Origin of the sequence: Caballeronia sp. LZ065, assembly GCF_031450975.1 — a bacterium.
GTDB lineage: Bacteria > Pseudomonadota > Gammaproteobacteria > Burkholderiales > Burkholderiaceae > Caballeronia.
The window spans coordinates 669575-726222 of record NZ_JARUXV010000004.1; the positions used below are offsets into that span (position 1 = coordinate 669575).

At 64.7% G+C, this 56648-nt stretch carries 53 protein-coding genes and 1 pseudogene (1 of these 54 cut by a window edge); 21 read left to right on the forward strand and 33 right to left on the reverse strand.

Annotation, left to right across the window (positions count from 1 at the left end; all coding sequences use genetic code 11):
- Positions 1-551 precede the first annotated feature (551 nt).
- Positions 552-1898, forward strand: coding sequence for a hypothetical protein (locus QCE63_RS29565; RefSeq protein WP_309838078.1), 1347 nt, complete (start codon positions 552-554; stop codon positions 1896-1898).
- A gap of 299 nt (positions 1899-2197) precedes the next feature.
- Here the strand turns inward: QCE63_RS29565 and QCE63_RS29570 are convergent, their stop codons facing one another.
- Both QCE63_RS29570 and QCE63_RS29575 read right to left on the reverse strand, forming a co-directional pair.
- Positions 2198-2941 (reverse strand): anti-sigma factor, encoded by a 744-nt coding sequence (locus QCE63_RS29570; protein WP_309838079.1) that lies wholly within the window; start codon positions 2939-2941, stop codon positions 2198-2200.
- The gene (locus QCE63_RS29575) at positions 2931-3611 is read right to left on the reverse strand and encodes an RNA polymerase sigma factor (RefSeq protein WP_309838080.1); all 681 of its coding nucleotides are present in this window, start codon (positions 3609-3611) and stop codon (positions 2931-2933) included. Before QCE63_RS29575 ends, QCE63_RS29570 begins: the two co-directional genes overlap by 11 nt.
- Before the next feature lie 318 nt (positions 3612-3929).
- Here QCE63_RS29575 and QCE63_RS29580 point away from each other — a divergent pair, with 318 nt between their 5' ends.
- Entirely contained in the window at positions 3930-4916 is a 987-nt protein-coding gene (locus QCE63_RS29580; RefSeq protein ID WP_309838081.1) for a metallophosphoesterase, read from the forward strand.
- Positions 4913-5359: a cupredoxin family copper-binding protein gene (locus QCE63_RS29585; RefSeq protein ID WP_309838082.1), complete on the forward strand. Its 447-nt coding sequence runs from the start codon at positions 4913-4915 to the stop codon at positions 5357-5359. Before QCE63_RS29580 ends, QCE63_RS29585 begins: the two co-directional genes overlap by 4 nt.
- A 24-nt stretch (positions 5360-5383) precedes the next feature.
- Here the strand turns inward: QCE63_RS29585 and QCE63_RS29590 are convergent, their stop codons facing one another.
- The 3 genes from QCE63_RS29590 to QCE63_RS29600 form a co-directional block, all read right to left on the reverse strand.
- On the reverse strand, positions 5384-6484 hold the full coding sequence (locus QCE63_RS29590; RefSeq protein ID WP_404990204.1) for a 4-hydroxyphenylpyruvate dioxygenase family protein: 1101 nt from the start codon (positions 6482-6484) through the stop codon (positions 5384-5386).
- Between the two features lie 198 nt (positions 6485-6682).
- Positions 6683-6931, reverse strand: a complete 249-nt coding sequence (locus QCE63_RS29595) for a hypothetical protein (RefSeq protein WP_309838084.1) — start codon at positions 6929-6931, stop codon at positions 6683-6685.
- A gap of 49 nt (positions 6932-6980) precedes the next feature.
- Complete coding sequence (locus tag QCE63_RS29600; protein ID WP_309838085.1) at positions 6981-7484, reverse strand: lecithin retinol acyltransferase family protein; 504 nt, start codon at positions 7482-7484, stop codon at positions 6981-6983.
- A 461-nt stretch (positions 7485-7945) separates the two neighbouring features.
- Here QCE63_RS29600 and QCE63_RS29605 point away from each other — a divergent pair, with 461 nt between their 5' ends.
- A complete protein-coding gene (locus QCE63_RS29605; protein ID WP_309838086.1) occupies positions 7946-8281 on the forward strand; it encodes a hypothetical protein in 336 nt (111 codons plus the stop codon).
- A 105-nt stretch (positions 8282-8386) separates the two neighbouring features.
- Complete coding sequence (locus QCE63_RS29610; RefSeq protein WP_309838087.1) at positions 8387-9157, forward strand: protein phosphatase 2C domain-containing protein; 771 nt, start codon at positions 8387-8389, stop codon at positions 9155-9157.
- A 78-nt stretch (positions 9158-9235) separates the two neighbouring features.
- Here QCE63_RS29610 and QCE63_RS29615 read toward each other — a convergent pair whose 3' ends face one another.
- From QCE63_RS29615 to QCE63_RS29660, 10 genes are all read right to left on the reverse strand, one after another.
- Entirely contained in the window at positions 9236-9406 is a 171-nt protein-coding gene (locus tag QCE63_RS29615) for a hypothetical protein (protein ID WP_309838088.1), read from the reverse strand.
- 94 nt (positions 9407-9500) lie between these two features.
- On the reverse strand, positions 9501-10811 hold the full coding sequence (locus QCE63_RS29620) for a sigma-54 dependent transcriptional regulator (protein ID WP_309838089.1): 1311 nt from the start codon (positions 10809-10811) through the stop codon (positions 9501-9503).
- Positions 10808-13867 (reverse strand): peptidase domain-containing ABC transporter, encoded by a 3060-nt coding sequence (locus QCE63_RS29625; protein WP_309838090.1) that lies wholly within the window; start codon positions 13865-13867, stop codon positions 10808-10810. Before QCE63_RS29625 ends, QCE63_RS29620 begins: the two co-directional genes overlap by 4 nt.
- 44 nt (positions 13868-13911) lie before the next feature.
- The gene (locus tag QCE63_RS29630; RefSeq protein ID WP_309838091.1) at positions 13912-14664 is read right to left on the reverse strand and encodes a peptidylprolyl isomerase; all 753 of its coding nucleotides are present in this window, start codon (positions 14662-14664) and stop codon (positions 13912-13914) included.
- 52 nt (positions 14665-14716) lie between these two features.
- The gene (locus QCE63_RS29635; protein ID WP_309838092.1) at positions 14717-16090 is read right to left on the reverse strand and encodes an HlyD family efflux transporter periplasmic adaptor subunit; all 1374 of its coding nucleotides are present in this window, start codon (positions 16088-16090) and stop codon (positions 14717-14719) included.
- Positions 16068-18629, reverse strand: coding sequence for an FHA domain-containing protein (locus QCE63_RS29640; protein WP_309839320.1), 2562 nt, complete (start codon positions 18627-18629; stop codon positions 16068-16070). The genes QCE63_RS29635 and QCE63_RS29640 overlap by 23 nt, the downstream gene beginning before the upstream one ends.
- 245 nt (positions 18630-18874) lie before the next feature.
- The gene (locus QCE63_RS29645) at positions 18875-20323 is read right to left on the reverse strand and encodes an efflux transporter outer membrane subunit (protein ID WP_309838093.1); all 1449 of its coding nucleotides are present in this window, start codon (positions 20321-20323) and stop codon (positions 18875-18877) included.
- 280 nt (positions 20324-20603) lie between these two features.
- A complete protein-coding gene (locus QCE63_RS29650) occupies positions 20604-20903 on the reverse strand; it encodes a hypothetical protein (RefSeq protein ID WP_309838094.1) in 300 nt (99 codons plus the stop codon).
- 314 nt (positions 20904-21217) lie between these two features.
- Entirely contained in the window at positions 21218-21673 is a 456-nt protein-coding gene (locus QCE63_RS29655) for a DUF4399 domain-containing protein (RefSeq protein WP_309838095.1), read from the reverse strand.
- A 21-nt stretch (positions 21674-21694) separates the two neighbouring features.
- Positions 21695-22135: a DUF4399 domain-containing protein gene (locus tag QCE63_RS29660; protein WP_309820281.1), complete on the reverse strand. Its 441-nt coding sequence runs from the start codon at positions 22133-22135 to the stop codon at positions 21695-21697.
- 372 nt (positions 22136-22507) lie between these two features.
- Here QCE63_RS29660 and QCE63_RS29665 point away from each other — a divergent pair, with 372 nt between their 5' ends.
- From QCE63_RS29665 to QCE63_RS29705, 9 genes are all read left to right on the forward strand, one after another.
- Positions 22508-24463 (forward strand): SUMF1/EgtB/PvdO family nonheme iron enzyme, encoded by a 1956-nt coding sequence (locus QCE63_RS29665; protein ID WP_309838096.1) that lies wholly within the window; start codon positions 22508-22510, stop codon positions 24461-24463.
- 706 nt (positions 24464-25169) lie between these two features.
- On the forward strand, positions 25170-26324 hold the full coding sequence (locus tag QCE63_RS29670; protein WP_309838097.1) for an HPP family protein: 1155 nt from the start codon (positions 25170-25172) through the stop codon (positions 26322-26324).
- Positions 26325-26352: 28 nt separating this feature from the next.
- Entirely contained in the window at positions 26353-26763 is a 411-nt protein-coding gene (locus tag QCE63_RS29675) for a MarR family transcriptional regulator (RefSeq protein WP_309838098.1), read from the forward strand.
- Between the two features lie 27 nt (positions 26764-26790).
- Positions 26791-28572: a chloride channel protein gene (locus tag QCE63_RS29680; RefSeq protein ID WP_309838099.1), complete on the forward strand. Its 1782-nt coding sequence runs from the start codon at positions 26791-26793 to the stop codon at positions 28570-28572.
- Positions 28573-28760: 188 nt separating this feature from the next.
- Positions 28761-29678 carry an aldo/keto reductase gene (locus QCE63_RS29685; RefSeq protein ID WP_309839323.1) on the forward strand — a complete coding sequence of 306 codons (918 nt, stop codon included), beginning with the start codon at positions 28761-28763 and terminating at the stop codon, positions 29676-29678.
- Positions 29679-29688: 10 nt separating this feature from the next.
- Positions 29689-30108: a DUF1810 domain-containing protein gene (locus QCE63_RS29690; protein ID WP_309838100.1), complete on the forward strand. Its 420-nt coding sequence runs from the start codon at positions 29689-29691 to the stop codon at positions 30106-30108.
- A gap of 66 nt (positions 30109-30174) precedes the next feature.
- Positions 30175-30390, forward strand: a complete 216-nt coding sequence (locus tag QCE63_RS29695) for a DUF2945 domain-containing protein (protein ID WP_309838101.1) — start codon at positions 30175-30177, stop codon at positions 30388-30390.
- 187 nt (positions 30391-30577) lie between these two features.
- Positions 30578-31015, forward strand: coding sequence for a PRC-barrel domain-containing protein (locus tag QCE63_RS29700; protein ID WP_309838102.1), 438 nt, complete (start codon positions 30578-30580; stop codon positions 31013-31015).
- Positions 31016-31083: 68 nt separating this feature from the next.
- Positions 31084-32076: an MDR family oxidoreductase gene (locus tag QCE63_RS29705; protein ID WP_309838103.1), complete on the forward strand. Its 993-nt coding sequence runs from the start codon at positions 31084-31086 to the stop codon at positions 32074-32076.
- Between the two features lie 18 nt (positions 32077-32094).
- On the opposite strand, the gene QCE63_RS29710 is transcribed toward QCE63_RS29705, so the two are convergent.
- Positions 32095-33792: a methyl-accepting chemotaxis protein gene (locus tag QCE63_RS29710; protein WP_309838104.1), complete on the reverse strand. Its 1698-nt coding sequence runs from the start codon at positions 33790-33792 to the stop codon at positions 32095-32097.
- A 253-nt stretch (positions 33793-34045) separates the two neighbouring features.
- Between QCE63_RS29710 and QCE63_RS29715 the strand changes: the two genes are divergently transcribed.
- Positions 34046-35299 (forward strand): aminotransferase class V-fold PLP-dependent enzyme, encoded by a 1254-nt coding sequence (locus QCE63_RS29715; RefSeq protein ID WP_309838105.1) that lies wholly within the window; start codon positions 34046-34048, stop codon positions 35297-35299.
- A 17-nt stretch (positions 35300-35316) separates the two neighbouring features.
- Here QCE63_RS29715 and QCE63_RS29720 read toward each other — a convergent pair whose 3' ends face one another.
- Positions 35317-36186 carry an NAD-dependent protein deacetylase gene (locus tag QCE63_RS29720; protein WP_404990231.1) on the reverse strand — a complete coding sequence of 290 codons (870 nt, stop codon included), beginning with the start codon at positions 36184-36186 and terminating at the stop codon, positions 35317-35319.
- Between the two features lie 144 nt (positions 36187-36330).
- Here QCE63_RS29720 and QCE63_RS29725 point away from each other — a divergent pair, with 144 nt between their 5' ends.
- Complete coding sequence (locus QCE63_RS29725) at positions 36331-37341, forward strand: zinc-binding alcohol dehydrogenase family protein (protein WP_309838107.1); 1011 nt, start codon at positions 36331-36333, stop codon at positions 37339-37341.
- Between the two features lie 182 nt (positions 37342-37523).
- On the opposite strand, the gene QCE63_RS29730 is transcribed toward QCE63_RS29725, so the two are convergent.
- The 3 genes from QCE63_RS29730 to QCE63_RS29740 form a co-directional block, all read right to left on the reverse strand.
- The gene (locus tag QCE63_RS29730; protein ID WP_309838108.1) at positions 37524-38465 is read right to left on the reverse strand and encodes a hypothetical protein; all 942 of its coding nucleotides are present in this window, start codon (positions 38463-38465) and stop codon (positions 37524-37526) included.
- Between the two features lie 43 nt (positions 38466-38508).
- On the reverse strand, positions 38509-38901 hold the full coding sequence (locus QCE63_RS29735) for a hypothetical protein (RefSeq protein WP_309838109.1): 393 nt from the start codon (positions 38899-38901) through the stop codon (positions 38509-38511).
- Positions 38902-39034: 133 nt separating this feature from the next.
- On the reverse strand, positions 39035-39199 hold the full coding sequence (locus tag QCE63_RS29740; protein ID WP_309839392.1) for a hypothetical protein: 165 nt from the start codon (positions 39197-39199) through the stop codon (positions 39035-39037).
- A 337-nt stretch (positions 39200-39536) separates the two neighbouring features.
- Between QCE63_RS29740 and QCE63_RS29745 the strand changes: the two genes are divergently transcribed.
- Positions 39537-41318, forward strand: coding sequence for a PQQ-binding-like beta-propeller repeat protein (locus QCE63_RS29745; protein ID WP_309839325.1), 1782 nt, complete (start codon positions 39537-39539; stop codon positions 41316-41318).
- A 116-nt stretch (positions 41319-41434) separates the two neighbouring features.
- Here the strand turns inward: QCE63_RS29745 and QCE63_RS29750 are convergent, their stop codons facing one another.
- Together QCE63_RS29750 and QCE63_RS29755 are read right to left on the reverse strand one after the other, a co-directional pair.
- Positions 41435-41986, reverse strand: a complete 552-nt coding sequence (locus tag QCE63_RS29750; protein WP_309838110.1) for a hypothetical protein — start codon at positions 41984-41986, stop codon at positions 41435-41437.
- A gap of 222 nt (positions 41987-42208) precedes the next feature.
- Positions 42209-42814 carry an OmpW/AlkL family protein gene (locus QCE63_RS29755; protein ID WP_404990232.1) on the reverse strand — a complete coding sequence of 202 codons (606 nt, stop codon included), beginning with the start codon at positions 42812-42814 and terminating at the stop codon, positions 42209-42211.
- A gap of 251 nt (positions 42815-43065) precedes the next feature.
- On the opposite strand from QCE63_RS29755, the gene QCE63_RS29760 reads away from it, so the two are divergent.
- A complete protein-coding gene (locus QCE63_RS29760; protein ID WP_309838111.1) occupies positions 43066-43347 on the forward strand; it encodes a hypothetical protein in 282 nt (93 codons plus the stop codon).
- A 21-nt stretch (positions 43348-43368) separates the two neighbouring features.
- Here the strand turns inward: QCE63_RS29760 and QCE63_RS29765 are convergent, their stop codons facing one another.
- Together QCE63_RS29765 and QCE63_RS29770 are read right to left on the reverse strand one after the other, a co-directional pair.
- Positions 43369-43845: a hypothetical protein gene (locus tag QCE63_RS29765; protein ID WP_309838112.1), complete on the reverse strand. Its 477-nt coding sequence runs from the start codon at positions 43843-43845 to the stop codon at positions 43369-43371.
- Positions 43846-43974: 129 nt separating this feature from the next.
- Positions 43975-44943 carry a DJ-1/PfpI family protein gene (locus QCE63_RS29770; protein WP_309838113.1) on the reverse strand — a complete coding sequence of 323 codons (969 nt, stop codon included), beginning with the start codon at positions 44941-44943 and terminating at the stop codon, positions 43975-43977.
- 239 nt (positions 44944-45182) lie between these two features.
- Between QCE63_RS29770 and QCE63_RS29775 the strand changes: the two genes are divergently transcribed.
- Positions 45183-45872, forward strand: coding sequence for an HD domain-containing protein (locus QCE63_RS29775; RefSeq protein ID WP_309838114.1), 690 nt, complete (start codon positions 45183-45185; stop codon positions 45870-45872).
- Between the two features lie 9 nt (positions 45873-45881).
- Here the strand turns inward: QCE63_RS29775 and QCE63_RS29780 are convergent, their stop codons facing one another.
- The 9 genes and pseudogenes from QCE63_RS29780 to norR form a co-directional block, all read right to left on the reverse strand.
- On the reverse strand, positions 45882-46592 hold the full coding sequence (locus tag QCE63_RS29780; RefSeq protein ID WP_309838115.1) for an extensin family protein: 711 nt from the start codon (positions 46590-46592) through the stop codon (positions 45882-45884).
- A 7-nt stretch (positions 46593-46599) separates the two neighbouring features.
- A complete protein-coding gene (locus QCE63_RS29785) occupies positions 46600-47655 on the reverse strand; it encodes an NAD(P)/FAD-dependent oxidoreductase (protein ID WP_309838116.1) in 1056 nt (351 codons plus the stop codon).
- Positions 47656-47772: 117 nt separating this feature from the next.
- Positions 47773-48582 carry a c-type cytochrome gene (locus tag QCE63_RS29790; RefSeq protein ID WP_309838117.1) on the reverse strand — a complete coding sequence of 270 codons (810 nt, stop codon included), beginning with the start codon at positions 48580-48582 and terminating at the stop codon, positions 47773-47775.
- Positions 48579-50202: pseudogene (locus QCE63_RS29795) on the reverse strand (b(o/a)3-type cytochrome-c oxidase subunit 1). The gene QCE63_RS29790 and the pseudogene QCE63_RS29795 overlap by 4 nt, the downstream one beginning before the upstream one ends.
- Positions 50192-50758 carry a cytochrome C oxidase subunit II gene (locus QCE63_RS29800; RefSeq protein WP_309838118.1) on the reverse strand — a complete coding sequence of 189 codons (567 nt, stop codon included), beginning with the start codon at positions 50756-50758 and terminating at the stop codon, positions 50192-50194. The pseudogene QCE63_RS29795 and the gene QCE63_RS29800 overlap by 11 nt, the downstream one beginning before the upstream one ends.
- A gap of 18 nt (positions 50759-50776) precedes the next feature.
- Complete coding sequence (locus tag QCE63_RS29805; RefSeq protein ID WP_309838119.1) at positions 50777-50941, reverse strand: hypothetical protein; 165 nt, start codon at positions 50939-50941, stop codon at positions 50777-50779.
- Positions 50942-50954: 13 nt separating this feature from the next.
- On the reverse strand, positions 50955-52217 hold the full coding sequence (locus QCE63_RS29810) for a c-type cytochrome (RefSeq protein WP_404990233.1): 1263 nt from the start codon (positions 52215-52217) through the stop codon (positions 50955-50957).
- Between the two features lie 22 nt (positions 52218-52239).
- The gene (locus QCE63_RS29815) at positions 52240-52851 is read right to left on the reverse strand and encodes a c-type cytochrome (RefSeq protein ID WP_309839332.1); all 612 of its coding nucleotides are present in this window, start codon (positions 52849-52851) and stop codon (positions 52240-52242) included.
- Positions 52852-53261: 410 nt separating this feature from the next.
- Entirely contained in the window at positions 53262-54854 is a 1593-nt protein-coding gene (gene norR, locus QCE63_RS29820) for a nitric oxide reductase transcriptional regulator NorR (RefSeq protein WP_309838120.1), read from the reverse strand.
- A 112-nt stretch (positions 54855-54966) separates the two neighbouring features.
- On the opposite strand from norR, the gene hmpA reads away from it, so the two are divergent.
- The gene (hmpA, locus tag QCE63_RS29825) at positions 54967-56148 is read left to right on the forward strand and encodes an NO-inducible flavohemoprotein (RefSeq protein WP_309838121.1); all 1182 of its coding nucleotides are present in this window, start codon (positions 54967-54969) and stop codon (positions 56146-56148) included.
- Positions 56149-56318: 170 nt separating this feature from the next.
- Positions 56319-56648, forward strand: partial view of a carboxymuconolactone decarboxylase family protein gene (locus QCE63_RS29830; protein WP_309838122.1) — the 5' portion only. The gene runs 108 nt beyond the window's last position; 330 of the gene's 438 nt are visible here — the first part of the coding sequence; it begins with the start codon at positions 56319-56321; its stop codon lies beyond the right edge, outside the window.

The following is a 56648-nucleotide window of genomic DNA, read 5'->3' on the forward strand; positions in this document are numbered from 1 at the left end:
CCGCGGTGGGGAGATAATGATCTAAAGAGATTGGCAAATCTTAAACCCTGACATTTCTAATGAGCCAGACATCGGACATTTGTATTTAGCCATGACATTAGATGCGCATAGTGAAGTGGCAGTGCGACGGCCTCGGCAATCAGTTCGGCCGCGAGATCAGGCGAGACGCTGACGACTAGAACGCTGATGGACGGCGACACGTTGAGACGCTCCAGAGGCGCTGATATGGCCGATTTATGGCATGGCCTTGCAGACCTGAGGATGCTTCCCGGCGATCCATTCAGGGGCCGCTTCGTTGCCTGCGTCCAGGAATCATGGAAGGTTGCGCAGGTGATGAACCGTATTTGCACCCTGCGATCGACGGCCGAAGGATGCGCTTCGATGAATCAGAACGGGTACCGGAGATCGGAGGGTCAAACAGGCTGAGAGAAGCAGGCGTAAAGAAAAGGGGACGATAGTCGTTAACGGTAGGTATTGTTTATTCTTCATCGGCACATTGATATGTCGATTCGGTTGTGCCTACCCTTTCAAGCTGACGCCATTCGTTCCCTATGCAACATATTGCTGCGTATCTCCTCGAAGCTCGCGGTCTTTCCTTTAATACTGCCGGGAAACTAGAAGATGATGTCGCAGAGGTTATCCTGCGATGGTTGTCCGACAAGGGAGTGAGCGACCCTGCTCGCAATGAAGGATCCTTCAATTCCTTAACCGCAAATGGTCAAGGAAAATTCAACAGGTCACATACGGTCGCGGACAGGGGTGATCTGGAAGAAATCAGGCTGGACGAATTCTCCAAGGCGGGGCAGGTCTTTACCACGACGCTCTCGGTCACCCGCTCGCCAGCCGATGTCTCCGTGCATGTGACGCTCTCCGTCACCAATACGGTCAGCATGATTGCACCGGTGCCCATTGATCCCCGATGTCCGGCAGTGGTCAGGCAATTGCTCGCACTTGACGTCGCTTGGACGATGAATGGAAACAGAATACCTGTTGGGAAAAGTACTTCACTTATTGGCGAAGATGGAGCAACGACGCTGCTCGATCATCTGCGCTCCAGCGAGCGGCGCATGCCAATCGTCGTGGTTTCCAAGAACGATGGCGAAATCTTGTGGCCCTGGTTCGACCAAGAGCTTGCCTACGATCTCGCTGGATTGGCGCATGTAGTCACTATCGATGACGAAGCCTCCTGGATGCTCACGGAAGAAATGGGCAAGGAGAATTCGTGCTATCTCGGCGCTGTGCGGCTCTACTGGCCGATAGTGACTGGCGGTTCGGCCGCGGCTCAGTTCTCCGGAAGCGTCTGGACCGCATCCGCGCTTTTGTCCAGTGACCACGATGGCAAGGGAGCCTTGCGCTTCCGTACGACCTTGCGTCGCAAAGTCATGTCGGTTGCGGCATTGACCGTTGTAGCGCCGATTGAAATCCGGCAGATCAAGAGTGATGCTGCCCGGTCGAGATTGACCGAGCTCGAAGAACGCGCCACCGCAAATTCCGAGGAACTGGAAATTGCGAAGATGTATCTCGTCGATAACGAGCAACTCAAAGCCGATCTCGCCCAGGCAAAGATCGATATCGCCGTTCTGAGCAGTCGTGCTGAAGCAGCGGAAAGCGCTCTGGAGCAGATCAAGGGCGCGGGTCCTGATGCCCATCCGGCCGTGGCGGATGGGCCCACGGAGCCGAAGAGCGGCGACATACGCTATTACAAAAAGGCTCACAGCAAACCGGCCTACGATGTGCTCATCGAGGTGAGTGGCTGTGGTCACACGAGTTGGCAAAGTGCCTCGAAGGCAGAAAAAGCGAAGAAGGGAGTTGAAAAACTGGTGGGGAGAGGCGACTGGAAAAACATTCAGCATTGCGGGGCATGTACGGGCGGAGGAATGTGGAAGGTTCGCTGGTGATTTGCGATTCTCTTCGCCTGAGAGTGAAGACCGCTGCCGGATAACCTGATCTCGTGAATCGGACTCAATGCCGACCCGAGGAATGGCTTCAAGTCCTCGCCACTCGCATTGCGTCCGTCCGTTGATCGCAGGAAAACGGACCTCCGCACCGAGACCGCAGAAGTCCGGCTTCCATCCGGTCTCTGCGCATCGGCCTGTACCCCACGGTTTTTGTCCGAGCCCATTAAAAAAAAACGCGCGGCATCCCGAAGAACACCGCGCGCAACCTTGCACCCTTGTGACACCATCGCCGCCTTGAATCAACGCGGCGCGCCCGTCTCGATCGCGTGGACAAACTGCCTCAACACCCCGCCCGACGCATCCGTCACCGCCCAGAACGTCATCCCGTCGTGATTCCAGCGTGCCAGCGCATAGCCATCGTCGGACTGCGTGACGACCGGCGTGAAGTCCTTGTCGGCCGTCTTGCTCTTGCCATCGCCCTTGTGCTCCGGGAACACGTACACGTCGATCGGATGCTTCAGATACCGGTACACCACCACCGCCACCGGACGATGATCGATGTAATCCAGCCTGCCGCCGACCAGCGCGAATCCCGGTCCGGCCGGATCGATCACCGGCGGCGCATAGTCGATGCGGCCGTTGAACCACGGCTTCACGGTGTGCTTGTCGCTGGACAGCACATCGATGGGACGGTCCGACATCAATGCGCGCACATGGCTCGATACGATCTCCTGCGCCATCGGCGATCCGGTCGCGACGCCCGTCACCAGCGGCAGCGCCTGGAACCACAGCATCGCGCCGAGCACGAGCGCCGAGAGCGTCGCGCCGGCGAACGCGCCACCAAAAAACGGCCAGGGTTCGGCGAACGCGTTGCCGAACCAGCCCCGACTCGCCCAGCGCACAGGCGCGCGCTCTCGCTCTTGTTCCCACGCCTCTTCCCGCACCCGCGCCAGCACCTGCGTTCGCAAGTGGACCGGCGCGCGCTGATAGAGCGAACCGTCGGCGAGCCTCGTATCCAGCGAGGCGGTGTCGTTATTTTCCATTGCCCGACTCCTCCGATTGACCCGGTCCGGTCCGGCGCACGAGCCGCACGCTCGGCCGGTCTTGCCCACCTTGCGCCGCGCGTACCGCCCCCGCCAGCATCTTGCGGCCGCGCGCAAGGCGCGACATCACCGTGCCGATCGGCACGCCCGTCACGGATGCGACTTCCTTGTAACTCATGTCTTCCAGTTCCCGTAACACCAGCACTTCGCGAAAGGCCACCGGCAGCACCTCCAGCGCGCGGTGCACCAGATGAATCTCGTCGCGGCGCACGGCCAGGGTCTCGGGATCGGCGCCCCCTTCCTCCGACCATCCCGGCAACGCTTCGTCGCCGCCCAGTTCTTCGTCGTAAGGCGTTGCGTCAGCCGTCTGCACCCGGCGACGCCACTCCGTGAACCAGGTATTGCGCACGATCGCCAGCAGCCACGCACGCGCGTTCGCCTCGGCGCCGCCATCGAATCCGCCGAAAAAACGGAAGGCGCGGAGATACGCTTCCTGCACCACGTCGTCGGCGTCGCTCGCATTGCCGGATAACCAGCGCGCGAGGTTGTAGGCCGCATCCAGATGCGGCATCACCGTCGCCTCGAAACGCGCGCGCATCGCCACCGCAGCCTGCGGGTCCGCGTGCTCGCCGCGTCCGGCCTTGTCCTGTCTCGACCTGCCTTGCCACATCGCGCGGTCTCCTTTCGCCTGCCACGTTCGGGAAACTGCCCCAGGCAGCGCGGTACGACTGCTCCCGCGCCCTCCCTCACCGTTACGCATGCCGCCCGGGTTTTATTCCCGTCACCTTCCCGGTTCCCAAAAAAATAAAGCGGGAATAACGGGCCATCCACGCCGGTTCGATGGACGGAAGCCGCAGCAACGTCCGCACACCGGGCGCCACGCTCAGGCCTCGTCCCCTGCACCGGGCCGCCAGGGGCACGCGATTCCGTCAAGGGAAGCGCACTGACCCCAGGAACCACGACCCACATCGACACCAAGGAACCCGCCATGAAAACGGATACCCTCACTCAGGAACAGCAACAACACGAAGAACTCGACGACCACGGCAAGCGCCGCCGCACCGCCCTGTCGTGCATGGCATGGGCGGGTGCCGGGGTGATCTGGACCGTGAGCGGCGGCGTGCCGGTCTCGCGCCTGATCTCTTCAGCGCAAGCAGCCGAGACGACCAGCGGCTTCAGTTTCGTGCAGATCAGCGACAGCCACATCGGCTTCAACAAGGATCCGAACACCGAGCCGACCAGCACGCTCGAGGAAGCCGTGAAGCGTGTAAGCGCAATGAAGAAGCGCCCTGCCTTCATGATCCATACCGGCGACATCACGCATCTGTCGAAGCCTGCGCAGTTCGATACGGCGACGCAGATCATCGGCGCCGCCGGCATGGACGTGCACTACGTGCCCGGCGAACATGACGTGCTGGTCGAAGACGGCAACCCGTTCTTCGACCGCTTCTCGGCGCAATACGGCCGTGGCAGCAACCGGCACTGGTACAGCTTCGACCAGGGCGGCGTGCATTTCATCGGACTGACCAATGTGATCGACCTGAAGGGCGGCGGCCTCGGCTTTCTCGGCGATGCGCAACTCGCCTGGCTCAAGGCCGATTTGCAAGGCAAGTCGAGCAGCACGCCCATCGTCGTGTTCGCGCACATTCCGCTGTGGGCGCTCTATCCGGAATGGGGCTGGGGCACCGACGACAGCGCACAGGCGCTCGCGCTGCTCAAGCGCTTCGGCTCGGTGACCGTGCTGAACGGGCACGTGCATCAGGTCGCGCAGAAGGTGGAGGGAGAGATGCGTTTCTATTCGGCGATGTCCACCGCCTTTCCGCAACCCGCGCCCGGCGCGCCGTCCGGCCCCGGACCGATGAAGGTGCCATCGGATCAATTGCGCAGCATGCTCGGCCTGCGTGAAGTCACCCACGTCGCCGGACGAACCCAGCTCGCGGTTACGGATACGTCGCTCGCGGGGGGGCAGTCATGATCGCCACGACGCTCGCGAACTATGTTTCGCCCTATGTTTCGCCGGCCACGCTCCGGCCGCTCGCCGGCAAGTTCCTGCGTAAGGCGGCCTTCGCGCTGGTCGTGAAGGGCGTGATCGGCATGGTGCCGACAGCCTGTGCCGCAGAACCCGCGCAGAAGCCGATGCAAGCGCCCGCGCAACAAGTCGCGATAGCGGCTGCGCCGAGCATTTCCATCGACAACTTCGCGTTCAACCAACCGAGCATCACGGTGCCGGTCGGGACCACGGTCACCTGGGTGAATCACGACGACATGCTGCATACCGTCGCGGACGAGGGCAAGACCTTCAAGTCTGACCCGCTCGACAGCGGCGAGCACTTCTCGCACGTGTTCGACAAGCCCGGCATCTACAAGTACTTCTGCTCGCTGCATCCGCACATGACGGGGACAGTCGTTGTGCAATGAGCGCTGGTGCGAAGGGATGCCGGTTCAGCCGCGCGCCTTCGCGATCGCGCTCAGGTTGCCCTCGCCGAAGCCGTGATGGCCGCGCCGCTCGACGATCTCGAAGAACATGTCGCCGGGCCGGCGTTCGGCGAAGGTCTGCAGGAAGAGCTGCGGCGTGCCATCGGCGAGGATCTCGCCATCAACGAGAATGCCGCGTGAACGCAGCGCATCGATGTCGAGACCATGGCCGGGCAGACGTTCGTCGATCTCGTCGTAATAGCGCGGCGGCGGCTGCAGGAAACGCACGCCGCGCGCCATCAGGTTATCGACTGACGCGAAGATGTCCGCCGACGCCAGCGCGATATGCTGCACGCCCTCGCCTTCATGATCCGGCAGGTACTGCTGCATCAGGTCCGTGCGATACGTGCCTTCCTCATACACCGGAATCCGGATCGAGCCGCACGGCGACACGATCACGGCCGAGTCCCGCGAGACGTGCCAGTCCGGATGCACTTGATGGATCTCCGAGAAGTGCAGCACTTCGCGGTAGAAGTCGAGCCATTCCTGGATGCGCCCGGCGCCCACCGTCTGCGTGAAATGATCCACGTCGAGCAGGCCCGTGCTGTTCGCGGGGGGGCTTTCTTCCGGAATCGGCCGGAAGTCGATGTCGTAGATGGACGTCTCGCCGCTGTTCTTGCCCGGCCAGTGGTCCACGAAGTAAATATGCGAGTCGCCGATGCCCTGGATGGCGGGAATGGCCAGTTCGTTCGGGCCGATCTTCTCGCCCTCGAAGTCCCACGCGCCGTATTCAAGCGCGCGTTCGTGCGCGACTTGCGCATCCAGCACGCGAATACCGATGGCGGCGATGCCCACGCCGTGCGACTCCGCGAAGCGCGAGGCGAACGAATCCGGCTCGGCGTTCAGCAGGAAGTGCATGCTGCCCTGGCGAAACAGCGTCACGGCCTTGCTGACATGCCGCGCCACAGGCACGAAGCCGAGCCGGCCGAACAGCGCGGCGAGCCCCTGTGCATCAGGGCTCGAAAACTCGACGAACTCCAATCCCGCAATGCCGAGCGGATTGTTGTCCGGACGGGAATCGGACGTCGCGCGGGCGGGAGAAACGGAGTCGGGCTGTGTCATCGGCATTACCTCAAAATTGTACGATCTGGTTCACGGACGCAAAGCTACCACGACCGGCCGCCTCCGCGCGACCCGGCGATGTCGTCGCAGGGCCGGAATGCTTGCGCCTAGAGTAGCGGCAGCAGGTTCGCCGTGTCAAAGCCGGAGCCGCCCGACGCGCTCCGGCCCTGCCCGGCAGTCCGTTCTTGTTGCTGTTCGTTGTCTTCAGGCGGCGAGGCGCTGTGCGCTCATCGACGGACGCCGGATTTGCGGCGGGAACACGTTCCAGGTGCCGTCGTCGTGACGGAAGAAGATGATCGCCAGCGGACCGCCCGGATGCTGCGCCTCGATGCAGACATAACGCGCGCCGGTCGCCTGCGAACGGCACAGGCGCACGACCCGTGCCGGATGCGCGGAAGTCGGCGCGAGCCACTTGTCGACGGCCCAGTGCAGCGAGTTGGCGGCGGTTTGCATGACGGTCTCCTCGGGTTCAAGGTTCAGCGTTCGGCGCGCCGAGCGCCAATCAGGCGGCGAGCGCCGCGTTCATGCGGCGGATACGTCGGGCGGCGATATAGGCACGGCACAGTCCGCTCACGGCGCGGACCGCAGCACGCGGATGCGCCAGGCAGGCCTGCACCTGACGGCTGCGCGCGCGGCCGTCGAGGCACCAGGTGACGAAGTGTTCGCAGTTGTTGGTCAGCAGTTGGTAACGGTCTTCGCCGATACGGCTGCGCGCGCGGCGCACCGCTTCCATGCCGACGAACCTGGCGGCCGGGTTCTGGCGAATCGTGACTTCATGGCCGGCTGCAAACTGTTCGACGCTCACTTCCTCGACCGGCCCGCGATGCAGCGACTTTGCGAAACCCGCGTAGTGGATGACCATGCCGTTGCCGGCATAGATGCCGTGGTGGTCGTAGCCGGAGCGGCGCGTGACGAGTTCGGTGCCGAGAGCGGGTTCGTCTTCCAGCACGAAGCCGCGTGCGAGGGCTTGCGCTTCGTTCACTTCGATTTGTTCTTGGGTTGACATGGCTGGCTCCGAGGCTGTTCAGCTTGGCGTCATGTGTTTGTTTGGCGCCGGGTTGCCAGCTCTTTTGCATCTTCCTTGCCAGTGTTTCTATGTCTCTGTTTTTTATGTATTTTTATTTGATTCGCATCACACCGGGCAGTGCATCTGTAGGACTAAGGCCAACAGTTTTCCGGCGTGTCTGTCGGGTCTGACGCGTCACTTGCTCGCACGCTCTGCGAAGCGCTTTGAGCGCATTGGAGCGCGCTCCAAACAAGGTGTTGGTGAGTTGCAGTCGAGTACGCACACGGTGTCGGCGCCGCGCCGACTGTTCGCCTGCCGTCGTGAAGCAGAGTCTGTCCCGATGACAGGCGCTCACGCCCGCCCTTTATGGCGACCCATTTCTCGCGCGGCGGTAGCGCGCATTCCGGCACGTCCCTTGCATTGATATCGCGCGTCCCTTCAGGCCATTCCGGAGAACCGCCATGGGCATCCTCACCATCACCGATCTCGCCTACGACCACGAACTCGATCAGGCGGCGATGTCGGCCATCAGCGGCGGCGGTGCCCCCTGGGTCTACGGCTGGATCACGCCGTATGTCGATCGGGGATCGGGCGGCGGCGGCGGAGTGGGCGGCGCGACCGTGAATGTCTTCGACGTCACGAACAACATTTACGAGGTGACCAACAACGTCACCAGCAACACGACGAACGTCGGCCAGATGATCAATCAGTTCCAGAGCACCAGCGTCACTAACACGGGCAACGGCGCGACGCTGACGGTCAATCCCGCCTCGGTCGCCGGGAATCGCGCGGGCTGAATGGTGCACATCCGCCGTTCGCTGCGGCGCATGTTGGGAGACAATGATCGCGATCGTTCGCGGTCCCCGCCCGCCGCCGCGTCACCCCGAGTCCCGGAGGTTTCCATGACCTTCCCAAGCGAGTTTCGATGGACTTCCGCCGCCCGCAGCGACACCGGCTGCGTGCGGCAGATCAACGAGGATGCCCTGCTCGATGCCCCCGCGCGCGGCGTGTGGGCCGTCGCCGACGGTATGGGCGGCCATGCGGTCGGCGATCTCGCGAGCCGCATGGTCATCGAGAGTCTCACGAAGGTAAAAGGCGCGAGCGGCCTGACGAACGTCCTGGCCGATGCCCGCGCCCGGCTCCTGCGCGTGAACGAGCAACTGCGGGCGGAAGCGGCACGGCGACAGGTCTCGCGCATCGGCAGCACGGTGGTTTTGCTGATCGCGCGCGATCGCGCGTGCGGCTACCTGTGGGCCGGCGACAGCCGGATCTATTTGTTGCGACGGGGCAATCTCGTGCAGCTGACGCGCGACCACAGCCATGTGGAAGAGCTGAAGGCGCGCGGGCAATTGACGGCCGAGGAAGCGCTGCACCATCCGGCGCAGCATCTGATCACGCGCGCGGTGGGCGCGCTGGACGTGCTGGAACTCGACGAGAACACGCTGGAGTTGCGCGACGGCGACACCTTCCTGCTATGCAGTGATGGTTTGTCGAACGAGGTGAGCGAAGCGGAGATGGCGAGCGAGCTTGCCCCCGGCGATTGCGATACGGCGGCGCAAAGGCTGCTGGAGATCGCGTTGGCACGCGGCGGGCGCGACAACATCTCGGTCGTGGTCGCGCATGCCGAGGATCTGATGGCGTCGGACAAGACGCAGGTGAATCCGGGGGTTTGACGGCTCGAAGGGAGGGCGATTCTGGTGAGTCATGCAGGCACGCATGCGTGTCCGATGGCGCTTTCCCCGCTGACAAAGTTATTCGGTCACATCCGCATCGAGCCTCATTGTGATCGGCTGCTTGAGCGGAACGTGCAATTCGGCCTGCTCGAAGAAGGCATCGTCGAGTTTCGGAACGTCCGAATAATCGATGTCGCTATCGGTCATCCGGGCCAGGCGTTTCCAGTCGGTTCCCGACTTCTTGCTCATATCGTCTTGCCTCGTGTCTGTTTGCCCGGCGTGCCGGGACAATGCGGATGACGCCCCGTATCTCGCGCCGACCGGGCGAAGTTCATACGCGATCTCACCCCTCCGCCTCCCGACTCTTCTGCGCCGCCAGCCGGAACTCCTTCGAATGCAGCCCGTGCTTCTTCAGCAGCATCTGCAGATGCGACCGGTTCATCTCATAGCGCCGCGCCAGTTCCGCCACCGTCCCGCCGGTCTCCTTGAGACCGCGCTCGAGAAACGCGCGTTCGGCTTCATCGCTCGCCACGCGTTTCGCTTCCGCGAGCGAGCTTGCCGTCACGATGCCGTTGCCGTTCGCCGAGGCATCGTTCATGGCCAGCGTGAGCGACGACTTCGGCCGGATGTCCACCGGCAGATGTTCGAGGTCCGCCATGTCCGTGGCGAGGCACGTCAGCCGGTACACCACGTTGCGCAGCTCGCGGATGTTGCCGGGGTAATCGTAGTTGCGCAGGAAATCGCGCAGCCGTGGAGACATGCGCACCGGCCGCCGCTTGAGCGTGGCCGCCGCTTCATCGCCGAAGTATTGCAATAGCAAGGCAATCTCGTCGCGCCGTTCGCGCAACGCGGGCAAGGTCAGGTGAATGACGCTCAGACGATAGAAAAGGTCTTCGCGAAAACGCCCTTCCTCGCAGAACTGTCGCAGGTTGCGATTGGTCGCCGCGACGATGCGCGTATCCACCGCGATGGGCTCGTCCGACCCCACGCGCTGAATCTCATGGGCCTCCAGCACGCGCAGCAACTTGACCTGCCCGGTGAGCGGCAACTCGCCGATCTCATCGAGAAAGATGGTGCCGGTATGCGCGCTCTCGAACTTGCCCTTGCGATCGTTGGTCGCGCCGGTAAACGCCCCCTTGCGATGCCCGAACAGCTCCGACTCCAGCAGATTTTCCGGAATCGCGCCGCAGTTGACCGAGATATAGGGCTTGTCGGCGCGGCCGCCGTTCGCGTGGATGACCTTCGCCATCAGTTCCTTGCCGGTGCCGCTCTCGCCGTCGATCAGGACCGGCAGATCCGTGGGCGCGGCCTTTTCGGCGATTTCCAGCGCTTCGAGGAGCTTGGGATTGTCGCCGAACGTCCCTTCAAAGATGAAGCTGCGTTCCAGCAAGGCGCGGCGCCGCGCGCCCTGCGAGAGATCCCGCTTCGGCTCCGCCGCCGCGGCCTGCACGAAGCGCTCCTTGTGCGACATCTGCATGACTTCGTCGCGCAGGGCGCTCGCCTGCCGCAGCAGCTTTTCGATTTCAGGGCGTTCAAGACGCGAGGTCCAGCGCAACGTCGAGCGCAGGATCTCGATCTTCTCGATGAGTCCCGCATACGAGATCGCCGAGGTCGGCGCGCTGGCTTCGCTTTCCGGTTGGTCGAGTATTTTCATGCTGCGCTCAGTTGCTTCTGCACGAGTTGGTAGTACATGCCTTTTCTCGCGACGAGTTCGTCGTGCCTGCCCTGCTCGACGATGCCGCCTTCGTACAGCACGAGAATCTTGTCGGCACGCATGATGGTGGACAGCCGGTGCGCGATGATGACCGCCGTGCGCCCTTTCAATATCTCCTGCATGTTGCCGAGAATGTTGCTCTCCGATTGCGTATCGAGCGCGGAGGTCGCTTCATCGAACACCAGCAGGCGGGGGTCGTGATACAGCGCCCGCGCGATGCACAGCCGTTGAATCTGTCCGCCCGACAGTCCCACGCCGCGCTCGCCCACCACTTGCTCGTAACCGAGCGGCATCTTGACGATGAACGCATGAGCATCGGCCATCTTCGCGACTTCCTCGATGCGCCTGCGGTCCGGCGCTTCATCGCCGCTCGCGATGTTGTCGGCAATCGTTCCTGAGAACAGCAGGTTGCTCTGCATCACATAGCCGATCTGCGCGCGATAGAAGCCCTTGTCGACGACAGTGATGTCATAGCCGTCCACGGTCATCTTGCCTTCGCTCGGCCCGTAGAAACCGACCAGCAGTTTCGCGAGCGTCGTCTTGCCCGAACCGCTGCGCCCGACCACCGCGATCAGTTCGCCCGGCTTGATGTCGAAGCTGATGTTCTCGAGCACATAAGGTGTTTCGCCGTCGCCATAACGGAAATACACGCCCTTGAAGCTGATGTCGCCCTGCAGGTCGGGCAGCATCACGCGCTGCTGCATGTCCTCGGGTTTCTGCTCCGGTTCGATGTCGAGCACATCGCCCAGCCGTTCCATGGCGACGCCTGCGTCGTTGAGCAGGCTCCACAGGTTGATGAGGCCCATCAGCGGCGCGAGTACGCTGCCCATGAACGCATTGAACGCAATCAGCTGGCCGATGGTCAGCTCGCGCGCCAGCACCAGGTTCGCGCCCACCCACAGCACGCCGATGGTCGTCGCCGCGTTCAGCAACTGGCTGCACAGGCCCACCGCGATATTGAAACGCTGCGACCTGTACTGCACTTCCAGCGACTTTGCGTACTTCTTCTCCCACTTGAGACGCACCGCGCGCTCGATGCCCATGCCCTTCACGGTCTCGACGCCGCCGAGCGCTTCCATCAGATAGGAACGCGCGTCCGTGCCCGCCGAAAAGCTCTCGCGCGCGTTCTGCTTGATGCGCGGCGTGGCGAGCACGGTGAGCGCCGTCATCGGAATCACGAATGCGATCAGCAACAAGGTCAGCTTCACGTTGTACAGGAACATGATCGTGAAGTAGATGAAGATCATCAACAGGTTCAGCACGGTCGTGACCGTCGATTCCGTGAGGAACGCGCGGATGGTCAGGTTCTCCTGGAAGCGTGCGAACACGTCGCCGGTCTTGCGCTTCGCGAAGAAGCCGAAGGGCAGCGAGAACGTGTGCTTGAAGAACTGCGACATCATCGCGAAGTCCATGTTGCGCACCATGAAGTTCGCGAGATAGGCGCGGATGGTGGACATCAATTGCGTGAACAGACTGGAGATGATGAGCCCGGCAATCAGCACATGCAGCAGCCCGACGTTCTGATGCACGATCACGCCGTCGAGGATGTTCTGGATGATGAGCGGCGGGATCACGCCCAGCACCTGGATCACGAAGGTCGCGAGAAACAGGTGCAGCAGGATCTTCTTGTAGGGCTTCAGATAGCCGATGAAGCGCAGCCACGGCGAGCGCGACACGGCCTTCTGCGCGAGATCCTGTCCCGGCGTGAAGAGCAGGCAGGTGCCGCTCCAGCCGCGCTCGAACTCGCCGACGGTCATCTTCCTGAAGCCGAGCGCCGGGTCCGCGACCCACACGTTGTCCTTCGAGACACCGTAGATGATGATGTAGTGATAGCCCTCCCAGTGCGCGATGAACGGCATCTCGAAGCCGCGCAGCGACTCGAACGTGCATTGCACGCCGCGCGCGGTGAATCCGAGCGATTCCCCGGCGCGCGCGAGCGAATCGAGCGTTGCGCCGGAGGTCGTCACGTTGGCGAGTTCGCGCAGCTTGCCGAGCGTCATGTTGATGCCGTAGTGACGGCAGATCATCGCGAGGCACGCCGCCCCGCAATCCATCTCCTCCGCCTGTTCCACCCACGCGAAACGCTTGAGGACGCGTTCGCCCATTTCGGGCCGCGTGTGCAGGTCGAGCATCGCGGGCAGGCGGCGGCGCTCGGCCATCTTCTTCTGCCGCTGCATTTCGCGCTCGGTGAAGCGGATGCGCTCCTCCAGCACCTCGCGCAGCTTCACATTGCGCTCGATGATGAAATGCACGGTCTTCTCGGGAATCACGAGCAGGCGTGTATCGGTGCTCGCAATGGCCGATGCCATCTGCTCCTGGCGCATCACGCAGGCTTTCTCGCCGAAGATCTCGCCGGGACCGAGCGTCGCGAGTACATGCTGCTGGCCGCCTTCCTCGCGCACGATGCGCACTTCGCCTTGCCGCACGACATAGAGCCGCCGGTCATCGCGCGAATCCTGCTTGAGAATCTCCTTGCCTTCGGCCACGCGCTTCACGCCGACGCTGCGCACGCACTCTTCCAGCTCGGCCTTGTTGAGCTTGGTGCGCAGATCGAAAAGCTTGGCGACGAAACCGCCCGCCGAATTGATCGCGACATAACTCGTCACGAAGGCGAGCGCGGCGGGATTCTTCGCGATGACGACTTCGATCGCCGCGCGCGGAATGAACAGCAACTCGGTCTTGCCCGACGAGCGCACCGACGATTCATGGCGGTAGTCGCGCAGCATCGCGATATCGGCGAAGGTCTCGCGCTCCTTCCGGACCCCCATGCTGATTTCCTTGCCGTGCTCCTCGGTGAAGATGCGCACCGAGCCCGCCTTGACGATATAAAGGCCGTTGGCGGCATCGCCGGCGTTGCACACCGTCTCGCCAAAACCGAAGCGGCGCGAGCTCGCCTGGGCGGAGAGTTCGTCGATCTCTTCACGCGAAAACGGCGAGAGTATCTCCACCGACGAGAGGAACTCGGCGGGTGAATCGAGGCTCGATGGCGCGTCCATGTCGTGTCGCTTGCTCGGTGGGCTTCAGTGGGCCTCAGTAGGCTTCAGCGTGCTTCGATCACATGTTCCTGCGCCCGCAGCGCCATCCATTCCTCGCGCAGCAAGCGGCGGATCTCGGCGGTCACGTCGTCGTCGAGCTGCGCGGAATACTTGGCCGTCACCGCAAAGATTTCATATGACGTGCCGTCGGCGGAAACGAATGGTCCAAGCAGATCGCCGACTTCGGCGTTGAAAACCTTCGCCTCGATTTCCGGCTTCAACTGCCCGCGCATCACGCGGCCGACGCGTCCGCCTTCGTCGCGCGTATCGGCCAGCGAATGTTCGCGCGCCATCTCGGCGAAGCTGTCGGGGTCGTCGTTCAGATAGGAGATCATCTCCTTCGCGCTGCCTTCGGTATCGAGCAGAATGTGACTCACCTCGATACTGTCGAAGCGCGGCGAATTCAACTGGAAATATTCCTCGACCTCGCGCGGCGTGCCCACGCGGTCGAGCATCTTTTCCTGGTAGAGCGAGTCCGTGATGAACACCTCGAACTCGTCGAGGCTCACGCGCAGTGCATCGAGATAATTGTTCATGTCCGCCGCGCGATGCAGTCCGCGAATGCGGCGGAACTGGTCGGCGCGATTCTGGATTTCGTCGTCGCTGACTTCCACGCCGGTCTTGCGCGCGGCGCGCACCGTCAGCTTGTCGCGCACGAGTTGCTCGATGAGGCCGTCGAACTGGCCGCTCAGTTTCAATGCCCTGAGAAATTCGCCGACGTCGACCACTTCGTCGTCGATACGCACAATCGCCGTCATGTTCTTCTCCGTCTGGATGTGTGTCGATCTGGTGATGAGCCTGCCCCTGCACCTACCCCGCCACGTTGCGGAACGGATCGAGCCCGAGGTCGATCAGACGCCGCTCGCGCACGACAATCTCTGCGTTCGCCGTCATGCCATAGCGCAGCGGATAACGCGTATCCGCCACCTGGTAATAATCGCGATCGAGCGTCACGCGTCCTTCATAGACCGGTTGCTTGCTGGTCGGACTCGGCTTCGTCGCAGGCGAGATGAACGCGAGCGTGCCGTCGATCACCCCGTAACGCTGATACGGAAACGCATTGAACTTGAGCTTCACGCGCTGCCCTTCGCGCAGGAACGCGCGGTCGTGTTCCGCGATTTCGATCTTCAGCACCGGCTTGGCGTTCGCGGGCGCAATGCCGCCTATCGGCGTGTTCGCCTGGATCTTGTCGCCGGGCTGGGTGGACGTGACATCGGTGATGACGCCCGACACCGGTGCGAGAATCAACAAGAAATTGTCCTTGTCGATGTTCTCGAACTTGATGCGCGCGGCGGCGTCCGCAACCAGACGCGCGGTCTGTAGTTGCAAACGCAACTTGTCTTCGGTGCTCGCGACCTCGCGCATCGCGGCCTCATATTGAAGCCGAAGGCTGGTCGCTTCCTGGCCGCTGGTTTCCAGTTGGCGCTTCGCCTGCGTGAAGTCGTGGCTCAGGCGAAAGTCGAGTTCCGCGAGCCGCGATTGCTCGACGCGATACGCGCCGTCCGCTTCGAGATACGCATTGCGCTTCTGGTCCACCTGCGTCTGTGCGATGCCGCCGCCGCCCGGCAACGCGAACAGGCGCTGGAAGCGGTCGAGTTCGACCTTGGCCGCATCGCGCGCGCGGCGGGCGTTCTCCAGCGTGCTGCGCGCTTCCTGCAACTGCGCCTTCTGGCCTTCCGCGAGCTTGCTCGTGCCTTCGGACACGCGCTGCTGATGCTGATGTTCCTCGACGTCCATCTGATCCTTGAGCGCCGCGATCCGCCGTTCCATCAATAGCTTCTTTTCCGGGAACTGCTTCCATTCGCGTTCGGCGTCATCGAGCTTCAGTTGCGCTTCAAGCGCGTTGGAGGCCGCCTCGATCGCGCCCCGTGCGTTGAGACGCGCGATCACATCGTCCTTGCGCACCGGTTGGCCTTCCGCGATATACAGATCGGCGAGTTCTCCGTCGATGGGCGCATAGAAGCGCCGCACCTCGGATTCGGGCGCGAGCGTGCCCTGCGCCGACACCATCACGTCCGCATGGCCGACGAAGGACCAGATCAGCCCGGAGCCGATCAACGCGACCATCGCGAAGACCAGCGCCTGCGTGAACCTGAGCGGCTCCGCGGTGAGGATCGAGATGCCTTCCACGCCGTGATCACCGAGCGCTTCAGACAAGGGCTTAAGGGGTGCGTCTCGCTTCACTGGTCGCGCCTCCGCTTGAGTTGGCCATGACGCCTTGCGGGCCGCCGATCAGTCCGAGCTTGGTATTCAGCAGCCCGGGTTCGAGCACCATGCGCAGGTCTTGCAGCGAGCGGCGCTGCAAGTCCGCTTCGGTATCGATCTCCCGGGCCAGCGAGGTCCACTTCGCGCTGGCGCCATCGGCCTTGACCTGCCTGAAGATACGCATGCCGCGCGTGGCGGCGTCTTCCGCATCGGACAGCAGCTTGGCCTGCGCGCGGAACGTGTCGGACACGTTCGCTTCCAGCCGCTGCGATCCGCCAATCCCGCCGTTCGTCCGGTACTGCTGCCACGATGTCTGCGCCTGCGCCATGAGCGACTGTGCGCGGGCCGTCGCGCGGTCCTTGAGCGAGGCCACTTCCGGCGCGACGGTCTTCACGTAGTATGCGTCGCTGTCGAAGTCGAGGGTTTCGTAGAACGAGAGCAACGCCTCTTCATAGTTCTTCGTCCCGCGCGCCTTCTGCACATCGCCGAACTGCGCGGCCACCGACTTCTTGTGCGCCAGCTCCTTCTGCACGGTCGCGGACCATGCGCCCTGCGGCAACTGTTGCAGCGCGTCGATTGCCTGCGCGCTCCTGCCCTGGTTCCATGCGTCCGCCACGGCCGCATACTGCGTCAGCACCGCCGGCGGCGGCAATTGACCCGCGCTCATCTGGCGCAGCTTGTCCTGGAACGGCGGCGTCGAGAACTTCGCCCTCGTCAACGCGCCCGCCAACGGCGCGAGGCTCGTGCCGTTCAGACCGCGACGCACGGCGCCGAAGACATCGAGATCGGCGCGCACGCGATCGAGGCCCGCGAGACGCGGATACTTCTCCGCATAGTCCTTGAGCGTCGCGTCGATGGCATCGAGATCGTCCTGTCCGAGACTTTTCACGATGCTCGCATCCAGGCGGTCGATGGCCGAGAGATACACGGAGTCGTCGCTTTGCAGTTTGCGCAGATGACTGAGCGCCAGCCCATAGGGCTCGCGGAATTCCGGCACATAGCCCGCGATGCGGTCCAGGTCGCGCTGATGTCCTGACGCATCGGCGTCCCAGTGCTTCAGGATCGCGTCGATGCGCGGTTCGTCGGCATAGATGCGGATGGGCGCATCGGCGCCGCCGCGGCCCATCACGAACGCTTCCAGCGTGCCGATCCAGGCGAGTTCGTCGAGCAGCGAACGCACGTCCGCATTGTGTTCGCCGAGCGTCCTCATCTGCGCGATGATCGCGTCCGCGCCCTTGAAATCGCCTTTCTTCAGCGCAGCAAGCCAGCGCGGCACGTTCGACTTGAGCACGGCCTCGGTGTTGATCGCCGCGACATGCTGGTCCTGTGGATGGGTCTTCAGATACGTGTCCGTTGCGCCGGCCGCCGCGCTGTAGTCGCCGTCCGCCATCAGCGACTTGACGTGCCGCTCGGACGCGCCGCTATAGAACAACGCCGCGCCGCCCGCGACCAGCACCGCGAGCACGCCTGCCGTCACCATGCGCGTGCGCCGCGACGCGGGACGGTCATCGCTTGCGAGCGTACGGCGCAGTTCGCCGACAAACAGCGCAGCCTTGCTTCGTTTCGCCTGATGCGTGTCCGGGCGCTTTTCTTCCGCGACGCCGGGCTGCGCATCCACGTTGATTTCGTCTTCGCGGGCGGCCGCCTGATCCACACAGAAAATGTCGAGGAACGAATGCGCCGAGCCGACGAAGGTCGTCTTGTCGCTGTCGAACGCGTCTTCCGGGGCTGCCTGCGCCTGTGGACGCTTCGGCAGGACGAATTCCGTGAGCGTCGATTCGCCTTCGTCGCCGTGCAGGCGCACCGTGTACGCGAAGTGCGAGCCGCCGAACGCGACACTGTCGCCGTCCTTCAGTTCGAGCGCTGACGCGCCGAGCCGTTCGCCGTTGACGAAGGTGCCGTTGGTGCTGCCGAGATCCTCGACGAACGGCGCGCCGCCCTTGATGAACACATGCGCGTGCCGCCGCGACACATAGTTCACCTGGTGCGGATAGCGCTCGCGGAAGCGCGCGAAGTTGTCGTCTGTCTTGCTGACGAGAAACGGAAATTGCACCAGTTCGATGATCTGCAAGCCGAGGTCGTCGCGTTGCGGCACGAGCGTGACGCCAACCGGTTTAGCCTGGCCCGCGCCGCGTGCGCGCGTGGCAAATTGCACCCGATACGACAGCCGGCTGCCGAACGAAACGATGTCGCCGCTATGGACGCGCGCGGGCGTTTCGCGCACGGGCGTGCCATTGACGGCAGTGCCGTTCTTGCTGCCGAGATCGGCGATATAGACGAATCCGTGTTCGATGAAAATGCGTGCGTGCCGGCGCGACAGTTGCGCCACGGCCTCGGGCGGACTTGCGTCGAACGGCGCTTCGGCGCGGCCGATCGGAAACAGGTTCTCGTCGATGCGGATTTCCGTCAGATGCTCGGCGTCGCTGCCGAGCTCCGGGTTCGGCAGCGGTCTCAGGATGACATCGAACGCCTCGCCGACACTCGGCGGCGCTTCCGCGACGGGATAGCCTTGAGCCATGTCCATGTCACACGCTGCGTCCAGCCGCTGTGGCCGACGCGTTATGGGAACGCCCGTCGACCCCGGGTACATGGACAAGTTGAGCCGCGCCGGACGCCATGACAGCGGGTTCCGGCGGCTGTTGAAAGTGTAAGTCACGCATCGTCGTAGTCAATCGTGCGGCACCGGTGTAATCGATCATGAGCAATCCTGCCTGGATTACTTCATATGAAACATCGCCACGGCCGTGAGGCCCGGAACGATGCTTACTTCATCGCGTCCTTGCTGGCGCTCTGCACATCGACCGTCGGCCAGCCGCCGCCCAGCGCCTTGTAGAGCGTCACCGTATCGGACAGGATCTGCTGATGATTCGCCAGCAAGGCCAGTTGCGCGGCCAGCAAGGTACGTTCAGTTTCGAATACCTGAAGCTGCGAGATCACGCCTTCCTTCAGCTGCGCGTCGATTTGCGCGGCCACGATCGTCAGTTGATCCACTTCCTGCTGAAGTTCGCCACGCTGCTTCATGTGCGAATCGAGATTGACGAGCGCGTTCTCCACTTCCTCGAACGCGCCCATCACCGTGCTTCGATACTGTTGTTCGAAAACGGTGGACTGCGCTTCGGTGGTCTTCACGCGCGCACGCACGCTCGGGTCCAGCAGCGGGATGTTGATGCTGGGCAAGAAGCTGAACGTGAAGGTCTTGAGCAGATCGGTGAGCGCGAAGCTCGCCGTGCCGCCGCGTCCCGTCAGGCTGATGGTCGGCAGTTGCGCGAGTTTCGCCTGGCCGACGAGGTCGTAGGCCTCCAGCACGCGATATTCAGCCGCGATCAGATCGGGACGCCGCGACAGCAGTTGCGACGGCAGCCCGGACGGCACCGGCGGCGCCTGCACGCGCTTCTGGAGCTGGCCTTCGGGCACCTTGAAATTGCCGGCCGGCACGCCGATCAGCGTCGCGAGCGCGTTGTCGCCGAGATCGCGCGAGCGCTTGATTTCCAGCAGATCGCGCGTCAGACGGTTGAGTTCGGCGCGCTGCGTCAAGACCTGCGTATGCGGCACGAGACCGTTCTTCTCCATGCCTTCGAAGATCGTCAGGATCTGCTGATTGGTCGCGATGGTTTTCTTCTGCTGATCGATCTGGTCGTCGAACTGGAGGATCTGGAAGTAGGTCGTCGAAACGGACGAGACGAGTTCGAGATAACCCGCGCGCCAATCGGCCTCCGTCGCGCGGAATTCCGCCTTCTGCGCCTGCACGCCCTTTTCCACCGCGCCCCAGATGTCGATGTCCCAGTTCACTTGCGTGGCAACGTTATAGGTCTTCGAGAACTTCTGGCCGGTGGTCTTTTCGAAGGCCGCGCCCGCGCCGAGGTCCATCGAAGGCAAGGCGCCCGCGCGCGCTTCGCCGATCTGCGCGCCTGCTACCTGGATGCGCGCCGCCAGCACCTTGATGTCGATGTTGCCATTGATGGCCTTCGCCACCAGCGAATCGAGATACGGATCCTGGAACTGCTTCCACCAGTCGGGCTGGATGGTATCGGACGCGGCGACGGCGGGTGCGTCGATCTTGCTGAACGCGGTCTTCTCGGGTGTGCCGGGGCGCTGATAGGTCGGCACTTTCACGTCGATGCAACCGGACAGGAGCGCGGCGGCGCACAGCCCGGCGGCCGTCGACCAGCGACGAACCGAGCGCACGCGCAACGAGGGCAACAAGGCTTGCACGATCTCACTCCCGGTGAACGCGCACCGACGGTCGGATGAACAGGTGAGAAGCGCGGCGCCGACCGCGAGTGACGTCATTCAGTCAATCAAGTAAATCACACGGCGCACCGCGACTCCATACGGGTTATGTCACATGGCGCGCGCGTGTTCTGCGACACGACGCGCGGCCATGACGCCCGCTTGCGGGCGGTGTTACGGCAGAGCTCCCCGTGCCCCGCCTTTCCTGCATTGATGCATTGATGCGTTACTGCTGCGACGGTTGTTTCATTCCCGGAAACGCTCAGGCCACATCGCCCGGCACGCCGAAATTGAAGTTGGCGATGTTCTTCGCATCCTGTTTGGGCGCGACGTTCGAACGTGCGGCGAGGCCTTGGGCAAAGGCGATGTTGCTGCCGTTCTCGTTCAGCGTCGTCTGGCTCTGGCTGATGAACTGCTGCGGCGTGAGCGACATCGCAAACGCCGACAGGTCCAGGCCCGGAAAGAGGCCCGAAGCAAGCGAAGCGTTGCCGCCGCTTACGGCATTCATCGCACGGCCCAGTTCTTCGCTGACGGGAAGATCCTTGATGGTGAGCTTCGTCATGTCGGTTCCCCTTGGGTGGGTGGCAGGTTCGAGCGTGGTGTCGGCTCGTACCGTTTAAATGCATGGGTCATGCCAGCCGCGTCAATGCATCCTTCTTTCATCGCTGCGCCTTGTGTCGTATGGCTTGCATCGATACGGACCGTGCTGCGTTGCGTCCTGTTCTGCCGGTCGGAGGCCAACACTTCGGACTCCGGCTGTTGGTCCTTCGGCAACATGCTTCATGATCGACAAGACAAACCGCTCCCGCCGCACCGGAACGTGCGCCGCTTCATCGGCCAAAGACGGAGAAGGCGCCGCGCGCGGCGGCGCCCGGTTCATTTGACGTAAATCGTGATCTTTCTGGAATAAACCGGCGGGTTATGCGGTATGTGCTTGTCGTCGCCCATCAGGAGCTGGAGCGTGTGCTTGCCCGGCGGAAGCTCGATCAAGGTTTCGGTTTCTCCGGCGCCGTAGTGCAGATGATTGCGGTCCGATGGAATCTCCTGATCCATCGGCGGCAAGTCCACATCGATCAACAAATGATGATGTCCCGTATTCGGAAACTTGACGCCGCGCGGCGCGACGCCCATGAAGCGCAAGCCGAACCAGACCTTGAACGGTTTGCCCGCCGGCACGGTCTGGCCGTCGTTCGGATAGCCGATGTACGCGTACGCATTGGCCGGCGCGGGCGTCGGCCCGGCCAGTGCGACCGTGGACGCGGCGAGCGCGGTCGCGGTGACAAGCGTGGCCGCCAGCAACAGAGCGGGCGCGCGAGCGGATCGTTTCTTCATGTCGTATGCCCTCGGCAAGTGTCACGCCTTCACGGTGATGGTGATCTTCTTCGAGTACACGGGCGGGTCGTGCGGAACGTGGTTGTAGTCGCCCATCAGAAGTTGCAGCGTGTGCTTGCCGGGCGGAAGTTCGAGACGCGCATCGGTTTCGCCGGCGCCGTAGTGCAGATGATTGCGGTCCGATGGAATCTCCTGGTCGAGCGGCGGCAGGTCGGTATCGACCAGCAAGTGATGATGACCGACGTTCGGCATGTCGATGCCCTTCGGACACACGCCCATGTTGCGCAAGCCCATTCGCACCCACAGCTTGCCGCCGCTGATCACTGCGCCGTCGGGCGGCCAGATGATGTAGGCCTCGGCGTTGGGCGGCGCGGGCGTGCGGGCACGCGCGGCGGGAAACGACGAATCGGCGACGAGTGCGGCAAGGGAAGCCAGGGCGCCCAGCACGGTTCTTCTCAGCATGTTATGCACGCCTCTCGGGTTGAAAGGGCATGGCGGTCAGCCAGGGAATCGCTTCCTGCACGAGCGTACGCACGGTACGCACAGGCTTGAAGCGCTCGACATCGTCTGCGGTTTTTTTAGATTAGGCCCTAACGTTTAAAAAAGATACGTGCGCACGCAGGGCCCCGAATGCCTCATTGCGGAGCCCTCCTTCAAGGGGATGAAGCATCGTATGACTAAGTGCTATCGTTGTTGTTGCTGCACTGGCACGGAAACGCGCTTCGCTTCACGTGACCGGCCCCGGGCGCGGACCTCGCCCATGCAGTCTTTGCGCAGAAGCGCGCACGCGGCGCTGCGCCCTACAACTCGAAGCCGGACGCACAGGGTGTGAATATGTGGCGAACTCTTTTCATCGCAAGCATGTTCGTAACGATCGGCGCCGCATTCGCGCCCGCACGCGCGGCGTCGTCCAGCGCATCCGCAGCACCGCTCGCGCCGCAGCGCGCCGCGCTCGTCATCGGCAATGCGGGCTATGACCGGCATCCGCTGCCCGGCGCCGCGCGCGATGCGGACGATATCGGAAAGGCACTCGCGTCGCTGGGCTTCGAGGTCACGCGCCGCGTCGATCTGAACGCCGGCGCCCTGCGGCGCGCCATCGACGATTTCGCCAGCCGGCTCGGTCCACGCGACACGGCGCTCGTGTACTTCGCGGGTCACGGTGTTCAGGTGGGCGGCGATGCGTTGCTCCTGCCGCTCGATGCGCCTGCGGGCGCGCCCGCTCAGCTCGTCGCCAAGGGCGTGGCGGCGCGGGAGATTGTCGAGCGCATGGCGCGCGCGCGACCCGGCGGCGCGAATGTCGTGGTGCTGGATATGTGTCTGTCCGAGCCGTTCGAAAAGACGGCGCCGGCGGCATGGCGCCTGCCTCCGCGCACGCTCGTCGCCTACGCGGCCGCGCCCGGCGAAGAGGCCGGCGAGAGTGGGCGCAATGGCCGTTATACGGCGGCGTTGCTGCATGCGTTCGGCGAGCGGAGCGTGGTGTCCGCCTCTACGTTCAACGGGGCGGCCGCACAGGTCGCGACGCTGACGCACCAGGCACAGCAACCATGGATCAGGTCTTCGCTGGAACAGGGCTTTGCGATCGGCGCGGTATCGGACAGCCTGCATGTTGCCGCCTCAACCGCCACTTATGCCGCCGATTCCGCCACGGATGAAACCGTTCGCACGCGCGGCATTCTTCCCAAGGACAGCAATGAGCAATACGAACTGGCGTTCTGGGACTCGATCAAGGACAGCACGTTCCCAAGCGACTACGAGGCCTACCTGAAGGCTTATCCGAACGGCCGTTTCGCGGCGCTCGCGAAGGCGCGCATCGAACGATTGCACGCGGCCGGAAGCGCGAAGCCAAGCGCACCGGCGCCTGCTGCACCGCCGACGGCGCCATCGGCCGCCACCGCCACACCCGCCGCGCCCGCGCCCAAACCCACGCCTGCCGCCCCCACGACGCCCACCACCGCCGCAGCCCCGGAAAAGCCGCGTCCGAGTGCATCGACGGCTGCGCCTGCGCCTTCCCCCGCGCCTGCTGCGACAGCCGCCGCTGCCGCCGCGTCAGCCCGTCCCGCCGCCAGGACTGCGGGCGGCGAAATCAAGGACTGTCCGGCCTGCCCCGCCCTGATCGCGATCACGCCCGGCAGCTTCACGATGGGCAGCAACAACGACGATCCCGCCGAGAAGCCGCCGCACAAGGTATCGATCGGGCATGCGTACGCGATCGGCAAGAACGAAGTGACGGTCGAGCAATGGAACGCCTGCGCCGATGCCGGCGCCTGCACGCGCATCGCACCGGAGGGCGAGCCGGGCGCCAATGCGCCGATGCGCAACGTCAGTTGGGATGATGCGCAGGTGTATGTCAAATGGCTGAGCAAGGTGGGCGGCAAGCCGTATCGCCTGCCGACCGAGGCCGAATGGGAATACGCCGCGCGCGGCGGCACGCAGACGGTCTATTGGTGGGGCGATCAGATGAAGAAAGGCAACGCCGACTGTAAGGATTGCGGCGAGCCGTACCGCGCCGATGCGCCGACGCCGGTCGGATCGTTCGCGGCGAATCCCTACGGGCTGCATGACATGAACGGCAGCGTGTGGGAGTGGGTGGCCGATTGCTGGCACGGCTCCTACAAGAGCGCTCCCGCCGATGGCCGCGCGTGGGACGAGCCCTCCTGCTCGGTGCGCGTGATCCGCGGCGGATCGTGGCGGGAAGGTGCGAGCTACATGCAGTCCGCAACGCGCTTCAAGTACAGCGCGAGCGTGCGGCAATCGCAGAACGGTTTTCGGGTCGCGCGCGAGATGGAATGAGCGGCGTTCCTCGGTCCCATCCTGACGATGATCCGCTGCGGCGGGTCCCGCTCGATCTTGCGAAGCGATTGCTGCCTGAGCCGGCCGCTGCCCTGGAACGGTGAAGTCAATGAATGCGCCGGGAATCGACGCTTCAGACCGAGGCTCTCTGTACTTCGGATGCACGGTCGAGTCCACGCTCGATCTCGACGGAAATCACGACACGCGGCTTCTAGTCCTCGAACATCGGCGCGCCCTCCGCACGTGACTGCTGAAGGCATGCGCAAGGTCATCCACGTTCGACATGCGCCGGTTGTACCCGACATTCCTCTGCGCGGCATTCTGGACGCCGGCCGGCGTGCCGAACCGCAGCACGCTCGTCTCGTTTTCCGTCAGCGAACCGTTTCTGCGACCACGATCTCGTCGAGGTCGTGTCCCTCTGCGCGGCGCGCGCCGGCGCGGACAGACACAGGCGAGCACACCGGTTCGCAGCAGAAAAAGAATCGAGCGGGCCCTATCCGAGTTCGGCTCGCGGTGCAAAGCATCGAAGGTTCAGGACACAGCCGTGCCTGAAACTTGCCATCAGACGGACTCCACGTTCGCCGAAAACGGACGATTTATATCACGTTGAGATATACTTTCGAATTCGACGCACGCTCGCTCTCGCACCTTCCGCCGGCCAGACAGTGTGTAACCCACTGACTGACTTTTCCGGAATGCCCGACCCGTGTCGCGATCCGCTTTACTCCGCTGGCTGCATGCTTTCCTTCCCGCTCCCGTCACGCTGCGCTGGAGCGAACGTCTGCGCGGCGGTCTGGGCGCGCTGATCGGCATTGCGCTGACGGGCGGCATCGGCCATCTGCTGACGAACGGCGCCGCCACCATTCCCTATCTGATCGCACCAATGGGCGCCTCGGCCGTGCTGCTGTTCGCGGTGCCGGCGAGCCCGCTGGCGCAACCGTGGTCGATCATCGGCGGCAATCTGGTGTCGGCGACGGTCGGCGTGAGCTGTGCGCTGCTGATCCACGATCCCGTCGATGCCGCTGCCCTCGCCGTCGCGCTCGCCGTCTGCGCCATGTTCGCGCTGCGCTGCGTGCATCCGCCGTCGGGCGCGGTCGCGCTGACGGCCGTACTCGGCGGGCCGTCCGTTCACGCGCTCGGCTACGGCTTCGTGTTCGCGCCGGTAGCGCTCCAGTCGGCGGCGCTGCTGGGCGCGGCCATCGTGTTTCATGCGCTGACGGGTCATCGCTATCCGCACGGTCATGCCGCGCCGAAACCCACCGCTGCGCCGCAGGACGCCGCATCGTTCACGCGCGCGGATCTGCATGCCGTGCTGGCGCGCCGCAGCGAACTGCTCGACGTCGATCCGGACGATCTGGAAACCCTGCTGCGCGAAACCCAGCTTCAGGCCTATGCGCGCCGTTTCACGGAGTTCCGGTGCGCGGACATCATGTCGCGCACGGTCGTTTCAGTGACGCCGCAGACGAGCGCACTCGAGGCGCTCGCGCTGCTCGGACGCCATCGCGTGAAGGCGCTGCCGGTGATCGATGCCGCGCGCCGCATCTGCGGCATCGTCACGCGCGCGGACCTCGCGCCCGTGCGGCGCGGTGGAACCCTGCACGACGTGCGCACCGCGCTGGCGCGGGCCGTGCGCGGACCTTCGGCGGAGGCGCTGCGCGTCGCCGCCCTGATGACGACCGAGGTCCGCACCGTGACCTCGGACACCGCCATCGCCGAACTGGTGCCGATGTTTGCGCACTTCGGCCATCACCATATTCCAGTGGTCGATGCGCACGGCCGGCTCGCCGGCATGATTACCGAAGCCGACCTGATCGCCGGTCTCTACCAGCAGTCGTTCACGGCCGAGCGCAAGCAGGCCTGACACACCTCATTTTTTCCCAACCGTTTCCATGACCCGATCACGCACGCTCGCCAAACCGGACTTCGAACAACTGTCCGAATTTCGTTATCAGATGCGGCGCTTCGAGCGCTTCTCCGAACACGCCGCGCAGGACGAAGGCATCACGCCGTTGCAGTACCTGCTGCTGCTGCACATCAAGGGCTATCCGGGCCGCGCCTGGGCGACGGTCGGCGAACTCGCCGAACGGCTGCAGTCGCACCATCACGGCGTGGTCGCCCTGGTCACGCGCTGCGAGACGGCCGGGCTCGTGCGACGCGCGCCAAGCGACACGGACCGTCGCCAGGTGCAGGTACATCTGGAGGCGCGCGGTGAAGAGGTACTGGCGCGTCTCGCCGCGCTGCACCGCGCGGAGCTGAAGTCGCTGCAGGGCGCGTTCCGCGTGCCGCAAATCGATCTTTGATTCATCAGGACATCGGGAGCTCATCTCATGGACCAGCATAAACGCGACTTCTCCGTCAACGACCGCCTGCTCACCATCTGCGGACTGGCCGCCGTCATCGGCGCAATCAGCACGCTCGCGGCGGTCGTGCTGCTCGGGCTGATTCATCTGTTCACCAACCTGTTTTTCTTCGGCACGTTCTCGGTGGCGGAACATTCGCCGGCGCTCAACACGCTCGGTCCCTGGGTCATCGGGATTCCGGTGATCGGCGGGCTGATCGTCGGGCTGATGGCGCGCTTCGGCTCGGAGAAGATCCGCGGCCATGGCATTCCCGAAGCCATCGAGGCGATCCTGTTCGGCAAGAGCCGCATGTCGCCGAAAGTCGCGATTCTCAAGCCGCTGTCGTCGGGCATCGTGATCGGCAGCGGCGGGCCGTTCGGCGCCGAAGGCCCGATCATCATGACCGGCGGCGCGCTCGGCTCGTTGATCGCGCAGTGCATCGACGTGACCGCCGCCGAGCGCAAGACGCTGCTGGTCGCGGGCGCAGCCGCCGGCATGACCGCCGTGTTCGGCACGCCGGTCGCGGCGGTGCTGCTCGCAGTCGAGCTGCTGTTGTTCGAATGGCGCCCGCGCAGCTTCCTGCCAGTGGCGCTCGCGTGCGCGGTCGCGGGTTTCGCGCGCGCCGCGGTGTTCGGCACCGGCGCGCTGTTTCCGCTGGAGACCGCGCCGCCGCAGATGATGTCGCTGCTCTCCTGTCTCGTCGCGGGCCTGCTGTCGGGCGCGCTGGCTTCGGGCTTATCGGCGTCCCTGTACAAGCTCGAAGACCTGTTCCACAAGCTGCCCGTGCACTGGATGTGGTGGCCCGCGCTCGGTGCGGTGTTCGTCGGCATCGGCGGCTATATCGAGCCGCGCGCGCTCGGCGTCGGCTATGACGTGATCGGCGACCTGCTGCATCAGCACATCGCCATCCAGGTGGCGCTCTCCATCCTCGCGGTGAAGGCCATCATCTGGGTCATCGCGCTCGCGTCGGGCACGTCGGGCGGCGTGCTCGCGCCGCTGCTGATGCTCGGCGCCGGCCTTGGCACCGCGCTCGGCGCTGTCCTGCCCGGACACGACGCGGCGCTCTGGCCGCTGGTGTGCATGGCCGCGACGCTCGGCGCCACGCTGGGCGCGCCGCTGACTGCCATCGTGTTCGCCTTCGGCCTCACGCACGACGCCAATGCGCTGCTGCCGCTGCTCGCGGCCACGCTGGTCGCGCACGGGTTCGCCACCGTCGTCATGAAGCGCTCGATCATGACCGAGAAGATTGCCCGGCGCGGCTATCACATCTATCGCGAATATGGCGTGGACCCGCTGGAGCGGCATCACGTCGAGGAAGTGATGACGCGCGATGCCCAGACCATCGACGCCGGCATGCCGCTCGCCGACGTCCTCGCGAAACACTTCGGCGCGCAGCAGATGCACCGGGCGTATCCGGTGCTGCGCGACGGCGCGCTCGCCGGCATGCTCGACCGGGCGCTGCTGGGCACGTTGATCGGCGCTTCGTCGGTGCAGGAGGCGGGCGTCAGCGTCGGCGAGGCATTGCGCCGCGCCGGCCATGCCGCGCCGGTTTTCGCGCTGCCGGGCGAACCGTGCCGTCTCGCGGCCACGCGTCTTGCCGTTCACGAGCTGGAACGTCTGCCGGTGGTCGCGGACGCGGCTTCGTTGCGGCTCGTTGGCATCGTCGCGCGCAGCGATCTCGTGAAACCGGCGCGCGCGCACTTCGACGAGGAACATCGGCGCGAACGGTTCAGGGGCTTCCGACGCGCGCCTGCATTGCGGAAACACTGAGGCGGCGAGGAACTTTCTCGGGGGTTGGCGTTTCCGAAAGCAGTCGTCCACGCTATCGCAGGAGCATAGGAAATGGCCGCTTTGCTGTGGGCTTTGCCGTGTTCTCCGTCGTGCGCCATGCCGCGCGCTTCCTCATGCACTTTATCGTCGGCTTTTCCACGCCCCATCCCGGCGCGCGTGCTGCCGTCATGACCACGCGCCGCGCCTTTCTCCGCTGGACAGCCGCCGCGGCGCTCACGGCGCAGGCCGGACGCGCCACTCAAGCCGCCGGGACGCTACTCATGCTCAAGCGTCCGATTCCCTCGACAGGCGAGCCACTGCCGATAGTCGGCTGCGGCACCTGGCGCACCTTCGACGCCGGCACGGACACCGCCCGCCGCCGCGAACTCGCCGACGTACTGAACGCCCTGTTCACGGCAGACGGCTCCGTGATCGATTCCTCGCCGATGTACGGCTCCTCCGAAGAGGTCGCCGGCGCGTTGCTGGCCGAAGCGCACACGCGCGAGCGCGCCTTCATCGCGACCAAGGTGTGGACCGAAGGCCACGCGGCAGGCATCGCGCAGATGGAGCAGTCGTTGCGCTACTGGCAGACGGATCGCATCGATCTGATGCAGATCCACAACCTGCTCGACTGGCGCACGCAGCTCGCGACGCTGCGCGAATGGAAGGCCGCCGGCAAGGTGCGCTACGTGGGCGTCACGCATTACACCGCCAGCGCGTTTCCGCAGATGGAAGCGGTGCTGCGCTCGGAGCGGGTGGACTTCGTGCAGATCAACTACGCCGCCAACGATCGCGACGCCGAAGCACGCCTGCTGCCGCTGGCAGCGGAACGCGGCGTCGCGGTGATCGTGAACCAGCCGTTCGGCGGGGGCTCGCTGCTGGCCAGTCTGCGCGGCCGGCCGCTGCCGGACTTCGCGCGCGAACTCGGCTGCGCTTCCTGGGCACAGCTTCTGCTCAAATTCGTACTGGGCAACCCCGCCGTGACCTGCGTGATTCCCGGCACCGGCAAGCGTGAATACATGATCGACAACGCGCGCGCGGGCAGCGGCGACTTTCCGGACGCGGCGATGAGACAGCGCATCGCCGCCGCCGTCGCCGTCGCATAAGGAGCCGACCATGAGCGATCTCTACGACCTGCAACGTTTCGTCGATGCCCAGTCGGGCATCATCGAGGACGTTCGCGCCGAGCTTGCCGCCGGCCGCAAGCGCACGCACTGGATGTGGTTCGTGTTCCCGCAGATCGAAGGGCTGGGCCACAGCGCAATGGCGCAGCGCTACGCCATCTCGTCGCGCGACGAAGCCCGCGCGTACCTCGCGCATCCGGCGCTGGGCGCGCGCCTCGTCGAACTGACACGCTTGGTGAACGGTGTGAAGGGACGCGGCGTCGAGGCTATCTTCGGCCATCCGGACGACCTGAAATTCCATTCGTCGATGACCCTGTTCGCCCGCACCGCCGACGATCCCGCCGTCTTCGACGAAGCGCTGCGCCGCTATTTCGAAGGTCGCGCGGACGAGGCGACGCTCGCGCGCCTGTAGCGCCTCCCGAGACAGGCACAGCCGTTGCGCGAACGCAGGCATCCTCATCCGAACGGAGCCTGTGTCATGAGCCATGCCTTCAAGGTCAAGGACCACGTCAGCTGGAACACCCCGCAGGGCGAAACGACGGGGCACGTCGTGCGCGTCATCACCGAGCGCACTCATCTCGACGGCCACACCGTCAACGCGTCGTCCGACGATCCGCATTTCGAGGTCGAAAGCGACAAGAGCGGCAAGCGGGCCGTTCACAAGGGCGATGCGCTCAAGCGCCTGTCGCACTGACCCACCCTCCCGCCGCTGCCGCTGCCGCCGCTGCCGCAGCACGCTCGCACTAATGCAGTGCGCGCGGCGCGGGCGGACACCGTTTCTGCAGAAACCACGAGAAACGTTCAAACTTCCCTCGCGCTGCAAGCTTGAATCGCGCATTTCCCATTGAACCGGTTGGCCCAACCCTTTGAGGATCCGAAGAATGAAAGCGAAACTCGTGGCACTGCTCGTTGCATCGTCGGCGCTTGGCCTGACTTCCACAGCATCGTTTGCCCAGGTCGCCGGCGCTCAGCCGCTCGGCGTATCGGTCGAGGTCTCGACGGCCATCATCAATGGCTGGAGCGTCAAGAAGTCCATCCTCAACAAGCCCGTCGTCAACGACCAGGGCCAGCGCGTCGGCGTGATCCACGACATCATCGTCGCGCCGGACAAGTCGGTGTCGTTCGTCATCATCGCGGCGAACCAGTTCCTCGGCGTGTCCCGTCACGACGTTGCCATTCCGGTCGATCAACTCGACGTCAAGGACGGCAAGCTGGTGCTCGCGGGCGCGACCAAGGACGCCATCAAGGCGCTTCCCGAGTTCCAGTACAACAAGGTGAAGGCCACGGCGCAGCCGCGCGCCGACTACGAACATCACTGATCCAGCCTCTGCGTCACGAACGGGGCGGCCTCGTGCCGCCCTTTTTTTCCAGCCAACGGAGCCCGCCGATGTTCAACGCCCTCATGCTCGAAAAACAGGACGACCGCACGCTTGCTGCCGTCGAGTCGATCGACGAATCCCGGCTTGCCGCATCCGGCGAAGGCGACGTGCTGGTGCGCATCGAGTACTCCACGCTCAATTACAAGGACGCGCTCGCGATCACCGGCCGGGGCCCGGTCGTGCGCACCTGGCCGATGGTGCCGGGCATTGACTTCGCGGGCGTCGTGGAGACGAGTTCGCATCCGGACTATCAGCCCGGCGACGCGGTTGTCATGAATGGCTGGGGCGCGGGCGAAACCCATTGGGGCGGACTCGCGCAAAAGGCGCGCGTGCCGGGCGCACATCTGATCGCCCTGCCCGCCGGCATCACAGCGCGCCAGGCGATGGCCGTCGGCACCGCGGGTTACACCGCCATGCTGTGCGTGCAGGCGCTGGAACGGCACGGCGTGAGCCCCGCCGACGGCGACGTGCTCGTGACGGGCGCGAACGGCGGCGTCGGCAGTTTTGCGGTCGCGATCCTGGCGCGGCGCGGCTATCGCGTGATGGCCTCGACGGGACGGCCCGAGGAAGCCGCGCGGCTGCGTGAACTGGGCGCGGCGGACATCGTCGAGCGAGGCACGCTGTCCGCGCCGGGCAAGCCCTTGCAGAAGGAGCGCTGGGCGGCGGCGGTGGATTGCGTCGGCAGCCATACGCTCGCCAATGTCTGCGCAAGCCTGCGCTATGGCGGCGCGGTGGCGGCGTGCGGCCTCGCGCAAGGCATGGATCTGCCGGCGTCGGTCGCGCCGTTCATCCTGCGCGGCGTGGCGCTGCTGGGCGTGGACAGCGTCTATGTGCCGCGCGAGCGGCGGGTCGCCGCGTGGCGGGCCATCGAGGAAGACGTGCCGGTGGCGACCATGGAAAGCGTCGCGGCGACGATCGCGCTGGGTGATGCACCCGATCACGCCGCCCGGCTGCTGCGCGGTGAAGTGGCCGGGCGCGTGATCGTCGACGTCAACGCTTGAGGTGCGGTGTGAGGCGCTTTAAAAGGTGCTCCAGCCGTCGGCGCTGACCGCCGGACGGGTGCTCGTCACCGGCGCGACGGTCCGGGCGGGCTTGACGGCCGGCGCCCGCACCGCGTGCGTTGCGCGCACCGCCTGAGAGGCGTGCGACGGCGCGCCGCCTTCCACCGCAAAGAACGCCACGGCTTGGTTGAGCCGGCGTCCCTGCTCCTCCAGCGAAGTCGCGGCGGCGGCGGCTTCCTCAACCAGCGCGGCGTTCTGCTGCGTGACTTCGTCCATCTGGGTGATGGCCTGGTTGACCTGCTCGATGCCGCGCCCCTGTTCCGCCGAAGCCGCCGCGATCTCCTGCATGATGTCCGTCACGCGCGCGACCGCCTGCGTGACTTCGGCCATCGTCGTGCCCGCTTCACCCGCGAGTTCGGAGCCGTTGCGCACCTTGTCGACGGAAGCGGCGATCAGGTCCTTGATCTCCTTCGCCGCGCTCGACGAACGCTGTGCCAGGCTGCGCACTTCGCTCGCCACGACCGCGAAGCCGCGACCCTGCTCGCCGGCGCGCGCCGCTTCGACCGCCGCGTTGAGCGCGAGAATATTGGTCTGGAACGCGATCCCCTCGATGATCCCGGTGATCTCCGCGATCTTGTCCGAGCTGTCGCTGATGCCGTTCATCGTCGCCACGACGCGGCCCACCACGTCGCTGCCCTTCATCGCGATCTGCGACGCGTTCGACGCCAGCGAACTGGCTTGCTGGGCGTTGTCGGCGTTCTGACGGACCGTCGACGTGAGCTGTTCCATGCTGGCCGCGGTTTCCTGCAGCGACGCAGCCTGTTCCTCCGTGCGCTGGCTCAGGTCGGTATTGCCCGTCGCGAGCTCCTTCGCCGCGTTGCCCACGGCGCCGCTGCTTTCGCGCACCTGGTTGACGGTCTCGGTCAGACGGGCATTCATCTCGGCGAGCGCGCGCAGCAGGTCGCCGGTTTCGTCCTTCGCGTCGGCGACGATGCGGCTCGTCAGATCGCCGCGCGCGACCGTCTGCGCAATGTCGACCGCCGTACCGATCGGCCGCGTGATCGAACGGATGATGGCGATGCCCGCGATCCCCGCGAACAGCGACGCCGCCGCGCACAGCGCAATCAGCACGTTGCGCTGGAGCACATAGTTGGCGTCGTAGTCGCGCACGATCTCCTGACGGCGCGCGATGGTGTAGCTCGCGTAGTCGTCGGTGGCCTTGACGAGCTGGGCGAGCAGCGGACGGCACTGGTCGTCCATCTTTACGATCGCGTCCTCGTGCTTGCCCGCCAATGCCAGGCCGACGATATCCGTCGCCACCGGCCCGTACAGCGTCTCCACGCGCACCATCTCGGCGACCAGGCTGCGGGCCTGCTCACTCGTGTCGGCGGCGCCGGCGATCATGTCGCGCAATTGCTTGAGCCGCGCCTGCACGTCTTCATGCGCGCGCGTGACGGCTTCCTTCTCGATCTCGATGTCGGCGGGTTTCGTCACCAGCACCAGATTGCGGGCGGCGATGGCGCGGCGGTCGACGGCGGTGCGGACCTGCGCGGCGACATCGGCGCGGGCGTTGATGCCGTTCACGTAGTGCGAGAAGCCGTCGGTCGCCACCGACAGCGCCCGCAGCGACATGCCGGCCACCAGCACGACCAGCACGGCCAGGATGCCGAATCCGGCGATCAATTTGTTTTTGATCGTGATGTTCTTGAGGTTCATGGTTTGGGTTCTCTCAGGGTCCGTTTGTTGGGACTGTCGGCGTCATTGGGTTCGGATCGCGCGGTCTGAAAGGCGCGGTGAACGTTTGCCCTCATGCGGGGCGCGGCGCTCTAGGTACTGATTACGGCCTGCAGGCTTCGCTCTTAAGATCAGACAAGTAAATAAGTCTGGACTTTGTCTACCTCGGCGGAGGCAGCAAATCGGCGATACTGAGCAGCCGCGCCTGTCCGTCGAACATGTCCAATAACGAGCTATGTCCGATTTACTCGACTTCCGTACGCCTGAATTTGAAGCAGCGCTTGCCGCGCTTCCACCGACGCCTGCCTCAAACCTCGCCGCCGACGAGTCTTACTGGACCGCCGTGCGCGGCCTGTACCGGCAATCGGATGAACTGATCAACCTGGAGAACGGCTTCTGGGGCGCCATGGCCGAACCGGTCAGGCAGATGTTCGAGCACTGGACCGAACGCGTGAACCGCGAGACGACGCTGCTGATCCGGCGGCACTACACGCCGCTGCTGGACGGCCTGCGTACCCGGGTCGCGGCCGCGATGGGCTGCGCGCCCGAGGAGATCGAGCTGACGCGCAACGCCACCGAAGCACTGCTGGCGCTCATCAGCGGCTATAACCGCCTCGCGCCCGGCGACACCGTGCTGTACAGCGATCTCGATTACCCCTGCGGCAAGGACGCGATGGAATGGCTGCGCGAGCGGCGCGGCGTGACGCCGGTGCGTCTCGTCATACCCGAGCCCGCCACGCGCGAAGCAGTTCTGGACGCGTACTCGCAGGCGCTGCGCGCGCATCCACGCACGCGCCTTGTGCTGCTCTCGCATGTGTGCTTTGCAACGGGACTGGTGCTTCCGGTGGCCGAGTTGTCGGCGATGGCGGAACGCGCGGGCGCGGATGTGATCGTCGATGCCGCGCATTCATGGGGCCAGCTGGACTTCGACGTTCCCGCGCTCGACGCGCCCTTTGCCGCGCTGAACCTGCACAAGTGGATCGGCGCGCCGCTGGGTTGCGGGGCCATTTATGTGCGGCGCGGTCGCGTGACTTCGATCGATCCGTATCTCGGCGATCGCAGCTGGCCCGCCGACGACATTCGCGCGCGCGTCCACACCGGCTCGCCCAACTTCGCCGCGTGGTTCACGGTGCCGGCGGCGCTGGAGCTGCACCAGCGGATCGGCGCGCAAGCGAAGGAAGCGCGGGTGCGCGCGCTGCGCGATGCCTGGGCCGAACCGGCGCGGGAGATCGACGGCGTGCAGATCCTGACACCGGGGGATCCGTCGATGAGCGCGGGCATCACCGCGTTCCGGCTGCGCGGCCACGCTGGCAAGGCGGCCTGCGATGCGCTCGTGGCCGCGCTGAGCGAGCGCTTCGGCGTGTTCACGGTGACGCGTCCGGGGCCCGAGGCGGGCGAAGTCGTGCGGGTGACGCCGGCCGTGTTTTCGCGCATGGAGGATGCAGCGCGTCTGCTCGACGGTATCAGGACGCTCGCGCGCGGGGCTTGAAGCACGCGCCCGCGCGTTCAGCCCGCGACCGGCCGCGCATCCAGCCGTTCGATCAGCGCTTGCAGCGCTTCCGAACACGGCGCTTCCACTTTCAGCGCGAGCAACGCGTCCGCGCGCGTCTTGCCGAGATTGATCGCCGCGATCGGCTTGCCGCTTTTCGCGGCCCATTCGCAGAAGCGATAGCCGGAATAGACCATCAGCGACGAGCCGACGACCAGCATCGCATCGGCGCCTTCGAGCGAGCGCGCCGCGTCCTCGACAAGCGGACGCGGCACGCTTTCGCCGAAGAACACCACATCCGGCTTCAGCATGCCGCCGCAGCGCGTGCAGCCGGGCACCTCGAAGGCGGCGAAGTCGAGATCCTCGATGTGCGCATCGCCATCGGGCACGGCGGGCGCCGTATGGCCCACGAACGCCGGGTTCAACGTCTCGAGCAGGCGCTGCACGGCCGCGCGCGTGTGCGGCTCGCCGCAGGCCATGCAGCGCACGCGCCCGATGTTGCCATGCAGTTCGATCACGTCCGGATTGCCGGCGCGCGTATGCAGGCCATCGACGTTCTGCGTCACCAGCCGATGCACCCGCGAACGCGCCGCAAGCGCCCGCACCGCATGATGCGCGGCATTGGGGCGAGCCTGCTCCACCATCGGCCAGCCGATCAGACTGCGCGCCCAGTAGCGTCGGCGCGCATGATCGGAATCGAGAAAGTCCTTGAGCAGGATGGGCGAGCGGCCGGTGCGCTGGCCTTCGCGGTCGCGGTAACAAGGAATGCCGGACTCGGTGCTGATGCCCGCGCCCGACAGCACGAACAGCCGCGGATGCCGTTCGACAAATTCATGAAGCTGCTGCACGTGTCGTCCTTTCGACGCGCGTGGGGGACGCGTCCGTATCGATCGATAGAGTCAAAATATACGGGCAAACGAGCCGCGCCGCTGGCCTTACCAATTTTACGATTGGTAAATTGGCTTGACCAAATGAGTGGCCGTCGCTAGATTGTCGGCACCCCACTCCAACGACACATCGAGACCATCCGCATGCTGACCGTCATCTGCGAAACGCCCGGAACCCTCAAGGCCGAACAGCGCGACAAGCCGCAACGCGGCGCCAACGAAGTCCTGCTGCGCGTGAAGCGCGTCGGCGTGTGCGGCACCGACCTGCACATCTTCACCGGCAATCAGCCCTATCTCTCCTATCCGCGCGTGATGGGCCACGAACTGTCCGGCGTGATCGAGGAAGCGGATCCTGCCAGCGGGCTCGCCGCCGGCGACACCGTCTACGTGATGCCCTATCTCTCCTGCGGCAAGTGCATTGCCTGCCGTCAGGGCAAGACCAATTGCTGCGTGAACATCCAGGTGCTCGGCGTGCATCGCGACGGCGCCTTCACCGAATACCTGAACCTGCCCGCGCAATTCGTCCACAAGGCGGAAGGCGTCACGCTCGATCAGGCCGCGATGGTCGAATTCCTCGCGATCGGCGCGCATGCGGTGCGCCGCGCCGATGTCCAGCCGGGCCAGCGCGTGCTGGTGGTCGGCACGGGGCCGATCGGCATGGCGGCGCTCACCTTCGCGCGGCTGCGCGGCGCCAACGTCACCGCGCTCGATACGCGCGCGGACCGCCTCGCGTTCTGCAAGCGCGAGCTGAAAGTGGACGCCACCGTGCAGATCGGCGAGAAGGACAAGGACGAATTGTCGACGCTCACGAACGGCGAATTCTTCGATGTCGTGTTCGATGCCACCGGCAACCCGCGCGCGATGGAACGCGGCTTCGAATTCATCGCGCATGGCGGCAAGTACGTGCTGGTGTCGATCGTGCCGGACCGGCTCTCGTTCGCCGATCCTGAGTTTCACAAGCGCGAGGCGACGCTGCTCTCGAGCCGCAACGCGACACCGGAAGACTTCGAAACCGTGATCGCCGCGATGCGCCGCGGCGACGTGCCCACTGACGCGCTCAACACGCACCGGCTGGCGCTGCACGACGTGCCCGAACGCTTTTCTTCGCTGCTCGATCCCCAGGCGGGCGTGGTGAAGGCGATCGTCGAGTGTTGAGCGGTCGTCGTGCAGTGCTGCGCACAGGGTGAGGCGGGACTGATTGGCTGAGCGGATGCCCGGCATTCGCGCAGCAACAGACGACAGCGGCGCGCGCGAGCCTGGTCGCGGATTGCAGGCCAGTACCGCCGCCTACTGCTTTTTTCGTCTGAATTCCCACCCTCGCTCCTGGGCCAACCGTCTCATTGAAAATAAAAGTCTACCGAGGTGTTGGCTGTCCCGTTGTTGTTGACCACGGTATTCAATCCGGAGGGAGTGGATAACGCGCCATTGGAATAGATCGACCAGGTGACGGGTTGATTCACATTGCTTCCGTCTTTAAGATATTTGATGTTTCCCATTCTCGCATAATCCTGCGGGGGGAAATCTGTCTGAGAGTCCGTGTAAGCTTCCCATTCTTCTATCAATGTATCGGCCGGACTGGCGAATGTCGCCGTATAGTCAAGTTCAGAATGTCCGGCAAATGATATTGTGTAGGTGTATCCAGCTGAAGTAGCAGACTGCAGCGTCATGACACCCGTCAACTGATCGCCTGCCTTGACCGGCTCGGCGCCTCCGTAGTAATAGGTATCATTGATTGCCACCCAGTTGCGTATCTGCCAGCCAGCGACACCATTATTCCATTCGAGAACGGGCTGCATGAATGTGGTGCGATCAGATGAAAGCAGACCATTCCACAGGAACAGGGTTTTGTTGGCTTGAGCCGGGTCTTTCGGGACAACCCAGTCTGTCGAAAACGAGGCGATAACGTCGGTTGATGGAACATTGTACTCAGTCAGATATCCGGCGCCGGAAATGCTCGTGGTTGATCTTTGAACCGGGGCCTTCTTACTGGTTGAGGCCGGCAAATTGCCCATGCGTTCGACAATATTTCCATTCTTGTCAGTCTTGACAACCGTGTCTCCGTCACGGCTTAGATTCTCGCCAGCCTTGAGCGCGAATACCTTGGATGTCGGCTGCATACCGAATGGAGTTGCCACGAGACTCTCTGTGGTTGATGCAATCTGAGGAGCAGCCGCTGGTGACGAAATTCCGCCACTGTCACCGCCGCATGCAGCGAGCATCGAAACAGGAAATGTAAAAAAATAATAAAGGCCAGCTTTGGCGAAACGATTGGATTTCATAGAGTTGAATGAGTAACTTTATCTGGATGAATCTTTTTTGACTTCAGTTGGCATTTTTTCTCCTTACCCAGCAGACGCAAGGAATTTCGTTGCGATCCGGGGATGAGGGATTGATTTCAGCAATGCACGCTTTCTCCATCGCTGATGAAGAGTTGTTTCCAAACGGATGAAGGCAATTCAGGTGTCGCGCGGTCAGGATCCGGCTGAATACCGCACGCTCCTGCAAGACGGTCGAATCCGGCGCGGGTTGATTGTGACTTATGGATAGGGCGGGTGAGGAGGAGAAATCCCGAATGGCCAGTTTGGCTGAAACGAAACTGCGCTGGGTACGGCTGGTTGCCAGGAGCGTTTGAACAGCGCTGCTGTAAAACAATTCGCGCACGAAACGCATGGCGCCATTTACAACGGAATGACCCCGGTCAGGATGCCCCTGCAATGTGTTTCGTCGTCGGGATAATCCAGTAAGCGCCTGTTTCTTCGATCCGCGCGAATTCTGCCTGCGCCTGCGCAAACGAGGTCATCCGGTCGCTGGTCGTGGAAGCGGGCCCGGCGGACCGGGCACGCGGAGATCAGCGCACGATGTAGCCGCGGTTCTGCATGCAGTCGCTGTCGGCGCGCCAGTAACGGGTCATCGGCAGCTCGGGCGCCGGATGCGGCGGCAATGCCCGATGCCGGCAGCGCCGCCGGTCCTTCAGCGCGCCCGGACGCGAATTCGCGCCGCGCCGCATGCGCATCGACCTTCGTGGACCGGCTGAGGATTCACGACCCGCCGCCATCCCGATTTCGCCCTATGAACCGACCAGACGGCGCGGCGCGCCGCTGGCGCTTTGGGCGTTGAAAGTGTCGTTCGGCTCGCTTGCCCGTTCGATACCATGAGTCCGGCAACGCTTGCATCTCCCCCTCGGCCAACGCGGCGAAAGCGCCATCGAAGGCAAGCGCCAGCCCTCTTCGCGCTGACCCGGCGCGCGATACGCAACGATCATCCGGGACCGTCCACGTGAGGTTCGTATGCGCGCGCAGCAGCCGAATGACGAGTCCCGTTCGCCCGGTCACGATCCATCTCCGGCGCGCATGCGCCGCGCCCGCTGGCTCAGACGGTCACTGCAAGTGATCGTCGCGGTGGCCATCGCTGCATGCGGTGGAGGCGGAGGCGGTTCGGGCGACTCATCGACCGCGTCCAGTGGGTCGCCATCGAGCGGCGGGTCGGGGTCTGCGTCCGGAAGCGGCAGCGGCAGCGCTGGCAGTTCCGGGAGCGGCACCTCATCGGGCACCGGGACCAACTCCGGAAGCGGCACGGGTTCCGGCAGCAATACGGGAACCGGCGGTGGGATGACCACGGCGCGCTCGTCTCCCACCGATGTCCTCATGCATCACAACGACCTCTCCCGCAGCGGCCAGATGCTCGCGGAAACGAAGCTCACACTCGCGAACGTGAATGCATCGACGTTCGGCAAGCTGCGCATGCTGGCCACCGACGGACGCGTCGATGCCCAGCCGCTGCACGTGACGGGCCTGCCGATCGGCGGCGCGTCGCACAACGTGGTCTACGCGGCAACGGAGCACGGCAGCCTGTACGCGTTCGACGCCGACACCGGCGCGCAACTCTGGCAGATCCCCCTGCTGGGCGCGGGCGAAACGCCCACGACCACCGCCTGCCAGGATTTGTCGCCGGAGATCGGCATCACGTCGACACCGGTGATCGACCGCTCGCGCGGCCCGAGCGGCGTGCTGTACGCCGTCGCCATGAGTTCCGACGCCAACGGCCGCGCGCATCATCGCCTGCATGCGATCGACCTCGCGACCGGCGCCGAATTGTTCGGCGGCCCGCGCGAGATCGCGGCGACTTATCCCGGCGCCGGCAGCAACAGCGTGAACGGCGTGATCACCTTCGATCCCGCGCTGCATACCGAACGCGTCGCGCTCACGCTCGTCAACGGCAACGTCTACATGGGCTGGACCGCGCACTGCATGTCCGGCCCGTACACCGGCTGGGTCATGGCCTACAGCGCCGACACGCTCGCGCAGACCGGTGTCATCAACATCACCGCGAACGGCGCGCAGGGTTCGGTCTGGATGGCGGGCTCCGGCATGGCTTCCGACGGCACCTACGTGTACCTCATCGCCGGCAACGGCTCGTTCACGCCGACGCTGAACGCACAGGGCTTTCCCGTCGACGGCAATCTGGCCAACACGTTCATGAAGATGTCGCTGGCGCCGGATCTGAAGGTCGTCGATTACTTCGCGACGATGAACAACGTGCAGCAGGCAGGCAATGACGAGGACTTCGGTTCGGGCGGACCGCTGCTGCTGCCCGACCAGACGATGAGCGACGGCACCGTGAAGCGCCTGGCGGTTGGAGCGGGCAAGGACAACAAGATCTATGTCGTGGACCGCGACGCGATGGGCAAGTACAACCCCAATGCAAACGGCAACTGGCAGACGCTCGTCGGCACGCTTGCGGGGGGCATCTGGGGATCGTCGGCTTACTATAACGGCGTGGTCTACTACGGCGGACTCAATGACAGCCTGAAGGCGCTGCCCATCAGCAACGCAATGCTCGCGACCAGTGCGGCATCGCGCAGCGCAACCGCCTTTCCCTATCCCGGCACGACGCCCGCGATCTCGGCGAACGGCGCGGCGAACGGCATTGTGTGGGCCGCCGAAAACGGCGCGGTGGGTGCGCTGCACGCGTACGACGCGGCCAACCTCGGGCGCGAACTGTACAACAGCAATCAGGCGGGCGCGCGTGATCAATGGGGCGCCGGCAACAAGTTCATTACGCCGATGATCGCGAACGGCAAGGTCTTCGTCGGCACGACGACGGGTGTCGCGGTGTTCGGGCTGCTGCAATAGCGGGATTGTGCTTGTGCGCGTCCGGTGCAACGGACGCGCGCGAATATCGGCGTGTGAATCGCAGTGCGTGAACCCCGGCGCGTGAATCTCAGCGCATGGACCTCAACACGCAAACCTCAACGCACGAAATACCCGCGATTCTGCATGCAGTCGCTGTAGGCGCGCCAGTAGCGCACCATCGGCGGCTCGGGCGGAGGAAGGGGCGGCATCTTCATGTCGCCGCTGAGAATGGCGTCGGATGCGCCGGACGCGGTCGCAATGCCCGACGCCGGCAGCGCCGCCGATGCCCCCTGCGGCGCTGAAGCGGCATGCGCGCCTGAAGCGCCCGCCACCGTGACGGCGGACGCACCGGTCGCACCTGACGCCGCCACCGCCGACGACGCGGCGGAGGCCGCCAGCGCACCCGATGCGGCCGGCGGCAACGGCGGCTCGAGCGGACGCGGCGGCGAGAGCGGACGCGGTTCACGGGGCGCATCGCGCGGCGGCGTTTGCGCTTCGCGCGCCATGTTCACTTTGGTGTTCTGGTTGGCGTAGGCGTAGCAGGCGGCGGTATCGACCGATTGCTGCCACGAACTCTGACTACGGCCGGGCAAGGCCAGCGGTTGTTGCGCGGCAGCGGCGCCTGACGCTGCGAGCAAGGCGATTCCCGCGTAAGTGGAAAGTCTCATTTGGCTTGCGTTCCCCGATGCGGTGTTATTAGTCGTTGCAGACGGCTTGCCGCCGGCCGGTCCGGGCGCGCACGCACCGGCATCCGGACGGCGCGCGTCTGCGCCGGGCCTGCTGCCAAGGATACCGCGCAAGCAAAACCGTCCACGCCAGAAGCACCGGCTTCATCCGCCATTTTTCAGACAAGGCGCGGGGCGACGAACGTCGACAGGCAGCGCCAGGCCTCAGAACTTCATGCCGATGCCCACGCCGAGCACCCACGGATCGATCTTCAGCGAACCGAGGTCCGCGCCGTCCGCCGACGCGCTCGTACGCATCCAGATCTTCTTCAGGTCCGCATTGACGAAGAGGTTCTTCGCGACCTGCACGTCGACGCCCACCTGCAACGCCGGACCGAAACTGCTGTGCTTGATCGACACGGGCGTCGCGCCGGCCTTCAGCTTGTCGTTGTAGAAGTAGCTGTAGTTCACGCCCGCGCCCACATACGGACGCACGCGGCCCGCGTGATTGAAGTGATACTGCAGCAACAAGGTGGGCGGCAGGACGCCCACTCCGCCCAGCCCGCCCACGTTCGACGTCACCTGATGCCGCGACGTTGCCAGGATCAGCTCCACGCCGATCTGGTCACGGATCATGTAGGTGAAGTCGAGTTCGGGAACGATCGCGTTGTTCACGCCGGCGTCGAGCGTGCCCAGCGCGCCGCCCGCCTTCACCTCCGGCTGGATGCTGATCGTGCGCAGCCGCACGAGCAGGTCGCCCGCATGAAGTCCGCCGCTCGGCACGTTGGCCGGTGTGTCATCGCCGGCGCGTGCTGGCATTGAAAACAGCATGACGCAAGACAGTGCGATCACGCCCGCAACCACCCCTGATGCCTTTCTCATTTTCGTTATCCCGCGTTGAAAATGAGGATTTTCCCGAGGGATGAGACCCGCGCCCTTGACCGCCATCAAGCAAAAGGCAGGTCCCGAGATTTGCGCGAGCGATGCTTGCGCATCGACAAGCAAACGGCACGGATCGTGTTGTGCGGGCAGGTCCGCGTCTTGCTGAATTCGAGGAAAGTGCAGAACAAAGGGAGGTGCAGATGAAACCCACACGCAACGCACTCGGACGCATGGCGGGGATTCTGCTGGGCGGTACGCTGGCTGTGGTCGCGAATGCCCAGCAGCCGAACAAGCTTCAATACGACAGCACGCCTGCTTACCAGGAGCACAACACGACGCCGCCCGCGGCCGCCGCCGCGAACGCCAGCGACGCGCTGAAGACGCGGCCCGGCAAGACATCGGCGGGCAAGGCGGAATCGGCGAAACGTCCCAATGGACTCGGTTTCGATGCCGGCTCCAGCACCATGGGCAAAAAGCAATAGGACAGCGGCGTTACTGCGGTGTCAGGACTCGTTGCGCCAGGGCCAGGTGGCGTAGCGCGAAGGCTCCGGCGTTGCGGCTTCATGCGCCGGCGCAGCGCTGTGCGCCTCGTCCGGCAAATCCTCGCCGAACCATGGCACGTCCTTGCGACGCTCCTGCATGTAGGCGTTCCAGCCCTCCGTGCGCCCGGCGAACAGATCGTGCTTCACCGTATTCGCGAGCAACGGCCGATTGAGCGTTTCGTCGAGCAATGCCTTCGGCCAGACAAAGAACGCACCGGACGCGCGGCGGATGAATTCGCGCGGCGCCATGCCGGGATCGATGAAGCCGAGTAGCGTGAAGCCGGCCAGCGCGTCGTTGCCTTTCAGCGCATCGCCGATGCTTGCGTATTCCTCGGCGCATTGGCTCACGCAGAACATCGCCTCCAGTACGTCGCCCAGATGCAGCAGCAACGCGCGGCGTTCGTAGGGATCCTGCGTGGCGGTTTCGTGTTTCGTCATTCGCTGTTCCGATATGTCGAGGGTGGATGTCGCGGCCTGCGCTGCACGTGCCGTGCCCGCCTTTCCGGCCGCGCCGCGTTCACCTGAATTCTAGCGAACCCTTGGTGACACGTCGGCGAGCCGCGCGGATCATTTCGCGAAGCGTGCCCGAAAGCTCGCCCGATAATCGTTCGGCGACACACCCAGCCGCCGCGCGAACACCAGCCGCATGCGATCCGCCGTGCCGAAGCCGCATTCATACGCGACCGTCTTGAGCGGTGTGTCGCTGCTTTCGAGCGCATTGCGCGCGGCATCGACACGTGCGCGCTCGACGAACTCATGCGGCGTCATCTGCGCGAGCTGCACGAAGGCGCGCGCGAAGTTGCGCTCGCTCATGCCGGCCACGCTCGCGAGTTGCGCCACTGAAAGCCGCGCGCCGATGTGTTCCATCACATACGCCTGCACCTTCGCGACGGGCGAGGTGTCGTCGGCGGGTGCGCTGAGGTACGGGCTGAACTGCGACTGCCCGCCGCGCCGCTGCGCGAACACCACGAGGCGTTTGGCCACCGCGAGCGCCACCTGCGGACCGTGATCCTCCGCGACCAGCGCAAGCGCCACGTCGATGCCCGCCGTCACGCCCGCCGATGTGACGAGACGGCCATCGCGCATGTAGATGCGGTCCAGCTCCACCCGCGCGCGCGGAAACGCAGCCGCGAGCCGGCGTGCGTCCTGCCAGTGCGTGGTGACGTCGTGTTCGTCGAGCAGGCCCGCATGGCCCAGCGCGAACGCGCCGGTGCAGATGGAGCCGTAGCGTTCGCTGTGTACGGCGACCTCGGTCAGCCAGCGTGTCAGCGCGGGAATCGGCGGCTCTGTCGGCAGTGCGGGACCACCCGCGACGAGCGCCGTGCCGTAGCGTTGGCCGGCGGCGTCGAAGGCGACATCAGCCAGCAGACGCGTACCGTTCGATGCCCGCACGACGCCCTCCTCCGGACCGACCAGCGTGATCGCGTAGCCCTCCGTGCCCGGCACGAAGCCGTTGGCTTCGGCGAAGACATCGAGCGGACCGGCTACATCGAGCGCCTGCACGCCCGGGAAGATGGCTATCGCAACGGTATGCATCGGCTAAGAGTCCGTGAGACGCGCGTGGCAGAAGACAGCGTGCGCTTGGCAGGCTTCGGCGCATCGTTTCGATTGAGACCGACGCGCGTTTTGCCGAGACTGATGACTGTCGCAACACACTGATCCAGCCCGGCGGCGACTGCTGCGATTCTAGCAATGCAAGGCTTCATGTTCCTCACGTTTCGACTGTCTCGCCTGTTTCGATCTGCCGCCGCGTCAACTTTCAAGGAGTCTCTGTCATGAACGAAATCATCGCAGGCATCAACATCCCGGATAGCCGCCTCGCGCGTGAAGCCACGCAACTCGTGCGCGACACCGAGCCCGACCTGCTCTATCACCACTCGCGCCGCGTGTTCCTGTTCGGCGCGTTGACCGGCGAACGCAAGCAGCTCAAGTACGACGCGGAGTTGCTCTACATCGGCGCAATGTTCCACGATATGGGCCTCACGCCGGCCTACAGCAGCCCGCATGATCGCTTTGAAGTCGATGGCGCGAATGCGGCGCGCGCGTTCCTGCATCAGCACGGCATCGGTGAGAACGATATCGAGCAGGTGTGGGACGCGATCGCGCTGCACACCACGCCGGGCATTCCGCAGCACAAGAAGCCGGTGGTCGCGTTGGTCACGGCGGGCGTCGAAATGGACGTGCTCGGGCTCGCCTACGACCAGTTCACCGACGATCAGCGGCGCCTCGTGGTGGCCGCTCATCCGCGCGAGGTGAACTTCAAGGAAGGCATCATCGATGCCTTCACGCAGGGCACGATCAACAAGCCGGAATCGACCTTCGGCAACGTCAAGGCCGATGTGCTCGCGCTCAAGGACCCGAACTACCGGCGGCTGAACTTCTGCAGCATCATTCTCGGCTCGGCATGGAACGACCAGCCGCACGATCACGCGAGTTGCCGCAACCCGGCGCACGCGCACGGCTGAGCGGACGTTTCATCGGCAGAAGCTGTACGGCCCCATGTCCACATGAAAGTGCGTCTTGTGCAGCGCGTTGTAGTCGGCGCCGAGCGTCGTGTCGAACGAACGGCATGCGCCCGCGTGGACCCGACGCAGAAAGAGTGCGTCGGGTGAAGCAGCGTCGTCCCAGCGGGCGAGCGTGATGCGGCGGCCATCGTCGAGCACGAAGCCGGTCAGGTCGATGGCGTTCGCGCTCGCATGCTGGCTCAACGCCGTGTCCTGCTGATGATTGACGTTGCGGCAGGCATAGCTGCCCACGTGCTCGATACGGGCCACGCTTTTCCCGAAGGTTTCGCGCGCGGCGGGCTGCAGGTATTGATGCTCGAAATACGCGAGGCCGAGCGCGAGCGGACAGGTCGCGAGAAACGGCGCGCTGAAGCGCACGTCTTCTGTCTGTGTGACGCGCACCACGTCCTTCAGCAAACAACCGCCCTGCCCCGTTGCGTCCGCCATGCGTCGATAGACGAGCCCCGAGCGCGCGAGCGCGGCGTCACAACGCTGCGGGTCGTGCATCGCGCGCCATAGCTTGAAACGCGTGAACGTGTCGCGCGGCGCGCGCACGTCGAGCGGCGCGAAGGGATCGTAGCGTTCGGGCAGCGCGATGCGCCGTGAATACACGCCAAAGCCGAATGCCAGCGCGCCAGCCAGCATCGCCAGCAGCAGCCAGCCGATGATCCGGCCCGCCATGCGTCGCTCAGGAATGATCGGCCGCGTGCGCGGCGCTCACGCGTTCCGCGAGCTTCGCGTCGTAGCTTGAATGCACGTGCATGCGCTTCTTGTCGGGATAAGCGTAGGCGTAGGCCTTGCGCAACGCGAGCGACGCCTCGTGGAAGCCCGACAGAATGAGCTTCTGCTTGTTCGGATAGTGGGCGATATCGCCCACGGCGAAGATGCCTGGCCGCGACGATTCATAGTTCGACGTATCCACTTCGATGCGGCCGCCGCGCACATCGAGATTCCAGGTCGCGATAGGGCCGAGCTCCGACACGAGGCCATACAGCGCCACGAGCTTGTCCGCCGCGAGTTGGGTCGCCCCTTCGATTTGCTTGACGCGCACGCGTTCCAGCTGGCCTTGCGGGGCATCGAGCGAGTCGATCATGCCGACCACGAAACTCATCTCGCCCGCTTCGACGGCACGTTTCATCGCCGCTACCGAATTCGCCGCCGCCGAGAAGCCGTTGCGCCGATGCACCAGCGTCAGCGAACGGGCGATGTCCTTCAGTGCAAGCGCCCAGTCGAGCGCCGAATCGCCGCCGCCGGCAATCACGACGTTCTTGTCCGCGAAATCCGCCGCGCGCGACACGCTGTAATGCACGTCCGTGCCTTCGAGCGCCGCCGCTTCGGGCACCTGGAGACGCTGCGGGACGAAGGCGCCGTTGCCTGCGGCGATCAGGATGGCGGCGCAATCGAAGCACATGCCGTTCTCGGTGGTCACGGTCCAGCGATGATCGGCCTCGCGCTGGGTGACGGACTGCACGCGCTGGTCGAGATGGATGGGCACATCGAACGGGCGGATCTGCTCGAGCAGGCGATCCACGAGTTCGCGCGCGGTGCAGGACGGGATGGCGGGAATGTCGTAGATCGGCTTGTCGGGATAGAGCTCGATGCATTGCCCGCCGATCCGGCCGAGCGTATCGACGATCTGGCATGTCAGGCCGATCACCCCGGCCTCGAAGGCGGCGAACAGGCCGACGGGGCCGGCGCCGATGATCAATACGTCGGTGGTGGTGGGTTCGCTGCTGGGGGTCATCGTGGGGTTCCTGTTTCGGCTGCGTGTTCCGGTGCAGCAGGGTTCAGGCCACGATACAGAAAGCACGCTGATGGAGCAATGAAGGCCCTTGTCGCGGAGCGGCGATCGGGTGCGCTGCTAACGCCTCCCCTCCAACTCCCGCGCGTAGTACATCGCCGCCGCATCGATCTCCTCGGCAGTCATATTGCGCGCCACGTTCCGCATGACACCATCGATATCATTGGTCCGCGCCCCGCTCGCGAACGCCAGCAACTGCGACTTCGTATAAGCCGCCGGCAAACCGTCGAGCCAGGGACTTCCCGCCTTGCTGTCGATGCCGCCATGGCACACCGCGCACGGCGCCACGTTCCTCATCGGCGCACCGTGCGCGACGATCGCCGGCGCGCGCGCATCGCTCACCTTGCGTTGCGCCGGCGGTCGCGGCAGGCTCGCGTAATACGCCGCGAGATCGCGCATGTCCTGATCGCTCAGGTTCATCGCCATCGGCGACATCACCGCGTTGTTGCGCGCGCCCTTCTGAAAATCGATCAGTTGCTTGTAGATCACCGCCGCATACTGCCCCGCCAGATTCGGCGAGTTCGCGTCGCTCATGCCGCGATCGCCATGGCACATCGTGCAGCGCAAGGCCAGCGTCGCGCCACGCCCGATGGAATTCGCGCTCACATTCGCCAGCAATTGCGGCGTCATCTCGACGCTCGACAGCCTCACGTCCGGCTCGACAACCACGCCTCCCCCCGCGTACCAGCTTCGCGGCACGCCCGCCGCGCTGCAGATGGCATTCCAGATGCCGCTGAACTGCGCATCGCGCTGCACCGAAGGCAGCCATACAAAGCCGATCAGCGCCGCAACGATCGCGATACCCATCGTCCCCAGCACACTGACCGTGAACCAGCGATTGCGGAAAGTGAAGAGGCGTTCGTCGCTCATCGCGCAGCTCCGATGGGCACCGCGGGGACTTCCGTGTCGGAGCGCGCGAGCAGTTGCGCGATCGGATAGCCGTAGTTGATCAGCGTGAGCCCGATCATCAGCGCGAGCCACAGGGCAAAGCTGTTCAGCGCCACCGGAATGCTGCTCGGCTCATGCACCGCGCGGCTGAAGCGGAAGGCTTCGATCGTGGCGCGCGGCGTGCGATGCGCCTTCACCAGCACGATAAAGAACAGCACCGCCGACACCAGCAGGATCAGCGCACCCACCACCGAAATCACCACGGACAGCGCCTGCGCCGCGATCTCCGGGTCGCTGTAGTCATAAGGCCATGCGTCGCGGCATGCCCAGCAGGCCGACGAAATGCCACGGGAACGTCAGCACGATCATGCCGATGAACCACAGCCACAGTTGCCAGCGCATCAGCTTCGGATGCAGCAGCGGCCGCCCGGTCAGATGCGGCCACAGATCGTAGGCAATCACGAAGTACATGATGACGATCGCGCCGCCAAAAATCAGGTGAAAGTGCCCCGTCACCCATTGCGTGTTGTGGATCGTCGAATCGAGCTGGTAGCTCATGTTGATGAGGCCGCCCGCGCCGCCGAAGCCGAGCATCACGAAGGAGAACGCCACGGCCAGCATCATCGGATTGTCCCAGGGCAGCGCCTTCAGCCAACCCAGCGGGCCGCGTCCGCCGCGCAGCCGCGCCGCGATCTCCACCGACGCGCAGATCGTGAACACGGTCAGCAGCGTCGGCACGGCGACGAGCGCGGTGAACACCGAATGCATGAACTTGAAGCCCGAGCCCACTTGCGGATCGGCGAACAGGTGATGGATTCCGATCGGCATCGACACCACGAGGAACAGGATGAACGAGATGCGCGCCATCGCGTCGCTGTACAGACGGCCGCCGATCGCGCGCGGGATGATCGTGTAGTACGCCACGTAGGCGGGCACCAGCCAGAAATAGACGATGGCGTGTAGCGTCCACGAGAAGAAGATGCGCGCGAGGCCCGCATCGATCGTGGTCTTCCAGCCGAAAGCCACCGGCAGGATCAGGAACAGCACTTCGATCGCCGCGCCCACCGCGGTCCAGCCCCACAGATACGCGCCCGCGACGGTCGCGAACATCGCGAGCGGCACCGGCTTGCCGCGGTTCTCGCGCTTCCACGCCGCCAGGTTCACCGACATCAGCGCGACCCACACCCACGAGCCCACCACGACCAGCACCACGCCGATGTAATAGAAGACGTTGCCGATCATCGGCGGATAGAAGGTGTAGAGCACCGAAGCCAGACCCATCGCCACCGGTATGGTTGCCGTGACCGCGCCCGCCGCGACCATCCAGAAGCCCAGCCACGCCCAGCGCACACCCGCGAGCGGACGCTTCAGCGCCAGTTCGCTGACGGCATAGCCGAAGCCCATCGCCACGAGCGTCGGAAAGGCGTAGCCCATTACGGTGCCGTGCTCCGTCACCGAGCGGTAGTACAGCTCTGGATTCTGCAGCCACGGATGCAGCGGACTGCGCACCAGCATCTGCCATGCGCCGAGCAGGAGCGCGATGCCGAAGGCGCCGAACGCCAGCCAGAAATGCGCGAGGACGAGCCGCTTGCTATTGAACACAGGACAGTCTCCGTGAACGGGCCGGCAGCTTGGCGGCCCTCTCCATGAACTCGGCGCGATCGATCACTTTCACGTGCGCCCACATGTTCTGATGCCCGGTGCCGCAATACTCGTGGCAGGGCATCAGATGGTCGCCGGTCGTCTCGAAGGTCGTCTTGAAGGTCGAGACATAGCCCGGCGCCAGCATCGTATTGATGTTGGTTCCGGTGATCAGGAATCCATGCACGACGTCCGCCGCCGTCGCGCGGAACGTCACCGGCACGCCCGCCGGCACCACCAGGCATTGCGGCGTGAACGAATACTGCTGCGCGACGATCCGCACCGTCACCGAACCATCCGCCTCCGGTGCGCTGCCCAGATTGCTCTCGATGAATTCGCCCGACACGCCCACCGTCTCCGGCCGCACCGTCTCGACGCGCGACGGCGGCATCATCGCCCAGTGCAGGCCGGTGTAGACGACCATCCCGACCAGCAGCACGGCAATCGCGAGGACGAGGATCGCCCAGCGCCGTTCCACGCGTTCGGCAATGTCATGCGAGCTTGGATCGATGGCCATATGCGAAGTCTGGATGAATCACCGGATCACGCCGCGCGGCAAGAACACGGCGAAGTAAAAGACGAACCACATGCCGATCACGATCGCAGTCGAGATGCCGGCCAGCACGATCGCGCCACTCGGGCCGCGCTTCACGATCTCGTCGAGCCTGGCGTCTTCGTCCGCGTTCGGGTTTTCGTTCATGGTCGTCGGATCTCTAGTAAAGCGGCGCCGAGCGCAGTTCGTTCACGTCCTTCACCGTGACCGGCGCGCCGCGGTTGCCCCATGCCGTGCGGATATAGGTCACCACTGCCGCGACTTCCACGTCGGACAGCGATTGCGCGAACGGCGGCATGCCATACGGCTTCGGGTTCTTGAACGTGCCGGGCGGATAGCCGCCGTTCAGCACCATGCGGATCGGATTCACGGCCGAGTTCATCACGATCGACTGATTGTTCGCGAGCGGCGGAAAATCCGGCGGCTTGCCCTCGCCGCGCGCGGCGTGGCACTCGGCACATTGCGCGTCGTAGATTTTCTTGCCCAGCGGCGCGAGACTCGTCTGCTGCTCCCTCACCGCCTGTCCGGGCGGCTCGGACTTGTCGCCGGAACGCGCAGGCAGGGCCTTCAGGTAGACGGCCATCGCGCGCACGTCGTCCTCATTCAGATACTGGAGGCTGTCGTAGACCACTTCGGCCATCGGGCCGTACACCGCGCCGCGCTGACTGACGCCCGCATGCAGCAAACCGACGATGTCGTCCATGCTCCAGTCGCCGAGGCCCGCCTCCCGGTTCGAGGTCAGCGAGGGCGCGTACCAGTTCTGGATCGGGATCAGCCCGCCCTCGAACGCCTTGGAGCTCACGTTGCCGCCCAGGGCGTTGATCGCGGTATGGCACATCGAGCAGTGTCCGAGTCCTTCGACCAGATACGCTCCGCGATTCCATTCCGCCGATTGCTTCGGGTCCGGCCGATACTCGCCCTCCCTGAAGAACAGCGAGCGCCAGCCAAACAGCAGTTGCCGCTTGTTGAAGGGAAAGCGCAGTTCGTGCGGACGGTTCGGCTGATGCACGGGCGGCGTCGACATCAGGAACGCGTAGATCGCATCCGAGTCGGCGCGCGTGACTTTCGTGTAGGACGTGTAAGGCATCGCCGGATAGAGCAGCGAGCCGTCGCGCGACTTGCCGTCGTGCATCATCGTGTAGAACTCGTCGGCGCTCCAGCCGCCGATGCCCGTCTCCCGGTCCGACGAAATGTTGGGCGTGAAAAGCGTGCCGAACGGCGTGTCCATCGGCCGTCCGCCGCCGAAGGTCCGGCCCGCGGGCAGCGTATGGCACGCGATGCAATCGCCCGCGCGCGCCAGATACTCGCCGCGCTTGATCGTCTCGGCGCGGTCTTGCGCATGCGCCGGCGTCAACGGCGCCAGCAGCAAGACCGCCCATGCCGCCAGAAGAATCGCGACGGTCAGCGCTCCGGAGGGTCGAATTCGGCGCACGTCGGGGTCCTCGTCAGTGGGGAACGCTGCCGCAGGCAAGCGGCATCTTGAGCGAACCGGCCGCCACCGGCGCAGGATCCGCCGGCGCGGGCAGCGAAGCCAGATAAGCGGCAATCCCGGTGATGTCGCGATCGGACAGCAGCTTCGCGATCTGGCCCATGCAATCGGGCGCAGCCGTGGTGCGCGTGCCGTAGCGCCATGCGCCCAGTTGCGCGCTCAGATAATCGGCGTGCAGGCCCAGCAGGCCGGGGATGGCAGGCTCCATGCCGGTCATCGCCGCGCCATGGCAACTGATGCAAGCGGGCACGCTGCGCGCCGGATCGCCCTTCGTGACCAGCGACTTCCCCAGGTCGAGCGTTTTGGCGTTGACGCTGACCGGCCCCGGCGGCGGGAATGGCGGACGCTCGCCCGCGAAATACGCGGCAATCTCCTTCAGATAGGCATCCGGAAGATACGCGAGCAGGTAATTCATCGGCGGATATTTGCGCCGGCCGTCGCGGAACGCGAGCAGCTGGTTGTACAGGTAGCCGGCGGGCTTGCCGGACAGGCGCGGGAAGTAGTCGTTGTCGGTGCCCTCGCCATGCGCACCGTGGCAGGCAGCGCACGCCATCACGCGGGCCTGCATGGTGTCCGGCGCGCGCTCCGTGGTTGGGGCGTCGGCGGCGAACGCCCCGCTGCCCAGGCACAGGAAAAGCGCGGACCCGATGAACGTGCTGAGCTTCGCCACGTCTGTCACGTTCTGCACGTAACCCCCGGTTGTCGAAATGCCGTGTTCGAAATGCCGTTCACGATACGCCGTGCGGAACAGGCCCGCATCCGGCACGCTGCTTCAAGGCACTGCGGTGAACATGCTGTCGATGGGTTGCGTCAGGCTGTTCTGATACTAGAAGACTGCGCCCGCTTTTCCCAGCACCGGAATTGTCTCAATGCACGCCCGCGCCGCGTGACGGGCGCGAGCCCGTTTCTTGATATCGAACAATTGAACGAATATTTTCGAGATTGGCAACGATCGACCGGATTCAAAGCCGGTCGCGCTTACTTGAGGCCGAGGCGCTTGGCGAGGCGATTCAGATTGGCCCGGTCCAGACCCAGCTCGCGTGCCGCGGACGCCCAGTTCTGCTCATGACGCCTGAGCGTATCGAGGATCAGCGAGCGTTCGTAGGCGCTCACCGTTGCGCGGAAATCCGCGCCGCTCGCCGACAACGGCGGTGGCACCGCGGACGCCTGCGCCGGCGCGGCAGCGCCGTTGAGTGCGAGATCGGCGGCGCTGAGCGTCAGGATGCGCGGACGTTCGCGGTGCGACGCCAGCGCCTTCAACGCGCTCCGGCCGATCAGATGCTCCAGTTCACGCACGTTCCCCGGCCAGCGATAGGCCAGCAGCGCGGCCTGGGCATCGGCGGCGAGGCGCAGGCTCAGCAGGCCGAGACGCGAACGGTTTTCCTCGAGGAAGAAGCCGGCCAGCAGCAGCACGTCGCGGCCGCGCTCGCGCAGCGCCGGCACCACGAGCGGATACACCGACAGCCGGTGATACAGGTCCGCGCGGAACCGCCCTTCGCGCACTTCCTCGGCGAGATCGCGATTGGTCGCCGCGATCAGCCGCACATCCACCTTGTGCTCGCTGTCCGAACCGATGCGCTGCAACTGCCCGTTCTGCAGCACGCGCAGCAGTTTCGCCTGCACGGGCAGCGGCAGTTCGCCCACTTCGTCAAGAAAGAGCGTGCCGCCGTCGGCGAGTTCGAACTTGCCGCGCCGGTCCGACGACGCCCCGGAAAACGCTCCCCGCACGTGCCCGAAGAGTTCGCTTTCGACGAGCGTATCCGGCAGCGCGGCGCAATTGAGACTGACGAGCGGCTTGTCGGCGCGCGGCGACAGCGCGTGAATCTCGCTCGCGACGAGTTCCTTGCCGACGCCCGTCTCGCCCGTCACGAGCACGGTGAGATCGCTCGATGCAACGATCGCGATCTCCTCCAGCATCCGCCGATGCCGGTCGCTGCCGCCGATCATCTCGCGCCGCTTCGGGCCGCCCGCCTGCCGGTAGGCCTCGGCGCGATGACGCTCGGCCTCGCGCGAACGCGCCAGCCGGTCGATGCGCCCGGCGACGCTCACCGTCGCCGCCGCGAGGCTCAGAAACGCTTGCAGCGAGGCCATGTCGATGCCGTCGAAACGGGCGGGATCGAGCGCGTCGAGGGTCAGCAGGCCCCACGCGCGGCCATCGATCCACAGCGGGCAGCCCAGGCAATCGTGCACCTCCAGATGGCCGCTGACGCCCTTGACGAGACCGTCGTAAGGGTCTGGCAGGTCGGAGCTGGCGGAGAAGCGCGTCGGCCCCTCGTGCGCGAGGATGCGTGCGAAGCGCGGATGCTCGCTCACCCGGAAGCGCCGCCCGAGCGTATCGCCCGACAGCCCGTCGATGGCGAGCGGTACCAGCGTGTCGCCGTCGAGCCGCAACAGCGCGGTGGCGTCGCTCGGGAACAGGGCGCGAGAGGTATGCAGCAGACGCCGGTAGCGCTCGGTGTCTGGCATCTCGCTCGACAGATCCTCGATGAGCGGCACCAGCGCGTCCAACAGCACGCGCGAAGTCATTGCGACTACGTCGGTAGTCTTTTTGACCAGAGTCGAATCGACCATATAAATATTCAAGCCGTTGATTTAGCGACAATTCTATCGTGGCACGGAACCTGTATTGGAATTTGCATAGACTTCCGATGCGAGATGCATCTTCACCCACGAGGAAAGAACCATGCTGTCAGCCGAACACCGCGCCATCGTCAAGGCAACCGTTCCCCTGCTCGAAAGCGGCGGCGAAGCGCTCACCACGCATTTCTACGCCAGGCTGCTTGCCGACTATCCCGAAGTCCGCCCGATGTTCAATCAGGCGCATCAGTCAAGTGGCGCGCAACAGCGCGCGCTCGCCAACGGCGTGCTGATGTACGCGCGTCATATCGACGAACTGGAGAAGCTTGGCGGGCTCGTCGGCCAGATCATCAACAAGCACGTCGCGCTGAATATCCAGCCCGAGCATTATCCGATCGTCGGGCGCTGCCTGCTGGCATCGATCCGCGACGTGCTCGGCGAAGAGATTGCCACCGATGCCGTCATCGACGCCTGGGCCGCCGCTTACGGCCAGCTCGCCGACCTGCTGATCGGACTCGAGGAAGGTATCTACAGCGAACGCGAACAGGCGCCCGGCGGCTGGCGCGGCACGCGGCGCTTCGTCATTGCCCGCAAGGAAACGGAGAGCGACGAGATCACGTCGTTCTACCTGACGCCCGAGGACGGCGGCGCGCTGCTCGATTTCCGTCCGGGCCAGTACATCGGCTTGCGGGTGGTGATCGACGGCGAGGAAGTGCGTCGCAACTATTCGTTGTCGGCCGCGCCGAACGGCCGCGAATATCGCATCAGCGTCAAGCGCGAGGCGAACGGCAAGGTGTCCGGCTTCCTGCACCAGCACAAGCACGCGGGCGACGTGCTCGAACTCTATCCGCCCGCCGGCCATTTCGCGCTCGAACCCGGCGACAAGCCGGTCGTGCTGATCAGCGGCGGAGTGGGCATCACGCCGACGCTCGCGATGCTGCACAGCGCGCTCGCGGCGCAACGCCCGGTCACGTTCATCCATTCGGCGCGGCACGGCGGCGTGCATGCGTTCCGCGAGACCATCGAGGCGCTGGCGGTGCGTCATCCGCAACTCAAGCGCTTCTACTGTTACGAGCACGCGCGCGACGGAGATCATCCGGCGGACGGCATCGGTTTCGTCGATGAAGCCTTGCTCAATAAGTGGCTGCCCGCGGACCGCGATCTCGATGCCTACTTTCTCGGACCCAAGCCCTTCATGAAGGCCGTGAAGAAGCACCTGAAGGCGCTTGGCGTGCCCGAAGCGCAAAGCCGATATGAGTTTTTCGGCCCGGCAGCGGCGCTCGACTGAAAGTCTTGATGCGTGGTCTTCAAAACCGCGGCGCAGCTTGCCGCGGTTTTTTTGCGCCCGGCGCACGACCGTTCCACTGGTTCCCTCATATTTCCATAAACCGGCTATTTGAATAGACCACCATCAGGCCTATTCTGAACCTGTCCAAACCCACCGCAAGGAGCATCGCCATGGAATCCCGTCTCGACTTCTACAAGGCCAACCCCGCCGCCATCAAGGCGCTCGTCGGCGTGGAAGAGCGCATCGGCAAGTCCGCGCTCGAAAAGTCCCTGACCCATCTGGTGCGCCTGCGCGCCTCGCAAATCAACGGCTGCGCGTTCTGCGTCGACATGCACACCACCGATGCCCGCAAGGGCGGCGAGACCGATCGCCGGCTCGCGACCGTCGTGGTGTGGCGCGAGACGCCGTTCTTCACGGATCGCGAACGCGCCGCGTTCGAATGGACCGAAGCGCTGACGCTGGTCTCGCACGATCACGTGCCCGATGCCGTCTGGCAGGCC

Coding starts and splice junctions, on each gene's coding strand:
- QCE63_RS29565 (WP_309838078.1), top strand. CDS start 552: ATGCAACATATTGCTGCGTATCTCCTCGAAGCTCGCGGTCTTTCCTTT.
- QCE63_RS29570 (WP_309838079.1), bottom strand. CDS start 2,941: ATGGAAAATAACGACACCGCCTCGCTGGATACGAGGCTCGCCGACGGT.
- QCE63_RS29575 (WP_309838080.1), bottom strand. CDS start 3,611: ATGTGGCAAGGCAGGTCGAGACAGGACAAGGCCGGACGCGGCGAGCAC.
- QCE63_RS29580 (WP_309838081.1), top strand. CDS start 3,930: ATGAAAACGGATACCCTCACTCAGGAACAGCAACAACACGAAGAACTC.
- QCE63_RS29585 (WP_309838082.1), top strand. CDS start 4,913: ATGATCGCCACGACGCTCGCGAACTATGTTTCGCCCTATGTTTCGCCG.
- QCE63_RS29590 (WP_404990204.1), bottom strand. CDS start 6,484: ATGCCGATGACACAGCCCGACTCCGTTTCTCCCGCCCGCGCGACGTCC.
- QCE63_RS29595 (WP_309838084.1), bottom strand. CDS start 6,931: ATGCAAACCGCCGCCAACTCGCTGCACTGGGCCGTCGACAAGTGGCTC.
- QCE63_RS29600 (WP_309838085.1), bottom strand. CDS start 7,484: ATGTCAACCCAAGAACAAATCGAAGTGAACGAAGCGCAAGCCCTCGCA.
- QCE63_RS29605 (WP_309838086.1), top strand. CDS start 7,946: ATGGGCATCCTCACCATCACCGATCTCGCCTACGACCACGAACTCGAT.
- QCE63_RS29610 (WP_309838087.1), top strand. CDS start 8,387: ATGACCTTCCCAAGCGAGTTTCGATGGACTTCCGCCGCCCGCAGCGAC.
- QCE63_RS29615 (WP_309838088.1), bottom strand. CDS start 9,406: ATGAGCAAGAAGTCGGGAACCGACTGGAAACGCCTGGCCCGGATGACC.
- QCE63_RS29620 (WP_309838089.1), bottom strand. CDS start 10,811: ATGAAAATACTCGACCAACCGGAAAGCGAAGCCAGCGCGCCGACCTCG.
- QCE63_RS29625 (WP_309838090.1), bottom strand. CDS start 13,867: ATGGACGCGCCATCGAGCCTCGATTCACCCGCCGAGTTCCTCTCGTCG.
- QCE63_RS29630 (WP_309838091.1), bottom strand. CDS start 14,664: ATGACGGCGATTGTGCGTATCGACGACGAAGTGGTCGACGTCGGCGAA.
- QCE63_RS29640 (WP_309839320.1), bottom strand. CDS start 18,629: ATGGCTCAAGGCTATCCCGTCGCGGAAGCGCCGCCGAGTGTCGGCGAG.
- QCE63_RS29650 (WP_309838094.1), bottom strand. CDS start 20,903: ATGACGAAGCTCACCATCAAGGATCTTCCCGTCAGCGAAGAACTGGGC.
- QCE63_RS29655 (WP_309838095.1), bottom strand. CDS start 21,673: ATGAAGAAACGATCCGCTCGCGCGCCCGCTCTGTTGCTGGCGGCCACG.
- QCE63_RS29660 (WP_309820281.1), bottom strand. CDS start 22,135: ATGCTGAGAAGAACCGTGCTGGGCGCCCTGGCTTCCCTTGCCGCACTC.
- QCE63_RS29665 (WP_309838096.1), top strand. CDS start 22,508: ATGTGGCGAACTCTTTTCATCGCAAGCATGTTCGTAACGATCGGCGCC.
- QCE63_RS29675 (WP_309838098.1), top strand. CDS start 26,353: ATGACCCGATCACGCACGCTCGCCAAACCGGACTTCGAACAACTGTCC.
- QCE63_RS29680 (WP_309838099.1), top strand. CDS start 26,791: ATGGACCAGCATAAACGCGACTTCTCCGTCAACGACCGCCTGCTCACC.
- QCE63_RS29685 (WP_309839323.1), top strand. CDS start 28,761: ATGACCACGCGCCGCGCCTTTCTCCGCTGGACAGCCGCCGCGGCGCTC.
- QCE63_RS29690 (WP_309838100.1), top strand. CDS start 29,689: ATGAGCGATCTCTACGACCTGCAACGTTTCGTCGATGCCCAGTCGGGC.
- QCE63_RS29695 (WP_309838101.1), top strand. CDS start 30,175: ATGAGCCATGCCTTCAAGGTCAAGGACCACGTCAGCTGGAACACCCCG.
- QCE63_RS29700 (WP_309838102.1), top strand. CDS start 30,578: ATGAAAGCGAAACTCGTGGCACTGCTCGTTGCATCGTCGGCGCTTGGC.
- QCE63_RS29705 (WP_309838103.1), top strand. CDS start 31,084: ATGTTCAACGCCCTCATGCTCGAAAAACAGGACGACCGCACGCTTGCT.
- QCE63_RS29710 (WP_309838104.1), bottom strand. CDS start 33,792: ATGAACCTCAAGAACATCACGATCAAAAACAAATTGATCGCCGGATTC.
- QCE63_RS29715 (WP_309838105.1), top strand. CDS start 34,046: ATGTCCGATTTACTCGACTTCCGTACGCCTGAATTTGAAGCAGCGCTT.
- QCE63_RS29725 (WP_309838107.1), top strand. CDS start 36,331: ATGCTGACCGTCATCTGCGAAACGCCCGGAACCCTCAAGGCCGAACAG.
- QCE63_RS29730 (WP_309838108.1), bottom strand. CDS start 38,465: ATGAAATCCAATCGTTTCGCCAAAGCTGGCCTTTATTATTTTTTTACA.
- QCE63_RS29740 (WP_309839392.1), bottom strand. CDS start 39,199: ATGCGCATGCGGCGCGGCGCGAATTCGCGTCCGGGCGCGCTGAAGGAC.
- QCE63_RS29745 (WP_309839325.1), top strand. CDS start 39,537: ATGCGCCGCGCCCGCTGGCTCAGACGGTCACTGCAAGTGATCGTCGCG.
- QCE63_RS29750 (WP_309838110.1), bottom strand. CDS start 41,986: ATGAGACTTTCCACTTACGCGGGAATCGCCTTGCTCGCAGCGTCAGGC.
- QCE63_RS29755 (WP_404990232.1), bottom strand. CDS start 42,814: ATGCTGTTTTCAATGCCAGCACGCGCCGGCGATGACACACCGGCCAAC.
- QCE63_RS29760 (WP_309838111.1), top strand. CDS start 43,066: ATGAAACCCACACGCAACGCACTCGGACGCATGGCGGGGATTCTGCTG.
- QCE63_RS29765 (WP_309838112.1), bottom strand. CDS start 43,845: ATGACGAAACACGAAACCGCCACGCAGGATCCCTACGAACGCCGCGCG.
- QCE63_RS29770 (WP_309838113.1), bottom strand. CDS start 44,943: ATGCATACCGTTGCGATAGCCATCTTCCCGGGCGTGCAGGCGCTCGAT.
- QCE63_RS29775 (WP_309838114.1), top strand. CDS start 45,183: ATGAACGAAATCATCGCAGGCATCAACATCCCGGATAGCCGCCTCGCG.
- QCE63_RS29780 (WP_309838115.1), bottom strand. CDS start 46,592: ATGGCGGGCCGGATCATCGGCTGGCTGCTGCTGGCGATGCTGGCTGGC.
- QCE63_RS29785 (WP_309838116.1), bottom strand. CDS start 47,655: ATGACCCCCAGCAGCGAACCCACCACCACCGACGTATTGATCATCGGC.
- QCE63_RS29790 (WP_309838117.1), bottom strand. CDS start 48,582: ATGAGCGACGAACGCCTCTTCACTTTCCGCAATCGCTGGTTCACGGTC.
- QCE63_RS29800 (WP_309838118.1), bottom strand. CDS start 50,758: ATGGCCATCGATCCAAGCTCGCATGACATTGCCGAACGCGTGGAACGG.
- QCE63_RS29805 (WP_309838119.1), bottom strand. CDS start 50,941: ATGAACGAAAACCCGAACGCGGACGAAGACGCCAGGCTCGACGAGATC.
- QCE63_RS29815 (WP_309839332.1), bottom strand. CDS start 52,851: ATGCAGGCCCGCGTGATGGCGTGCGCTGCCTGCCACGGTGCGCATGGC.
- norR (WP_309838120.1), bottom strand. CDS start 54,854: ATGGTCGATTCGACTCTGGTCAAAAAGACTACCGACGTAGTCGCAATG.
- hmpA (WP_309838121.1), top strand. CDS start 54,967: ATGCTGTCAGCCGAACACCGCGCCATCGTCAAGGCAACCGTTCCCCTG.